Here is a 51,349-nt window from a genome sequence, read left to right as displayed (position 1 = left end):
CATTCGTGGATCTAATGCGTCACGTAAGCCGTCACCCATTAAGTTAAAGCCTAATACTGTTAACATAATTGCTACCCCAGGGAAAATCATTGTCCAAGGTGCATTTGTTAAATACGATCGCGAATCTGCTAACATTTTGCCCCATTCTGGAGATGGAGCTTGTGCACCTAACCCTAAGAATCCAAGAGCTGCTGCTTCAATGATTGCCGTCGCAATCGCCAATGTTCCTTGAACAATAACTGGCGCCATGGAATTCGGTAAAATATGCGAAATCAAAATTCTGTTATCTTTCATGCCAATCGCTTTTGCTGACATAATGTATTCATCTTCTTTAATACTCAATACTTTTGAACGGATCAAACGTCCAAAGTTTGGTACGTTGATGATTGCAATCGCAATTAACGCATTACGTAAAGAAGGTCCTAAAACCGATACAACTGCAATTGCAAGTAGAATACTTGGGAATGCTAGCATAATATCAAAGATACGCGAAATAATTGTATCTACCCAACGACCGTAATAACCTGCTAATATCCCAAAAATACTTCCCACAATCACAGATCCAACAACTGCTAAAAAGCCGACCCATAATGAAATTCGAGCGCCATATACAACTCGTGATAAAATATCTCGTCCAAAATCGTCCGTACCCATCCAATGAGTAGAAGAAGGAGGCATAAGCCGTTGAGACAGATTTTGTTCATTGATGCCTTGCAATGTAATTAGCGGTCCGAAAATTGCTAATAGGATAAAGAAAATTACGATTCCCATACCAACAACCGCTACTTTACTTTTACGGAAACCTCGCCATGCCTCTTTCCAAGGACCAGCGACTTTCTGCAGTTCTTCTTTTTCTTGGTTGTTTACTGTTTCAGCCATAATACGTCTCCTCCTTCCTAGTCATATTTGATGCGTGGATCAACTAAACCGTATAGCAAATCGACAAGTAAATTGATCATAACAAAGATAAACGCAACAATTAAAATGCCTGACTGAATAACCGGGTAATCACGGAAACCAATCGCTTCATAAATATAACGGCCAATTCCTGGCCATCCGAAAATAGTTTCTGTCAAAATAGCCCCACCAAGTAGAAGCCCCATTTGAAGCCCAATAATCGTTAACACTGGAATGATTGCATTTTTAAGCGCATGTTTGTAAACTACCCAAAACATGGATAGCCCTTTTGACCGAGCTGTTCGAACAAAGTCAGAACGCATAACTTCTAGCATACTTGAACGCGTCATTCTAGCAATAATCGCCATTGGAATAGTCGCTAAAGCTGTTCCTGGTAATACAAGGTGTTTAAGTACAGTAGACAATTGGTTAAAATCTCCTGCCATCAATGTATCTAGTACATAGAATCCAGTAATGACATCGACAGGGTCTCGAACATTTTCTCGACCAGTAGTCGGTAAAATCCCAAGTTCAATCGAGAAAATCCATTGGTTCATTAACCCAAGCCAGAAAATCGGCATTGATACCCCAATCAATGCAATAATCATCGCTAAATAGTCAAACCAAGAATTTTGAAACCAAGCTGAAATAATACCTGCATTGATTCCGATAATTACCGCAATAATAATAGCAAATAAAGAAAGCTCAATCGTAGCTGCCAAATATGGCCATACTTCATCTACTACAGGAGTACGTGTACGAAGTGATTCTCCTAAATCGCCAGTAACCAGTCCTTTTAGGTAGTCAAAATACTGGATATACCATGGATTGTCTAACCCTAGATTTGTTCGTAATGCTTTTATTGCTTCTTCGGATGCTTGCTGACCAAGAATAACTTGTGCAGGATCACCAGGAATTGCACGGATAATCATAAAGACGATAAATGTCATGCCGAGTAACACTGGGATTAACTGTAAAAGCCTTCTTCCAATATAGTGAAGCATCTTCTTCACCTCTCCATCTCTTGCAATATGTATAACTGTAAAAAAAAGGGGGAGGAAATCATCCCGACTCCCTCCCGTGAATTGCCTACTCTAAATCTACTGAAGCCAATTTGTCAGAACCTGTTGGATGTGCTTTGAAATTAATTACGTTTTTCCCACCAGCTAATAGCGGTGTAGAGTGAGCAAGTGGAACCCAAGGAGCATCTTCATGGATGATTTCTTGAGCTTGCATGTATAATTCGTTTCTTGTATCCTCATCAACTTCTGATTGAGCTTTAATAAGAACATCGTGCAATTCTTGGCTTTCATAGTACGTATAGTTGTTTGTACCGACATTATCTTGATCAAGCAAAGCATATAGGAAGTTATCTGCATCGCCGTTATCGCCAGTCCATCCTAGTAGGAATGCATCAGCTTCTCCGTTTGCAGCTTTTTCTAAATACGTTGCCCATTCAAATGATACGATCTCAGCATTAATGCCAACATCAGCCAAATTCTTTTGGATTGCTTCCGCTACTTTTTGACCATCTGGCATATATGGACGTGGAACTGGCATTGCATAAAGCTCCATGTCAAAGCCATCTTCAAGACCAGCTTCAGCTAATAATTCTTTTGCTTTTTCCGGGCTGTATTCGTAATCTTCAATGCTATCGTTATATCCGCTAATTACTGGCGGAATTGGGTTTTTCGCTACTTCTGCGCGTCCTTCAAAGAATGCATCTACAATCGCCTGTTTGTCGATTGCATGATTTACCGCTTGACGTACTTTAGGATCATCAAAAGGTTCACGTGTTACAGTCATTCCAAGGTAGCCGACGTTCATAGATGGACGTTCAAACAATTGAAGGTTATCGTCGCCTTCGATTGTTCCAGCATCAGATGGTGTAATTCCATCTGCCAAATCAATTTCTCCTGATAATAAAGCATTTAAACGAGCTGAGTTATCTGGAATTGCGCGGAATACGACTTGATCCAATTTAGGTTCGCCTTCCACCCAGTAATCATCAAACTTCTCGATCGTAATTGTATCGTTACGTTTCCATTCAACAAATTTAAATGGACCTGTTCCAACTGGGTTATCTCCGAAAGAGTCCCCAGCTTCTTCAACTGCAGTTGGAGATGCAATCGCAAATGGGCTCATTGCCAAGTTTTTAAGGAATGGTGCTTGTGGACGTTTTAATGTAAAGACAACTTCGTAATCGCCTGTTGCTTCAACAGATTCGATAACATGTCCTTCATCATCACCGTATCCACCAAACATAGAACCGTAATAAGGGAACTTCTCGCCGTCACCAGCTGCCCAGCGCTCAAAGTTTTTCACTACAGCTTCTGCATTAAAATCAGTGCCATCGTGGAACTTAACGCCTTCTTGCAATTTGAACGTATACGTCAGTCCGTCTTCTGAAGGAGTCCATTCAGACGCCAATCCAGGTTCAATCTCTGTATCCTGTTCACCAAAGTTTACTAGCGTATCAAAAATGTTTTTTGTTACTTTAAATGATTCACCGTCAGTAACTGCGATTGGATCAAGAGAAACAGAGTCGCCTCCACGTCCAAAGATCAATGTCTTCTCTTCAGAGGATCCTCCTTCGCTACCGCCTTCTTCTGAGCTTTCGTCAGAACTACAGCCAAAAAGTGCTGTTGAGACTAATAAAAGCAATAATAATGACCACGTTAAAAACTTTTTCTTTCCCAAGTTAACCCCTCCATTTTTTCTATTTATTATCATTGCGGCCTGGACTCTTCGTAAAGATGACAGGCAACAGAATGACCTTCTTCAACTTCTGCAAAAACTGGTACTACTTCTGAACAAATGTCCATTTTAAATGGACAGCGAGTATGGAACCTACAACCGCTTGGTGGATTTGCCGGGCTTGGAACATCACCCGTGATAATCACTTCTTCTCGGACAAAATCTGGGTCCGGTACCGGTACTGCAGCCAATAAGGCTTGCGTATACGGATGAAGTGGTTTTTCATATAAATCCTCAGTGTTAGCAAGTTCTGCCATTTGCCCTAGATACATCACACCCACACGGTCGCTTATATGACGAACCACCCCTAAATCATGGGCAATGAATATATAAGTAAGTTTCAGCTCTTTTTGCAAGTCTTGCATCAAATTCAATACTTGCGCCTGAATTGATACATCAAGTGCTGAAACGGGTTCATCTGCAATAATCAGTTTTGGATTTGTCATTAATGCTCGTGCAATTCCAATACGCTGCCTTTGACCACCACTAAATTGGTGAGGATAGCGCTTTGCATGGTAACTGCTTAAACCGACAATTTCCAAAAACTCATGAACTTTCTTTTTGCGCTCTTTTGGATCGCCTATATTATGAACATTAAGCGGTTCCATTAAAATTTTCTCAATCGTATGACGAGGGTTTAATGACGCGTATGGATCTTGGAAAACCATTTGAATATCTCGACGCGCTTTACGCATATCGCTGTTTGATAGACTCGTTAATTCTTGGCCATCAAAAGTTACAACGCCTTCAGTTGGTTCTAAAAGACGCATCAACATTCGTCCTGTTGTAGATTTTCCACAACCTGATTCCCCAACAATTCCTAACGTCTCGCCTTCTTGAACGGTGAATGATACATCGTCTACAGCTTTTACATGATTGCTTACTTTACCTAAAATTCCCGACTTAATCGGAAAATACTTTTTAAGTCCTTCAACTTTCAATAATGGTTCTGTCATGCGACTGTACCTCCTTCGGATCAAATAGGAAACAGCGTGTTTGATGATCTTCTGCTGTTTGGTACAGTTCTGGACTTTCCGTTATGCAGCGATCAAAAGCAAATTCGCAACGTGCCGCAAACTTGCATCCTGTTTTAACCGATCCCGGTTTGGGAACGTTTCCAGGAATCGAGTAAAGTCGATCTTTTTTAAAGCGCATATCTGGAACTGACTCAAGCAAACCTTTTGTATAAGGATGTTGTGGATCATTGAAAATGGTGTGAACAGGTCCTTCTTCAACCACTTTTCCTGAATACATGACAACGACTCGCTCACAAGTTTCAGCTACTACTCCAAGGTCATGAGTAATCAATAACACGGCTGTATTTAAACGTTCATTTAGATTTTTTATTAGTTTTAAAATTTGAGACTGAATGGTTACATCAAGTGCCGTTGTCGGTTCATCCGCAATAAGTACTTTCGGATCACACAACAAAGCCATTGCAATCATGACACGTTGTCGCATTCCGCCTGATAGCTGGTGGGGATATTCCTTCATTAAGCCTTCTGGTCTTGGCAACCCAACTAACTTCATCATCTCAATTGCGCGTTCTTGAACTTGTTCTTTTGACCAATCTTTTTTATGAATTTTAATGGCTTCACGAAGCTGATTGCCGATTGTGAACAACGGGTTTAACGAAGTCATCGGTTCTTGGAAAATCATCGCGATATCATTCCCTCTGATTTCCCGCATTTTTTTCTCGGATAATTTTGTTAAATCTTTATCCTGAAATAAAATCTCTCCACCTTTAATTTTTCCTGGTGGACTTGGAACTAGACCCATTATTGAAAGTGAAGTTACACTTTTTCCGCATCCCGATTCACCGACAATGCCAAGCACTTCACCTTCTCGTATGTGAAAATTTACATTATCTACTGCTGGTATCTCTCCATCGTCTGTGAAAAAGGATGTTTGTAAACCTTTAACGTCTAAGATGGTTTTACGCTCAGTCATGATGCTCCCCCTTTTACACAAAAATAATTCAGAACATTCTCCTTCTTTCAATTATACGTAATATTATTATTAATGCAATACCTTCTTAGTATTACCTGGAAGCTCTTGGCATAGAAAAAAAGCCTCCAATATTTTGGAGGCTCTTAACTAATTCAATTAAAATGCTGGACTTGGAATAAATTATAGTAGACACCTTGTTGCTTCATCAGTTCATTATGTGTTCCTCTTTCAGCAAGTTTGCCTCGGTCAATTACAAGAATTTGGTCTGCATGTGTGATAGTTGAAAGACGATGCGCTACAACTAAAGTGGTTCGGTCATGGGCTAATCGTTCCAACGAATCTTGTATTAACGCTTCACTTTCAAGATCGAGCGCTGAAGTAGCTTCGTCTAAAATAAGAATCGGTGGATTTTTCAAGAACACGCGTGCAATTGCCACACGTTGTTTCTGTCCTCCAGATAATTTCACTCCACGTTCGCCAACTTTAGTGTCATAACCTTCAGGCAACTGTGAAATAAATTCGTCAGCGTTTGCAGCCTTAGCAGCCGCAATTACTTCTTCATCTGTTGCTCCTGGTTTCCCCATGAGAATATTGGCTTTCACTGAGTCACTGAAAAGAATCGAATCTTGCAATACTAAACCAATTTGATCGCGTAATGTATGGGTTGATACGTCGCGCAAATCATGGTCATCCATATAAATGGCACCACTTGTCACATCGTAAAATCGTGGAATCAAGGAGACGATGGTCGATTTACCGCCGCCGCTCATCCCTACAAAAGCAACTGTCTCTCCCGGCTTTACAGTGAAATTCAAATTCGACAGCACTTCAGTTCCACCATCATTGTAATGGAAAGAAACATCGCGGAATTCTAATTTGCCATCAACGACGTTTAAATCATGCGCTTTTTTTTTATCCGTTACATCGTAATCTTCATCTATTAACTCAAAAACACGATCCATCGAAGCTAATGATTGAACCAATGTGGTTGAAGAATTGACTAAACGACGCAGCGGACTGTAAAGACGCTCAATATATGCGATAAACGCAACCATCGTACCAAGTGTTAAATTTCCTTGAATTACTTGATAACCGGCATACCCAATAACCATTAATGGAGCAACATCCGTTATGGTATTGACCACTGCAAATGCTTTAGCATTCCATTTCGTATGGTCAATTGCCTTTTCTAAAAATTGATCGTTCGTATCGTTAAAAATTTTCTGTTCATGCTTTTCTAACGCAAAACTTTTAATAATGCTCATTCCTTGGACTCGCTCGTGCAAATAACTTTGAACATTTGCTAAAGCTTGTGAGCGTGCACGCGTCAAATCACGTAAACGACCAAAGAAATACTTTACGCTGAATGCGTAAAATGGAAACGCTAGTAACGCCACAATAGTTAATGACACATCCATTGTTAACATAATGATAATGGCAATGATAATTGTCGCAAGGTCTAACCAGACATTCATCAAACCGATCATCACGAAGTTTTTTGTTTGCTCTACGTCATTAATCATCCGTGAAATAATTTCGCCTGCGCGTGTATTTGCATAATAGCGTAAGCTCAAACGTTGCAAATGACCATATAAATAACCACGAATATCATATAGAATTTTATTGCTGACATATTGTGCATAATACTGACGGAAATATTCAATTGGCGGTCTTAATAAGAAAAAGACAATTGCGGTCCCCCCGAGCCACATATACAGCTGTCTTAACTTTTCTGCATCAGACAGGGCATCCGCTCCAATAATATCGTCAATAACGATTTTGATCAGTAGCGGTATAAATAGCGGTATCGCGAACTTAAATATCCCGATGACAATCGTCAGTGCAATTTGCCAATAATACGGTTTGACAAACTGCATATAGCGTTTCATACTGCTCAAACTTTCCACTCCATTCTTTACAAAACGAAAAACCTGTCGGCAAGCAACAGGTTTTCATTTTAATCGCGAATCCGGTTTAACCTATGAAATTCATAGCGGTTCGTCCATACTTCGATAAAGTCTTGGGCAAACGGTCCTTTGCGCTGTTTAATCCAGCCGATCAGTTTTTCTACATTTCGGTGAAGTATTTGATCTATCACTTCCGGATAACCCATTTGCCGCTTGTGGTCTTCATATTCGTCTTCATCCAATAACGTGTACGACATGTCTGGAAACACTTTTACGTCCAAGTCGTAATCGATGTATTTCAACGAGCCATTATTATAAACGAATGGAGAACTGACATTGCAATAATAATAAACACCGTCTTCTCGGAGCATGCAGATGATGTTAAACCAATGCTCTGCGTGAAAATAACAAATTGAAGGTTCACGCGTTAACCAAGTTCGTCCATCGGATTCTGTCACTAGCGTCCGTTCATTTGCACCAATTACAATATTATTCGTACCTTTCAGTACAGTTGTTTCCTGCCAGACACGGTGGATGCGACCATTGTGTTTATAACTGTGGATTTGGATTGTTTCACCCTCCGCAGGAATCGCCATGTACTACCCCACCTTTTTGTCTAAGCCATTATTTATCTGCTATTTCCGTATTATATCAATCAATTCTGAAAACATACAGCAATAAGGCATAAGGACCAAAGGATTACATGACGACCGAACGTCCACCGTCAACAATTATGGTCTGACCACGAATCATATCCGAGTCAGAAGAGATCAAGAACATTGCTGCTTTAACCATGTCGTCAACTTCAACCATACGACCTGCTGGCGTATTAATACGCGCATCTTCTAGTAAATCGTCACGGTTCGGGAAATGTTTTAATGCATCTGTATCAAGCGCTCCGCCAGACACCGTATTCACCGCAATACCAAGAGGAGCCATTTCAACAGCTAAATAACGAGTAATCGATTCTACTGCGGCTTTTGAAACACCGATTGTAGTATAATTTTCCAAATACCGAATTGAACCTAATGAACTAATGCCGATAATTTTACCGCCTTTGTCCATTAATTTCGCAGCTTCTTGCGCACCAAATAGCATCGCTTTTGCATTGATGTTCATCGTCCAGTCCCAGTGAGATTCTTCTAATTCCATAATTGGACGCAATACACCTGATGCTGCATTAGAAACAAATACATCTAAACGACCAAATTCTTCTTTAATCGTCTCGAACATGCCGCGTAGTTTTTCGACATCGCCTACGTTCGCACGAACTAATAATGCTTTTTGTCCTCTTGCTTCAATTTCTTTTACAGTATCAAGTGCTGCTGTTTTGCTGCGCGCATAGTTGACAACGATATCGTATCCTTGTTCTGCAAGCGCAATTGCAAGCGCTTTGCCAAGTCCTTTACTACTTCCTGTTACTAATGCCACTTTTTGTTCTGCCATTATCAAACATCTCCTCTTTGTTGTAAAGCTGTTTTCATTTTTTGAACAGGTCCTGCAATCGGCAATAAATCTAACTCTTCTGCTGTTACCCATTTCATATGAGCAGGCACATCAATATTTTTACTTTCGGCTACAAAGCCATCCACATTCCATGTTAAATGAGAAAAGACATGTTTGAAAGAAGTAATTTTTTCAGCATTGTCGACAATGCCTTTGAATCTTTCCGACAGCTGCTCTTCAATCTCTAAAGGCAAGACCTCTACTGATGTTTCAAGTATCGGGAACTGCCACATATTTGCAAGCAACCCGGTACTCGGGCGCTGCTCCATTAGCAGTCGATCGTTATTTCGTATGGCCACCATGGCGTACTGCAATGATTTTGTTTTTTTAGCTTTTGTTTTAATGGGCAATTCGTTTTGTTTGCCTTCATGAAATGCCGCGCAATGTTCGCGTACCGGACATAACAAACATTTAGGAGAAGTCGGCGTACAAATTAACGCGCCCAGCTCCATTAATCCTTGATTGAATGAAGAAGGATCTTCATGACTAATGATTTCAGTTACTGCTTCTTCAAAAATTTTACGTGTTTTTGGCTTCGCAATGTCTTCTTCTATCAAAAGAATTCGCGACAACACCCGCATAACGTTGCCATCTACTGCATGTTCTGGAATACCATAAGCGATACTTAATACGGCACCAGCTGTATAAGGACCCACACCTTTTAATGAGGAGATTTCTTTTCGGTTATTCGGTACGATTCCTCCATAATTCTCAGCCACTTCTTTTACGCCTGCTTGTAAATTTCGTGCACGAGAATAATAACCGAGCCCTTCCCACTGCTTTAGGAGAATTTGCTCGTCAGCCTCTGCTAAATCATTTAAGGTAGGAAACTTTTCGACAAAGCGTTTATAATAAGGAATAACTGTATCGACTCGAGTTTGCTGCAACATAATTTCTGAAATCCAGATTTGATAAGGGTCTGCTGTACGTCTCCAAGGCAAATCTCTTTTCTCTGCTGCAAACCAATCGATAAGATCGTTTTGAAATTGTATTTTTTTAAGTGTAATGGTTGCAACCTCCGTTCAACTTGATTATCTCCGTTCCATTTCGGGTATATTAAAATGAGGAATACGTTTATTTTACCAAAAATTTTACGTTCTCCATAAATATAACTTCTATAGAGAGGGGGATGAGACAATGGATACAGGTACTCACATTGTCATGGGTATTTCCCTTGGCGGCCTCGCAATGGCAGATCCTGCCGTCGTCAGTAACCCCGCTACCATGACTGCTGTCGTTTCCGGTGTTATTATCGGATCGTTAGCACCAGATATTGATACCGTTTTAAAATTACGAGATAACGCTGTTTATATTCGACATCATAGAGGTGCGACACATTCGATCCCAGCTGTATTAATGTGGCCACTGTTAATTGCAGGAGGTCTATACTTCTTTTTTCCAGAAGCCAATTTACTTCATCTGTGGCTTTGGTCATTTTTAGCTGTTTTTCTGCATGTTTTTGTTGATATCTTCAATTCTTATGGCACTCAAGCACTCCGGCCATTCTCTGACCGATGGATTGCGCTAGGTGTCATCAATACATTTGATCCAATCATTTTTGGAGCCCATGTATTAGCTTTAATTATTTGGGCATTTGGTGCAAATCCTGTTTTAACCATAAGTCTGCTATACATTGTTCTCTTCTTTTATTACATTGCACGATTTGCTTTACAAGCAGCGATTAAACATGCTGTCCTGAATACCATTCCAGGTGCTACGAACGTTTTTGTTGCCCCGACAATGCGCTTTTTCCATTGGCGTATTGCAGCTGATACGGATCGTCACCATTTTGTTGGACGAGCTTACGGTCGGACAATTAACATTTACGACAAGTTTATGAAAAAAGAAATGCCTAAAAACAATTTGATGCAAGCGGCGATGAAAGATAAAAATATTGCTGCATTTATTTCTTTTTCTCCTTTATACCGTTGGGAAATCAATGAATACGGTGAAGTATTTGAAGTACGACTAATTGATTTGCGATACCGAAGCAATGATTATTACCCGTTTGTTGCGGTTGCCCATTTAGACAAGGATTGCAATATCATCAATTCCTATACCGGTTGGATTTTCAGTGAAGACAAATTAAGGAAAAAATTAGACTTTAGTCATAACTAGAAAACGCACACCCCAGGGTGCGCGTTTTCTTTTTTTAGTTTTTACAGTTATTTTGTGTTTTGTTAGTCTTTTAATAAATGTGCGTATTTTGGATTAGTCCCGGCAAACTCATGGATTTTGTCGCCGTAGCTATCGATCCACTGACGCATCACTTTCTCGACTACTGCTGTTCCTTGATAATCATATCCTGCTTTCGCATAAGACGATTCAAAATCGGATGCCAACAGTTCAATCCACGTACGTGCTTTTTCTTCAGAAAGATTCGGATTTTTTTCTAATAACTCAATCGTTAATTGCTCAATAATTTCTTTCATTTGCTTACTTCCCTTCTTTCAACGGGCGCAGCATGGAAATCGGCAACGCTTCCGTATGTTTTTCTCCACCCATACGATAACCCCAAGCAAATCGACCTTTCAAATAATCGATTTGAAAATAAACATTCGGATCTCCTTCAATGCGGTAAACTTCCCCTGGTTTAAAATCAGCAGGATCTAATAAATAGGCTGCTGCCATTGTTGCTTTTCGCTCGAGTACCGCAAATTCATTAATGATGCCGAGTTGTTCGGCTTTTCTTGCTTTCTCTCTTAACCGAGCGATTTCACCATTAAGTTCATGCTCTGTCATATCACTATAAGGCTTTTGTTCAGTCATCTTCAAGCTCCTTTTTTTCTAAATATTCGTTGATTACTTCACTCGGGAATCCTTTTTGATAAAGTCCTTGTTTTACTTTTGACTTTAAATCATAACCCGTCAGTTTTGAACTATGCTTACGCCATAGTTTATCCCCTTGCTCTGCAATCATTTCTGTCCATTGATCTTCATCTTTTTCCAAATCTAAATCTTCAATCGCTAATTTAATCAGCGCGTAGTTATAGCCTTTTCTCATCAAAGTATCGCTAATTTTTTGATTGATTTGACTTGGTGTTTTCATTTTTTCTTTCAAGGCAATTTTCTCTGCGAGCCCTTTTGCAACTTCTAATTGTTCTTCTTCTGAATAGGAATCCAAAACATCTTTTTGCATCTGTTTATCAATTCCTCTCTTTTGCATATCTTGCTGAATGGCGCGCGGACCTTTTTTACCGGATTTGATTTGCGTTCGCATTAACGCTTCTGAAAATTGCTGGTCATCTAAGAAATTATGAGTATACAATTTCTTGATGGCTTCATCTATTACGGCATCTCCGTATTCTTTTTCTTTTAGTTTTTGACGTACTTCGCCTTCACTTCTCATACGGAAACCAAGATAGTAGAGTGCTTTGTTATAAGCTTTTCGGACTTCATCTTCGAAATTGACTTCTTCGATGGTCCATTGATCCAGCTCTTTTCCTTTTGTGAGCTGATACCGGATAAGCACCGCCTCATCCACGCTAAAAGCATATTTATCTTCAAAGAAGATGTTATACCTTTCAGGGTTTTTCTTTCCCTGTGTGATTTTCGAAATAATCGGCATTTACTGGCACCTCTCTTCTTGTTTTATTATACACCTTTCAGTCAAACAATGGCATAGCGTGACCTCTAAAAGGGTATGCTAGTAAGAAATAGGAGGCGATGGATATGAAAATTGCAATTACTGGTGGTACTGGATTTGTAGGCAAAGAATTGGTTCGTTTATTAATCGCTAGAGGCGATGAAGTGTATATTTTGACAAGAAAAGCGAAAGAAACTTCTGAGAGCAGAATTACATATGTAAAGTGGTTAACTGAAGATGCAAAGCCCGAAGAGCAGTTAGAAGGCGTTGATGCTTTTATCAATTTAGCGGGCGCTTCGATAAACGATGGGCGTTGGAGTGAAGAGCAGAAAAAACTGATTTATTCAAGTCGGATGGATGCCACAAATGAATTACTGCGCATTATTCATAAACTAAAGAATAAGCCAAATGTTTTAGTGAATGCTAGCGCAGTCGGTATTTATCCACCTTCTCAAACAGTTACGTATACCGAGGCTTCTGCTGATCTCGGTTCAGATTTCTTGGCACAAACGGTTCGCGATTGGGAAATTTTAGCTCACCGTGCTGAAGAAGACGGATTACGTGTAGCCTGTGGGCGTTTCGGGATTATTCTCGGGAAAAATGGAGGGGCTTTACCACTAATGGCATTGCCTTATAAAATGTTCGCTGGTGGTACTGTAGGATCTGGTAAACAATGGCTGTCATGGATTCATATTAAAGATGTAGCACGCGCATTAATCTTTGCACTTGATAATGATCAATTAAGTGGGGCTTTTAACGTGACAGCGCCGCATCCGAAACAAATGAAAGAGTTTGGTAAAGAAATTGGTCATGTTCTTGGGCGGCCTCATTGGATCCCAGTCCCGTCTATTGCGATGAAGGCCGTATTGGGAGACAAAAGCCAGCTTGTTCTTGAAGGACAAAAAGTGCTGCCGACTGTTCTTGAACAACATGGTTTTCAATTCAAGTTTCCGAATTTGCGATCAGCACTGGCTGATATCTACAAATAAGACTATAATGGGGAGATGATTAACTGAAGGATGTGAGATCCATGAACGATAAACCTATTATTGAAGAAGGTCAAAAAATTCCGATGACGATTAAACGACTCGGGATCAACGGAGAAGGCATTGGCTATTTTAAACGCAATGTCGTATTCGTGCCTGGAGCTTTGCCAGGAGAAGAAATTACTGCCCAAGTAACGGTGGTCAAACGAAATTTTGCTCAAGCACGTATTATTAAGATTCGCACAGCGTCACCTCATCGCCAAACTCCACCTTGCCCGATTTATGAAGCATGCGGCGGCTGTCAGTTGCAACATATGACGTATAGTCAACAGCTTGTTGAAAAACGCGACTTGGTCGTTCAAGCATTGGAACGGTATTTAAAAGGAACAAAGGTTCAAGTCGAAGAAACAATCGGTATGGAAGATCCTTGGCGTTACCGCAATAAAAGCCAATTTCAAACACGCTTAAAAGGCTCGAAAGTCATCGCTGGATTGTTTGCTGAAGGTTCTCATCAACTTTTAGATATTGATGAATGTATCGTTCAACATCCAGATACAACCGTCATAACAAATGCCGTTAAACGCATTTTAGAGGAATTGAAAATGCCGATATATGATGGCAAGACGATGAAAGGAATTATCCGCACAATCGTCGTACGCACAGGAGTCAATACAGGTGAAATTCAACTTGTTCTCGTAACAACACGCTCAAAAATTCCACAAAAAGAATTATTACTAGAACGATTGAAGAAAATTGATACCAATTTAGTATCCATCGTCCAAAATATCAATAAAGAGAAAACATCTCTTGTATTTGGTGATGAAACCATCACATTATTTGGTAAAGATACCATTCACGAAGAACTTGGCGAATTAGCATTCGATTTATCTGCACGCGCCTTTTTCCAACTCAACCCGACACAAACCGTTAAGTTGTATGATGAAATCAAACGCGCTGCCCAATTAACAGGGAAAGAAACTGTGGTTGATGCTTATTGCGGCGTTGGGACAATTGGTCTTTGGTTAGCAGATAGTGCGAAAGAAGTTCGTGGCATGGACGTTCTACATGAAAGTGTGGTCGATGCAAAAGCAAATGCGAAAGCACAAGGATATACTGCGAAATACGTAACAGGCACAGCCGAAAAATGGTTAGAGCTTTGGAGCAATGAAGGATTTGTTCCCGATGTATTAACGGTCGATCCGCCGCGTACAGGTCTAGCAGATTCGCTCTTACAAACCATCTTGAAAGTTAAACCAAAACGTTTTGTATATACGTCTTGTAATCCTTCTACTTTGGCGAAAGACTTGCAACAACTCACGAAAATTTATCGAATCGAATATATTCAACCGGTTGATATGTTCCCACAAACTGCGCAAGTAGAATCCGTCACGAAATTAGTACTGAAATAAAAAAACTGTAGCCAACTCGAATAAATCGAGTTGGCTACAGTTTTTAATAGGAACATATCACTCTAATCATTTTAAAAAAGGAAGACGAAATTCCTTTGTTAAACACTACTTGTTTGATTTGGCTTTTTTAATGCTATAGGTATGGCAATTACCACTAATATACTCGCAATAAGTAATAAGAAGCTTAATCCTCCTGCGTATTGAATAAACACTCCGCCCATTGTAGGTCCTGCTAAACTTCCAATGCTAAATGCAATTCCACACAATAAGTTCCCTGTCGGCAATAACTCTTTTGGCATCAAATCGGCCATGTATGATATGCCGAGTGAAAATGTAGAACCAACAAACATACCGGCTACAGCAAAGAAACCTACCGTCACCCATGCATTTGTTTCATAAAAGCTAGAAGCTACAAAAACCATCGCCCCACCGACTAACGCTACTAACAATACTTTTTTTCGGCCAATGCGATCACTCAAGTTTCCTAACGGCAATTGCGTAGCAATGGCTCCAGCTGAAAAAGCAGCTAGCATTATTGAAACCATGCCAACTTCAATTGATTGTCGTAACGCATAGACAGGGTAAATTGCATTAAGAGAGGCTTCTAAAAATCCATAGCCTAGTGGCGGTAAAAATGCGACCCATGCGATTAGAAGGGCTGCTTTAAAACGTCCTATCGTTCCTCGTGCTGTCATGGCGCTGCCAGTCACTTCAGGAAAATCATTTTTCACTAACAAAACCAACGACCATGCCCCTAAGCAAAGAATTCCAGATACGATAAATGGCAAAGCTTCGAACACTTCTACCATCGGGACAAATAAAGGTCCTGCACCAAACCCAATACTAAAAGACATGCCATAAATCGCAATATTACGACCTAGTCGGTGCTGAGGTGATGTACTCGTAATCCATGTTTGTGTTGAAAAATGAAGTGCTTGATCTCCAACTCCGATCAATGTCCGCAACAAAAACCAAAACAATACCGATTTCCATAACGTAAAAAGAAAAAGAGACAGAATAACCAATCCCCCACCTACCAAAATGAGTGGCTTATAGCCAAACTTGCGCAGTTGCGGTTCCATAAAAGGCGCAATCAACAGCGTCCCCACATATAAACCTGTGGCACTTAGACCATTTAATGCAGACGAAACCCCATCTTGTTCAAAAATAATAGCAATCAATGGCAATAACATGCCTTGTGAAAAGCCGGATATTGAGACGATGATAACCAAAATCCAAAATCGTCCACGGGCACTTTGTAAATATGACTTCATGGTGCCTCCTTATGAGCTTGTTCTTTTGTATTTGAGAAGATTTCAGATACAATTCTATCATAGGGAGGCGTTATAAGATGAATTTTTCAATGAATGAAAATGGATTTACAGGGCATTTGCCTTTCGGAGATTTGCAAATCTCCAGTAATGAAGAACATGGCTTTAGACCTTATCAATTATTAGTATCTTCATTGGCAATTTGCAGTGGTGGTGTGATGAGAAAAGTATTTGATAAAATGAGGATGTCTTTTGAGGATATTCAGATCGAAGTAAAAGAAGTGGTCCGCAATGACGAAGTCGCTGGTCGAGTAGAAAAAGTACATTTGCATTTTATTATTACTGGCGATATTAAAGACGAGAAAATGCCGCGCATTTTAGAATTGACGCGTAAAAACTGTTCAATGGTTCAATCTGTTCAAGATTCAATTGAGGTTGTTGAAACTTACGAAATTCGTTAATCATCATAAAAGGCTCATTCCCTATCTGATGTCAGATGGTGGATGAGCCTTTTACGTTTTATATACGGTTAGGTTATCTTTCATAAAGTCATTCTCGGTTAAAGTACCGATGAAATGTGCGAACCGCCTCCTTCGAATTTCCTGATGCTGTGATGTGGTTTCGCTGATTTCCTTCGGCCTCCCCTCTCTTTTGATTAACCTTAACTTAACACACACAATCTATTAAGTAAATATTCAAAATATAAAAACTAGTAAAATAATTCGTTATACCCATAGTTTATTGAAATTTTTTTCGTTTTCCGTTACGATTAACTTGCGAAACGAGGTGTATCACATGGGAAAATCCATTACGAATAAAGAACAGCAAGTTTCTTATATGAAACAACGCTTAAGTATGTTTTTAGAAGTATTAGATACGATTGAACCTGAAAACACAGAACTAGAAGACATTGATCGTTTAATCGCGATGGTTGACGATTTGGACGACAAAATGAAACAATTTCAAAATCGCCCTTCTGAAGACCAATAGCCTGTAAATCCGCTGCTTTGAGCAGCGGATTTTTCTTTTGGCTTATCTAGTAGACTTCTTCGCTCTTTTGTTTTAAAGCAATGTGCTAAACTACAAAGTAAGTAGATTTCTATAATTCTCCTTTCTCAAGCTCCTTGTCGTTTCTTATTTTTCTTGATCGATTAAAATGGATTCCAGAAAGTGAGGTGCCACTCATGGCATTTATCAAAATGCACATCGAATTAATTGCCTCTATATTGTCAGGAATATTAATCCTCATCGCTTTCACACTCGAACTACAGCAATACGCTACTCTCTCAGCCGTTATTTATATATTAGCCTTTGGAATTGGAGGCTACGCCAAAGCCAAATACGGCATTTTGAAAACCATCGAGGACAAACAGCTGAATGTTGAAATATTGATGATCTTAGCTGCTGTCGGGTCTTCTATTATTGGCTATTGGACAGAAGGCGCTATTTTAATTTTCATATTTTCTTTAAGTGGTGCGTTAGAAACATATACCATGAACAAAAGCAAAAAAGAAATTACGTCTTTAATGAAAATCCAACCTGAAACAGCCTGGTTAGTTAGAGACAATCAAACGGTTCTCGTTTCTTTAAATGAACTGAATACTGGAGACTCTATTGTGGTAAAGCCAGGAGAACGAGTTCCTGTAGACGGTGTCCTTCAAAAAGGGCAAACGGCAGTGGACGAGTCAGCAATTAGTGGTGAGGCTCTCCCTGTTTCTAAATACAAGGCAGACGAGCTTTTTGCAGGTACGGTTAATTTGTCTGGTACCATCACGATGGAAATGACTAAGCCTAGCACTGAGACCTTATTCCAAAAAATTATTGACTTGGTGCAATCTGCACAAAGCGAAAAATCTCCTTCTCAACAGTTTATCGAACGGTTTGAAGGGCGTTATGTAAAAGTCGTTATTTTGGTTTTTGTTCTTATGTTATTTTTACCTCATTATGTAGTCGGCTGGGATTGGAATACTACGTTTTACCGTGCGATAGTTTTGCTAGTAGTATCCTCTCCTTGTGCTCTTGTCGCTTCAATCATGCCGGCTACCCTTGCAGCTATTTCAAATGGCGCAAAAAACGGCATTATTTTCAAAGGCGGCATACATTTAGAAAACTTGAGCATGGTCAAGGCTATTGCGTTTGATAAAACGGGAACATTAACGCGAGGCAAACCCGAAGTAACTGATTTTGTTATTCGCGAAGGAGCGGATCCTAAGCTAGCGATGGCACGAATTGCTGGAATCGAGTCGCAATCAAACCATCCCTTGGCCAAAGCAATAAATGACTTTGTTGTTTCTAAAGGCATTACGCCTGTGCCTAATTTAATGATTAGAGATGTTCCAGGAAATGGCTTGAAAGCCACTATTAATAAAGAAGAGTTTCTTGTCGGCAAACCAAAGTTTGTAGGAGAGTCGCTGGCAGAATCATTTGAAGATGGCTTATTGGAAAAACTAGCGAATCAAGGGAAAACAGTAACCTTTGTTCGGGACGGTGAAGGCATACTCGCTGCTATGGCATTAAAAGATACGGTTCGCGACATTACCAAAGCGACAATTGATGAACTAAAAAAAGCGGGAATCTATTGCATTATGCTAACGGGAGATAACCACAAAACTGCGGGAGTCATTGCTAAGGAAACAGGTGTTGATGATTATATTGCAGAATGCTTGCCTGCTGATAAGGTCGATGAACTGAAAAAGCTTGTGAAAAAGTATGAGTATGTGGCTATGACAGGAGACGGCATAAACGATGCCCCTGCACTCGCCACTGCAACTACAGGGATTGCTATGGGAGAAGGAACTGATATCGCACTAGAGACCGCAGATGTCATTTTGATGAAAAATGATTTATCACGCATTGCATACGCAATCCGACTTTCTAAAAAAATGCAACGAATCGTCAAACAAAATATCTTCTTTTCCGTCGCTGTTATTGTATTATTGATCATCTCAAATTTTTTCCAAGCCATTACACTCCCACTCGGTGTTATTGGTCATGAAGGTAGTACGATTTTGGTTATTTTAAATGGCTTGCGTATGTTAAACCGCAATGTATAAGAAAAAGCGACATGAATTTTCAACAATTCACGTCGCTTTTTTCTTTAATAAATCTCTTCGTTCTTTCATCACAGCATTAATTTGCCCACCAATCACTAATATCATCGCCGAAACATATAACCAAAGCATCAATACGATAATAGCTCCGATACTGCCATACGTTGCTGAAAAATTCCCGAAATTTTTAACATAAATGGAGAACAGATAAGAGGTTAGCAACCACCCTGTTGCCGCAAACGCAGCTCCTACCAACACACTTAAAATATTAAGCCTCACATTTGGGGCCAACCAATAAATAATGGCGCATGCAACAAAAATGACGATTGCTGGAATGGTAAAACGGACAGAATTCCATACCACCAAAAAATTTGCTTCTAATCCTAGAAAAGAAAAAATTAATCGGCCAAGTTGTTCTCCAAAAATCGGCAGAGCCAATGCCACAATTAAAATGAAAATCAACAAAACAGTTAAGATTATGGACATCGCTCTAGCTAAAAGAATCGGACGATTCTCCGCAACTTTATAGGATAAATTCAGCGATTTAATCAATGCGTTCATACCAAGACTAGCTGACCAGATTGTTGCTAAAATACCAAAAGATAATAACCCTGTATTTTGTGTAGTTAAAACTTCTATCACTGTACTTTCAATTAGAACGTAAACTGTTCCAGGCACTACTTCTTCTAGAAAGCTGAAAATTTCACCACGAGATAATGCCAAATAGGGCAACAAGGTAACTAAGAATATTAATAGAGGAAAAATAGACAAGAGGAAAAAAAACGCCAACTGTGCTCCAAGCCCTGGCACGTCGACGTCTTTAATCCGTTGAAACAATTCTTTTAAAAACCCGCTACCTTTCGTTACATCATATGTATTCGAAAAGGCGCGTTCTTCGCTGTCAGTTGGTTGCTGATCTGCGGGTCTCATCGGTATAAACTTCCTATAACCGATTTTCTGAATTGGTATTCCCGCTGGATTGACTGTTTGAAGCGTCTGAATCGTTATCTCCTAACGAAGTAGTTGGAGATGGATTGTCTTCTTTCACTGCTGAAATAACATCTTCTTTTGTTTCAACTACTGCTTCTTTCGTATCCATAAACGCCTCTTTTGTTTCAAGTGCCATTTCTTTTACTTGTGGAGACATTTCTTTTAACTCGTTCACTTTGCTGCCTACATACGAAGCATCTTCAGAAATACGAGAATATAAATTTTGTGCTCTTTCAGCTTGTTGCTGGAATGCTTGTACTAATTCATCTCTGTTCGAAGCATAGTATTTTGCATTGTCAGACGCTTTTTTAGATTTCTCAATTACATCATTTCTTGTATTGCGATCAAATAGTGAGACAATAACTCCCACTGCTGCTCCTACTAATAAACCTGTCATCAATTTGTTTTGACTCATCCTAAATTCCTCCCAGTAATATATATAATTTCACATCTGTTAAGAATTTTCCCTAATCCTTAGAGACCTAAACGCTTTTTTTATAAAAATAGCTTGACTATATGAAAGAAGTTTCGGAATATTATGTTTACAGGAGGTTTTTAAGATAGAAAAGGAGAGATATAAGGGGGAATAATAATGGCACAGTTTGAAGAATTATTGGGTACGATTAGCGGTTTTGTATGGGGACCACCTTTATTGATTTTATTAGTAGGAACAGGAATTTTCTTAACCGTGCGTTTAGGAATCCTACAACTTCGCTTATTGCCTTACGCATTAAAACTGGTTTTCACGAAAAACACAGATACGACTTCTAAAGGAGACATTAGTCATTTCCAAGCACTTTCCACTGCAATGGCAGCTACAGTCGGTACCGGTAATATTGTCGGTGTTGCGACAGCGGTTATTCTTGGTGGACCTGGAGCTATTTTCTGGATGTGGTTTTCTGCATTCTTCGGGATGGCTACTAAATACGGTGAGGCCGTTCTTGCGGTTAAATATCGTGTAGTAGACGCTAAAGGCCAAATGGCTGGCGGCCCTATGTATTACCTTGAACACGGATTAAAACAAAAATGGTTAGCAGTCCTATTTGCTATCTTCGGTGCCATTGCTGCCTTTGGTATCGGAAACGGAACACAATCAAACTCCGTTGCATCGGTTGTTCGTGATACATTTAGTGTTCCAACATGGATTACAGGAATTATCTTAACAATTTTTACTGCCCTTGTTTTGCTTGGCGGGATTAAGAGCATCGGGCGCGTTACTTCTTTCTTTGTACCTTTCATGGCATTATTCTACATTATCGCGGGAATCATTATTATGATTCTTAACATGGAATTAATTCCAGCTGCTTTTGGCACAATTTTTAGTGCTGCATTTACAGGTGAAGCTGCAGTCGGTGGTGCTATTGGTGCCGCTATCCGATACGGTGTCGCACGAGGCGTCTTCTCCAACGAAGCCGGACTTGGATCTGCTCCGATCGCTGCTGCTGCTGCCATTACAGATTTACCTGGTCGTCAGGCATTAGTATCGATGACTCAAGTACTTTTCGACACAATCATTATTTGTTCGATTACAGGGGTTACGATTGTTATGTCTGGTCTTTATACAGATGAATCACTTGAAGGCGCAGCATTAACAACCGCTGCTTTTGAACAATTTTTAGGAGGCGCTGGCCCAATTATTGTGGCTGTCGGTTTGATCTTCTTTGCATCTTCTACAATTATTGGCTGGTCTTACTACGGAGAGAAATGTTTCCAATACTTATTTAAAAATCCAGCATTGCTAATTGTATACCGCGTTGCTTTTGTTTTAATGGTATTTGTTGGTGCAACAGTTTCACTTGATGTTGTATGGACTTTCTCTGATGTTATGAATGGATTAATGGCATTCCCTAACTTAATCGGACTTCTCGGTTTGTCGGGTGTTATTGTTCTAGAAACAAAACGTATTGTTGCAAAAATCAAAGAAGAAAAAGAAGCTAAACAGACTGGCAATTGACATTACATTTGAATAATGAAATGATAAAGTATACTCACCTGAAAGGCAGGAACTTATCATGGACTTATCTACACCTTCTCCGGAAAACGTCAGCTTTATGATTGAAGAAATAAAAGCAAAATTGCGTATGGTTAATGTTGATGCAATGAAAGCTGAACATTTCAATGCTTCTCAATATGAAGATCTACACGACTTATACCAAATGGTCGCAACTCGCGACAAATTTAGTACAAGTGAAATGCAAGCCATTGCCACTGAACTTGGCTCATTACGTAAATAACACACCAAAAATACCTTGAAGGCAATCGCCTTCAAGGTATTTTTTCGATTTTCGTCTTATGCCTGTCGAACCTTAACGGCTTCTTCAGCTTTTCTTTGGCCAGCTTCAACGACCTGCTCCTCGGGTCATAAACTGCCCTTCCTGCGCGGCAAAAAACGCCGCTTCAGAAGTTCATCTTATGCCTGTCGGAGCAAAACGGTCGTTTCAGCTTTTCTTTTCATAATGCACAACATACCAACCGCCTTCTTTTATAACCGTTTGGATGCTTAGTAATTCAAGTCCTGCTTGCTCTCCCCATTTGGCTAATTCTTCACGTTCAGGCAAGCGATACAAATTATCGAACGATGAGAAAAAGCTATTAAAGACATTGGCGAAGGGTGGGCTGTCACTGTCTCCGGCAATAGGTGTTATTATCGACAACATGCCATTCTCTTTAACCCAGCTGGCCAATTCATTAAAAAGTTCTTGACGTTTCTCGAGATCGATATAGTGAATTACGTTGTTCATCATGACCATGTCTTGAGGTTGATCAGGTTTATATTTCCACAGATCTGCATTTTCAATTGAAACGTTTTTATTGTCTTTTGTTAGTTTCTTCGCGACTTCTGTAACAGAAGGGCTAATCTCAATTCCAGTGAAATGCGTTTTTGGGAAACGTTCAGCCAGTTTTTTAATATAACCTCCTTCACCACAACCGATATCCAATACTGATGCTGCTTCTGTTTGTTTTAAACGTTTTGAAATTTTAGGAAGAGCCAAAACTTCCAACAATCGACTTGTTTCCGCTACGGTTGGTGCGTGTTTTTCTTCATCGTAATGCAGACGCTCTTGCTTACGCATCATGTCAGGATAACTTAATAGCGTGGGGATATGCAATTCCATCATTTCTTTTAACAGGACACCTGAGGAGTTATTACCTTTTGGTTTCGGCAATTTCCAAGCATTCCACGTTTTATAGCGTTCTCTGCCTGCTTCTTTCAAATGTCCAATCGATACGCCTACACTGACCCATTGGTTTAATAAATCTTCGTCAAGTTGAAGAGCATCTGCCACGTCCCATTTTGTCATTGGACGCTCAAACGCTTTAAATAAGTCCAATTCGTACCCAACATAAGCATGCCAGCTATACAAAAAAGGCTGGTTCCGCTTCATATACATTCTCGCTTTAAACATCTTCATCACATCAATCATTTGAGTCCCTCCGTTTTCCATGGATAGTCATCTTCCGGTGTATAGTACTTTAATTCTTTTCGATCTTTTGGCAACTCTTTCATACGTACAGGCATTATGCCCCCTTGAATAAATCGATCACGAACATTTTCTTTCCACATCCCAAGACCCGAAACATTCAACATTTGTTTAAAATGGAGAATTGGATCTTCTTCCATACGTTCAAATGTCCGCTGACGTATATAGCTCACCGGTTTAAATGGAAACGAATAGGCTAAAGCTGCTAAATGACTCAATTGAATGACATGATCAGCACGTTTATAGCGTACATTTTCATACCATTTCAAATTACTTGCATGCATTTTTTTCTGTTCGAACATATCTGCTGCTAATTCTCCTAAAATATCGGCATCTTGTATCGCCATATTCATCCCTTCTCCTGCCATCGGATGAACAGCATGACACGCATCTCCAATAATTGCTTTGTTGCCTTTTACATATGAATTGGCGTGATACATAACAGGAATCATCAATTGGATTTTTTTCCAATCGCTTAGTTGCTGCACATACCCATCTACAATGGGCGCTAAGTCGGTATAAAGTTTATGAAAATGACTGATTGGTTTTTCTTTTAATTGCTTGTAATCACCTGGTGGGATTAAATACACACTGCGGACTTGGTCATCTGGCAGAGGGAAAAGACCTAAAAATCGATTATATGTAGAAATGATTTTGCCATCTGTAAAATCTTTTGCTCGTGGAAAAGTAACCGTTAAAAAATGATGATTGTAAGTGGTTTGCTTTACCTCTACATCCATTGCTTTACGTGTAACCGATGAGCGCCCTTCCGCCCCAAAGAAAAACTCGGCTTCTACTTCAAATTTCTCAGTTCCTTTTTGAAGCACAGCTGTTTTATATCCGTAGCCTTTGCAAGCCGTACCTTTTAAATACTTGAAATTATCATATTCACATGCTGCATTTAAAATTACCGATTTTAATTCTTCATGATGCATCATGTATGCTGCATTGTACTTTCCTGGCAGCACATTGTAATCCATGAACGATTGGTCCTTTACTTGCAGTGAGCTGGAAAGTTCGAGCATGTCTAATACTTTAATTTCGTTTGAGCGATTGCATATTTGCTCAAAAACTCCAAGTTCATCAAAAACCTGCATACTTTTTGGTTGCAGAAGTTCGCCTTTATAAGTAGGTGCTTTTGCAGCCATTCGCTCGGCAAGAATCACTTGGACGCCTCGTTGTGCCAACTTTAAAGCAAGCGTCAATCCACCAATCCCACCTCCGCCAATGAATACATCTGTTTTCATCTACCTCAACCCCTTGCTCCTCTTTACCCTAAATTCAAGAGATTAAAAACCACTTCATACTCTAAACAAAAAAAAGAAGTCCACGAATGGACTTCTTTTCACAAATTTTCCTTAAAGTTTGTTATAAGCTACAGCGAGTTCCGCTCCTACTTTTGCATTATGTTTCACTAACTCGATATTAGCTACTAAACTTTTTCCTTCAGTCAATTCTTTTACTTTACCCAAAAGGAAGGGTGTAACTTCTTTTCCTGAAATGCCATTGTCATTAGCTTCGGTCATGGCTTGGTCAATAATGCCATTAATGAATGACTCTTCTAGCGCATGTTCTGCTGGAATAGGGTTTGCAATAACTGCCCCACCATCAATTCCTAAATCCCATTTTGCTTTTAGCACTTTAGCTAACTCATCTGCGGTTTCTGTACGGTACGTTAACTCAAAATTACTAGAACGAGTATAAAATGCTGGCATAACATCTGTTTGGTAACCGATAACCGGTACCCCTTTTGTTTCAAGGTATTCCATTGTTAAACCGATATCCAAGATTGATTTTGCTCCGGCACATACAACAGCCACTCCAGTAGTTGATAGCTCTTCGAGATCGGCTGAAATATCCATCGTTGTTTCTGCGCCTCTGTGTACCCCGCCGATTCCACCTGTAGCGAAAACGCGAATACCTGCTAGTTCTGCGCAAATCATCGTTGCTGCAACAGTTGTTGCTCCCAGTTGTTTTGTTGCAATTACTTGGCCGATATCTCTTCTTGAAACTTTAGAAACAGATGAAGTGTTTCCAAGCAATTCTAATTCCTCTTCAGATAAACCAATTTTTATTTTTCCATCCATAATCGCAATAGTGGCAGGGACTGCACCATTGTCACGAATAATTTGCTCTACGATACGAGCCGTTTCTACGTTCTGCGGATAAGGCATACCATGTGAGATAATTGTTGACTCAAGTGCTACGATTGGTTTTTTGCCCTCTAGTGCCTGTTGTACTTCTGTTGAATACGAAATCATTGTGTTCATTATAATTCCTCCAGTTCTTTTTGTAGTTGTACTGCTGTCAGTTCATGACGAACAGTCGAATTGCTTTCTAATGTTTTTGCCGCATTGATCATTCCTGCTCGAATTGCGGTGTCTAAGTCTTGACTCTCTAATATGCTATGAACGATTGCACTCGAAAATGCATCTCCTGCGCCTGTAACATCAGCTACGTGACCGACTTGTATCGAAGGGTAATGTTTAGTGCCTGTGGAGTCTCCCGCTAAAGCGCCATCTTTCCCGCCTGTGATAACAACTGATTCTGCTCCACGTTCTACTAGTTGTTGCACGGCTTGATGCCACTCTTCTGTTGAATCAATGGACAGTTGTAAATATTTACTTGCTTCATCGCGATTTAAAATCAACCAACTGACCCCCGATAAATCATCGCTTAAATGGTTCATCTTTGGAGCAGAGACCGGTATAACCGCTAACGGAATCTTGTTAGCTAAAGCAATTTTGCGTACATATTCTACCGTATCACGTGGACAGTTTAAATCGATTACAAGAAAAGCAGCAGCCAATAAAGCACTTTCATTTTTCGACAAGTATGCTGGGGTCATAAAATCATAAATTTTCATATCTGCCATTGCTATTACCATTTCGCCATCAGGTTCCAAAATAGCTGTGTACGTTCCGGTAGAAAGACCTTCGATCGCTTTAGTAAGTTCTGTTGACATAAAAGAACTTGATGCAGCTTCGATTAGTTCCCACTCTGGGTCATTTCCAACAATGGACAGTAATTTAACAGAATTGCCTAGTCGCCCTAAGTTTTCGGCTACGTTTCTTGCAACTCCACCAACACTGCCAGAAACAGATGCAGGATTTGAGGTGCCCATTTGTGCAGGCTGCTGCATAAGAAATTTCCTATCAACATTGGCCCCGCCAATGCAGATAACGGTTTTTTCTTCTGGCAATACATAAGCACGTCCCAATATTTTACCTTGGCGCATTAAATTTGAGATAAAGTTAGCAAGTGAAGGCCTAGACATATTTAACCGTTCCGCCATTTCTTGTTGGGACAAATATGGGTTTCGCCGGATCAATTCTAGAACTTCCACTTCTTTCTGATTCATTTCAACACCCCCGCTTAAACTTTTGTTTAATTATAAACTTTTATAATTATTATTACAAGAGAAATAATTTATTTGAAAGACTGTTATAAATCATTGCAGGCTGTGACTGAAAATTGCTACTATAGAAGAGATGAGAGGAGAGATTTATTTGACGTCTTTTAATGAGAAATTAACCTACTATGCAGAACTAGCTATTAAAGTGGGAGTAAATATTCAACCAGGTCAGCAACTTTATATTGCTGCTGCCATCGATTCCGCTCCATTTGTACGTTTACTTACACAAAAAGCTTATGAAACAGGAGCTAAACAAGTGTATGTAGATTGGACTGACGATACAATTACTCGTCTACGTTTTGAATTAGCACCAGAAGATTCGTTTTCGCAGTTTCCTGCTTGGAAAGTTCAAGAACGTGAGCAACTAGCAGAACAAGGTGCTGCATTTATCAGTATCATGTCACAAAGTCCTGATTTGTTATCGGGAATCGAGTCAAGTCGCATTGCTGCTTCACAAAAAGCAACTGGGCAGGCATTGAGCAAGTATCGTCAGTATGTACAATCCGATAAAATTAGTTGGTCTGTTCTTGCAGCTCCTTCAGAAAATTGGGCTGCTAAAGTATTTCCTGAGTTGCCAAAAGAACAGCAAGTTGACGCACTTTGGGATGCAATCTTTAAAGCTGTTCGTGCAGACCTTGATCAACCAATTGAGGCATGGTCTGAGCATAACCGCTTACTGCATACAAAAGTCGATTACTTGAACGATAAAAAGTACGCGAAACTTCATTACACATCGCCAAAAACAGATTTAGAAGTAGCCCTTCCGAAAGGTCATCTTTGGTGTGGAGCTGGATCGGTCAACGAAAAAGGCGATACTTTTATGGCAAATATGCCAACTGAAGAGGTATTCACTGTTCCTTATAAAACAGGCGTAAATGGTTTTGTTTCAAGCACGAAACCTTTAAGCTATGGCGGCAATATTATTGACGATTTTAAAATTACATTTAAAGATGGAAAAATTGTGGATGCTACTGCAGCTCAAGGTGAAGATGTGTTGAAACAACTAATTGCAACCGATGAAGGGTCACACTTCTTAGGAGAAGTTGCATTGGTTCCTCATCAATCACCGATTTCAGATTCAAATATTTTATTCTACAATACGTTGTTCGATGAAAACGCTTCAAATCATTTCGCTATTGGTAGTGCATATGCATTTTGCCTTGAAGGTGGAAAAACAATGTCACAAGAAGAACTATTGGAAAACGGCTTGAACCAAAGCATTACTCACGTCGATTTCATGATAGGCTCTTCAGAAATGGACATTGATGGGATATTAGAAGATGGATCGCGTGAACCTATTTTCCGTGGTGGTAACTGGGCATTTTAAGTATCGATAATTCGACACTTATTTTTTCTGTCGAAATCGGGTATACTTAAGATTGATAATTACAGTTTAGAGAGGAGTTATCATTATGTTTTATGACATCACTGTCGTTCTTGGCTTTATGGTCGTCATTTTCATGTTTTTCTTTACGCTTCTTCACTTTCTTGGGAAAGAGCTGCACACGCACGATTCTGAGCATGTAGATCCAGTTCCTGAAAAAAAATATTAAGCGATAAAAACCGGCTTCTTTTTTGAAGCCGGTTTTTATATTGGTGGCTATTTAACTTGTTTTAAATAGGCATTTTTTTACTTTAGGTTCCTTGGACTCTTTTGTTTGCATGATGGTAATGATAAAATTCTAACAAGTTAAGGTCTTTATTTATAGGAGGTATTTGTGTATGTTTTCTGCAACAGCTATTGGCATTGATTTAGGAACTGCAAACGTATTGGTATATACAAAAGAAAAAGGAATTATTATAAATGAACCTTCAATGGTGGCACTAGATGCAAAGACCCGTGCAGTTTTAGCCATTGGTAACGAAGCAAAAGCAATGCTTGGAAAAGCCCCAGACTCTATTCTTATTGTCCGTCCATTAAAAGATGGCGTCATCGCAGATTTTGATGTCACGCGAGAATTATTGACTATCATTATGCAAAGAGCCTTGAAACAGCTTGGTAGTGCTTTCCGCAAACCTACTGTTATGGTTTGTACTCCATCCGGGGCGACCAAGGTAGAGCGCCGTGAAATTCACGATGCAGTTAAAAAAAGCGGTGCGAAAAATGTTCACTTGATTGAAGAAACTGTTGCAGCTGCAATTGGCGCAAATTTGCCAATTAGTGAACCTGTTGCAAGTGTTATTGTCGATATTGGTGGAGGTACCACAGAAGTTGGCATTATCTCTTTTGGTGGAGTTGTGTCATCAAACACGGTTAAAGTAGCTGGCGATCGCATGGATGAAGACATTATTCATTATGTTCGAAAACAATACAATGTATTAATCGGTGAACGTACCGCTGAGAACATTAAAAAAGAAATTGGCTATGCACCGATTTCTCATGAAGTTGAAAAGATGGACATACGTGGACGTGATATTATGACAGGATTACCTAAAACGATTACTTTAAGTTCTCTCGAAACACAAGATGCGCTTAAAGAATCTTTATCTGCCATTCTTGAATGCATTCGTGCAACGTTGGAAAATTGTCCAGCTGAGTTATCTGGCGACATGGTGGACCAAGGGGTTGTTATTTCTGGTGGCGGTGCTTTATTAAAAGGTCTACAGGAATGGCTTTCAAAAGAAATTTCAGTACCTGTCCATATCGCACCTCAGCCATTAGAATCTGTGGCTATTGGGACCGGATTATCACTTGGCATGATCAAGCAATTAGAAAAGATGTCACGGTAAACACATTGAGACTAAAGCAAACCCATGAATCTGGGTTTGCTTTAGTCTCTTTTCCTATACTCATAGCTAACCTACTACACTTCTCTCTAATCTTCTTTTCTGAAAGTAAACTGTAAACAACCTAAATAATTGAAAGATGACTATATTCCTGATTTTTAAAAATATTTCTGTTGTAATTCGTATTTCTTATAAATTTAGATTAAAATAATAGAGTATCATTCGATAAGGGGGAGAATTAATGGCTTTACTAGACCAAATTTTAGAGTACAACGAAGAGTTCGTGAAAGAAAAAAAGTATGAGGAATACATGACTACTAAATTTCCGGATAAGAAAGTTGTTATTTTAACATGTATGGATACACGACTTGTTGAAATGTTGCCAAAAGCAATGAATTTTAAAAATGGTGATGTAAAAATTGTTAAAAGTGCTGGGGCTGTCATTAATCATCCTTTTGGTGGCATCATGCGTAGCCTAATTGTCGCGGTGTACGAATTAAATGCAGACGAAATTTACATTATTGGACACCATGATTGCGGAATGTCTGCGATCAAACCTAATGAAATTCTTAATAAAATGAAAATGCGAGGAATAGATGAAAAGACCATTGAAATGATGGAATATTCCGGAGTAGACTTAGAGGGCTGGCTTCGCGGATTTGATGAAGTGACAGAAAGTGTTGCACATAGTGTCAATATGGTACGGCATCATCCACTATTAGACAAAAACGTTCCTGTTCATGGGCTGGTTATTGACCCAACAACTGGTAAATTAGATATTGTTGTCAATGGTAACGAAAACCGCTGAGAAATTCTCAGCGGTTTTCTTTTTGGAAATAGATATAATCGAGTGCAATGCCTTCTTTACCAAATTGTCTGAGTAAAGATGTAACCTGTCCTCTATGATAGCTTGCATGATTAACAAAAGTGAATAACATTTCTTCTCTTGTTGTCGAAAATTTATCTCCTCGCATATTCCGGTAATGAAGAGTTTCTTCCCATTGCTGATCCGTGAGGCGTGAGAAAAACACTTCCATCTCCTCATGAAGCAATTCATAAGCTTCGATTGCTTTTTCTGTTGTTTCAACATCAAAATGTTCGAAAGTTGGATTCGCAACGCCTGACATTCGGAGTAGCCAAAGTTTCTCTACTCCTAAGACATGCTCTGTTGTTTCTTGAATGGAAGCAAAAGAGTTAATGCCTTCTTTACTATAAAATTCCTCACCTGAAGTTTGCACATGTTGCAAACAAGCGATTGTTGCCCACTTATGATAAGAAAACAATTTATCTCTATCCATTCTTTTCACCTTCTTTTCTTATTACTCACGATTCAAACCAACGATGCAACTCATTCCACCATTTTTTATAGGTGGCCTTACCCTTTCAAAACTCTTGCTCGATCATTGCGTAATAGTAATGGTCTTTCCATTCGCCATTAATATAAAGAAACTGCTTTAGTAAGCCTTCTTGGCGAAACCCCGTTTTCTCTAATACCCGAATCGAACCGATATTATCCGGTGAAACATATGCTTCGATTCGGTGAAGACGCAATTGCTCAAAACCAAAGACAGTCATTAACTTTACAGCTTCAGTAGCTATTCCTTTACCGACATAGGCTTCATCGATTGAATAGCCTACTAAAGCGCTTAAAAACGGCATGCGTTTCACGCTATATACAGAAATATGACCAATCAGTTTATTGGTTTTGTGTTCAAAAATCCCGACACTATATTCACGATTTTCTCTCGCTTGATAAATTGACTCTCGAATTTTTTCCCGTTGAACGGCTGTTGTAAAATAGCTATCTCGGTGGCTTGGTTCGTAGACAGACCAATACCCCCGATTTCGCAATAACAATTGCACCATTTCTTCTGCATCTTCAACTGCTAAACTGCGCAGATAACAAGTCTGCCCCTCAAAAAGCAAGTTCATCTTAAGCCTCAGCAGATGTCAGTGAAATGAATTCCTTGGCATCTTGGACACACAAAGCAATTCCTTTTTCCCAGAACGCCTGTTGTGTAATATCTTCTCCCAAATGTTTCATCGCCAAGTCTTCTGCCGACATTACTGCTGTATCACGAAGTAGAGCCATGTATTTTTCTTCAAAGCTGCTCCCTGTTTCTAAAGCTTTTGCATACACACTTAACGAGAACAAATACCCAAACGTATACGGAAAGTTATAAAATGGAACTTGCGTAATATAAAAATGAAGTTTAGATGCCCAGAAATGTGGATGTGTTGAAGATAAACCTCCCGCAAACCCTTCTTCTTGAGCTTGTTCCATCAATTCATTTAGACGTGCTGCAGGAACAACACCTTTTTTACGTTCTTCATAAAATCGCGTTTCAAAAAGGAAACGTGAATGGATGTTCATGAAGAATGCGACGCTTCGCTGAACTTTGTCTTCTAGCAAGGCAATTTTTTCTTCTTTTGACTGAGCATTTTTTACTGCAGCATCTGCAACGATCATTTCGGCAAATGTAGAGGCTGTTTCTGCTACGTTCATTGCGTACGAGCGGTTTAACGAATGAACTGGACGCAGTGCGTAAGAATGAAATGCGTGGCCGAGTTCATGGGCGAGTGTTGCCACATTTGACATAGAGCCACTATAAGTCATGAAAATACGTGACTCTTCACTTAACGGCAATCCTGTACAAAATCCACCTGGTCTTTTATTTGGACGATCTTCCGCTTCAATCCATCCTTTTTCAAATGCTTGTTTTGCAAAGTATTCTAATTCAGGCCCGAATTTACTAAATTGCGTTAAGATAAATTCCGCTCCTTCTTGATAAGAGAATTGCTGCGTACTTTCAGTTACCGGTGCATCCACGTCATACCAATCCAAACCATCTTTGCCAAGCAGTTCTGCTTTTTTAGTTAAGTAATCAACGAAAGGTTGTTTGTTTTTACTAATTGCTCCCCACATTGCATCCAATGTTTCTTGTTTCATGCGATTAATATGCAACGGCTCTTGCAATACATTTTCCCATCCACGTTTTTTGTAAATTTCGAGGCGGAATCCTCCAATAGAATTTAGCGTTTTTGCAAAAAACTCTTCCTTTTCGGTCCAAGCTTCTTCTAGCTTTTCATACGATTCTTTGCGCACAGCCGAATCTTTATGAGAACTTAAGTTGTTTGCTTGTCCTACTGATAATGATTTCGTTTCTCCGTCAACCGTTACTGTGACCTTAATTTCGCCTACGAGCATATCGTATAATTGGCTCCACCCATGATACCCATCCGTACTTAAAGCTGTAATCATGCTTTCTTCTTTTTCTGAAAGTAATTGTTTTGCTTCTTCCCGCCATTCATTCAAGACAAATGTAAATTTACGTAAAAGATCTTCATTCAATAGCTCACTCCATACCGCGTCTTCTGTCTTTGTTAAATCTTGTTGGATTTTCTGAAAAGAATTTTGGAAACGAGCTGAAAGTGAAGCTGCTTCACTTTCTAAAATCCCCGCTTTTTTATCTTGTGTATTCTGTGCCATCAAACAGCCGATAAAAGCACCTGATTGGCTTAAATGTCTCATTACTTCACTCATTTTTTCTAACAAGTCATATACATTTTGAGCATCTTCTTTTACAGTTGGCACTTTAAATTTTTGAACCAGCTTTTCAAATTCAGTAAGCATCGTTACTGCTTGGTTCATATGTAGCCGCAATTCTTGAGATTCGCTGCCGCCTGAAAATAGCGTATCCAAATCCCACGTTTCCGGATAATTAACTGTCATGATTATGCCTCCTGGTAAACTAAATTTTCTAAAAACACTTATTAGTATATCATTTTTTATTCCGATACTGGAATATTATTCCCTTCATTTCTATAACACTTCACCTTATCGACATTTTTAGGGATTTATTTGGAAAAGGTTAATTGTTGATTGAAACTGTGGCAGGTATACTAAAGTAAGGGAGGGATTTCGTATGATCCGTGTTTTACTGATGACAATTGCATTTATTGCTGTAATTGTTATGAATACTTTGGCAAACACCTTGCCATTGAATGGCCAAACTACAGGTGAAGTGTCTAATCGACTTTTGGTTCTGTTTACGCCTGCCGGTTACGTATTTTCAATTTGGAGCATTATCTACCTTTTGCTAGCTGTTTGGATTATCGCGTTCTGGGTACGTTTACGAAAAGGACAGACCCCTTCATATATGATAGCCTTAACGTTCACGTTAAGTTGCGTGTTCAACATCAGTTGGCTGCTTTTATGGCATTATGAGTTTTTTGCCACATCAATTGTTGCCATGCTTGGCTATTTAATCGCCTTAATCTTCCTTTACTTGCAATATGGAAACTCAGAAAAATCGTTTACTGAACGTCTGCCAATTTCGATTAATATGGGTTGGATCAGCGTAGCAACTATAGCTAATATCAGTTTTGTTTTAACTTATTATAATTGGAACGGATGGGGACTGAGTGATCAGTTATGGACAGTCATTATGCTGACCATCGCGACTGCCCTTGCTTTGCATATACGTTTTCATCATATGGACATTCCTTATGCATTAGTTTTTATTTGGGCTTTTATCGGAATCGCAATTAAACATGGAACTGGTGAAATGTTAGTTACTACTGCCTCTCTATTCTTAAGTGGCGTAATTTTAACAGGCATTTTGCTTATTAAAAAAAGAACACCAACAAATTAAAAACCTGCCGACAATCTCGTAACTCGAGTTGTCGACAGGTTTTTTAAGTTGGAATGATAAAAGTAATTAGCTATTCAGCTTTGTTAGCAAAATCGGCTCACCTTTAGTTACAAGAACTGTGTGCTCAATTTGTGCCACTAAGGACTGATCTGGCGTGATAAATGTCCAGCCATCGCCTGATTCAATAATGTGTTCAGACTTTTGCGAGATAAAGGGCTCTACTGCTAGCACCATGCCCTCTTTTAATATTGTTGTTTCCCATGCATCGTAATAATTTAGAATGTGTTGAGGTGCTTCGTGAAGCGATTTACCAATGCCATGGCCAGTCAAATTTTTGATAACGAACAAGCCTTGCTCTTTTGCTTCGCGTTCCACTGCTTTACCGATTTGGTTTAGTTTAGCGCCCGCTTTAACTTTTGTCATCGCACGGTCAAATGCAGAAGCAGCCGCTGCACAAATTTTTTCTTTTTCTGCATGGCCTTCTCCTACTACAAACGAAATTCCTGTATCAGAAAAATAGCCTTCGAATGATCCGGAAACGTCAATATTCACAATATCTCCGTCTTGGATAACCCGGTTACCTGGAATGCCGTGAGCTACTTCTTCATTGACACTAATGCATGTATACCCTGGGAAGTCGTATTCTGATTTTGGTCCGGATACACCGCCTAGTTCTTCAAATAATTTGCCGCCCAACTCATCAATTTCTTTTGTTGTAACACCAGCTTTGGTTGCTGCTTTCATCGCTTCGCGAATTTCAGCCACCATTTGGCCAGCTTTTGTTAACATTTCAATATCTTTTTCAGTAGTTGCGATCATTAAATACCCTTCTTTCAAGCTTTTCTATTCAAGAATTATACCACAAAATTAAAACAGAGGCTTCTGTCCTGTTTGATTCTCTTCCATCAATAAATAGAAAAAAGACTGTCCAAAGACAGTCTTTTCTTATTAAGCTTCTGCATTCACTAACTTTGGAGCAGCTGCAAAAAGCGCGGAACAAACAAAGGCAGCGAGTAAGAATACTGGGATCATATACGTAGCATTGTATACGGCAGAGTAAATCACCACATTGCCTTCAGCAAACATGCCGAAGAACAAAATACCGGTGACCACATGTACGAAATAACGTAACACTGAGGCAATGAGCACACCTGATACAATCGCTATTAACATCTTCCCTGTCTGTTTTGCTTCTGCATGTTGCATATATTTCGCACGCATAACACCAGCAAATCCTACGACACCATATGCTAATAGATAATCCAATATCACTTGCATAACGACAAAGCCGAATGACAAAGGGGTTACAGAGATAAAGCCAGAAACAATTTGTAACAAGCCGACTAATAAGCCAGTTAAAACGCCCGCACCAACACCTCTTCTAAAAGCGATTAAGACGATTGGAATCATGACTAAACTAACTGAACCGCCTTGTGGCATCCGGAACGATATAAAATCTAAAACAAACCCTAGAGCTGCAAAAATCGCAATTTCCATCATTAATAATACTTTTTTATTTCTCATGACTTCCTCCTTATGTGTTGTGCACATCACCAGAAGGGCCGCGAATAAAACCATAATAAAAACGACGCCAGGACAGAGCCAGGCGTCGTTGTAAGGACCGGTTTCTATCCACATCCCTGCGCAAGTATTAACTTACAGGTTCAAAGGGTAAGAACAGATGTTCACTCTCAGCAAAAGCTCCCCTTGTGGTGTATACAAATATTTAACTTTCACCTGTATTGTACACAAGCCCCTCGTTTAATGCAAGGCTGTTTTAAGATGCACTCTTAGGGTAAAGTAAAGACTAGAAATGAGAGGCGAAAGGTGGTGGAGGCAGCCCCGTATTTTAGGCCTGCCAAGTAAATGATTGAGCTATTAAAAGATTTAATCAAAATTCAAAGCGATACGAAAGAACGAGCGAACGAAGCTCTTCAATTTTGTGCTGATTGGTTAAAAGATAAAGGTGAAAACGTCACTATTCATGAAAATAATGGGTATTTAATGTTAACCGCAGCGAAAGGTCAAGGAACTGAAACAATTGTGTGGAATGGTCACGTGGATGTAGTACCCGGTCACGAAGAACAATTTGTACCGGTCGTTGAACAAGATCGTTTATACGGACGAGGTTCTGCTGATATGAAAGCAGGGGTCGCCGCAATGATGCAAGCTTTTGTTGAACTCGATGACACAAAACTAAAGCGTACCGTACAATTACACATCGTAACAGATGAAGAAACTGGCGGGCGAAACACATCTAAGTGGTTAGTTGAACAAGGCTATCATGGAAACTTTGTTATTTGCGGAGAACCTACAGGGTTAAAAGTCGGCTTGCAATCAAAAGGCGTTGTACGCATGGACATCACATTTAAAGGAAAACCTGCTCACGGCAGTCGTCCTTGGGAAGGTGTGAATGCCATTGAATCCGCCATGAAATTTCACCAAGGGATTACTGACTTGCCTTTTCGGAAAGAATCAACGGAATATTATGAGCAGCCTTCTGTAAACTTACCCATTATAAACGCAGGAGATCGCTATAATGTTGTTCCTGCAATTTGTGAAGTGGCTTATGAAATTCGCTATATGCCAGGACAAGATAAAGATGAAATCATTCGTCAGCTAGCTAGTGTGGCGGATGCCGTAGATGTGGAGATGGAATACAAAGCATCAGGCTCTACGCCTGCTTTAACAACACCGAAAGAAAATCCATATATTCAAAGCTTACAAAAAGCAATTCTTACAACAACTGATCAAGAAGCGATTTTGTTTGGTCAACATGGGGCTGCTGATACACGATATTATGCTGCGGTAAATGGCGGAGAAGGTGCGATTGAATTTGGTCCAACTGGAGACGATTGGCACGGCAATGCGGAATATGTATTAATTTCGAGTGTCCATGCTTTTAAAAACATCTTGCTTGCTCATGCACAAAAAACCGAATAGGTTTGCTTCTATTAAATTTAGGGAAAGAAAGAATATCAAGCACATGAATGGAGAGATTGAAATGGCTCTAGGAAGATTATTAAAGTCTGCTATTAAATACGGACCTATCGCATACCCAATTATTCGGAAAGTATTAAACAAAAGAAAACAAGGCAAAACTGGTCAATCTACGACAACATCATCTTCTACACGTGGAAAAAAACACTAATATAAAAGCGGTCCGGCAAAATATGCCGGACCGCTTTTATCTAATTAAACCTAAACCGAAGTCGTTAACTATAGGGCAACATTTCTCTTAATGCCAAATAATTTGTTTGACTGCGATCTGATGGTCTTGTTGCTGTTTCTTCAGCATTTCGGTTCTTTTGACTCTCTGAACCTTCTTGGTCTTCTGATTCCATAATTTCTTCAAAAGATAATGGGTTTGGCGGAGGCAATTCATCATCCTCTACGCTCCATGCCTTCTGATATTCATTAAAAAATGCATTTGCCATTGTCTGATAACCAGCTCTATTCGGGTGAACATCAGCAGGATTCGGAATTCGGTTTGTGGCGTTTTCCCCAAATGGCTCATCGACCGAGACAAAGACAGCTCCAGCTTTTTCAGCTGTCTGTTTTAAAATCTCATTTAGTCGATCAAGCTGCTTGCCCGTCCCACTCTTCTGGGTGTCACGGACATGTGGATACGCAAAATAATAGCCCATTACATAAACGGTAGCATTTGGCGATTGCTCAGCAAGCTCCGTTAAGATAGATTCCATATTCTTTCGTGCTTCGTTGAGAGCAAAATCCACTTGACGCTGCTGAAAAGACAAAGAACCTTGAGTTGGATCATTTTGCACTAAGCGCAGCAAGTCATTTGCGCCTGCTGATACGGTAATCAGATTAGCAGTTGCTAACAAATCTGCAGCTTCATCTGTTTGGATGCTCTCTAACACGTCAGTTGTTGTAAAACCTGGAAACGCTAAGTTTTTAGAATACACCCCAACCGACTGATTGCGCATTAATTCTTGTGCGATAAAATCTGCATAACCATTATCTATTTCTCGCATAGGTGTTTGACCCGCTGCTAAAGAATCACCAATGGCTACATAGTTTATAGGAGCATTTATCATTGCTTCCACCTGAATTGTTCCGCTAAAAAGAAGCAATCCAGCTAACGCTGAAATCCAGTACTTCTTCATTGCTATCACCTCTTAAAATGCCCAATTTCCATTTCGGAAGATAGGCTCTTTTGAACCGTCTGCCATAATTCCATCTATATCCATACTGCTACTGCCAATCATAAAGTCTTCATGGACAAGTGACGTATTGAGTCCTATTGCAGCTAATTGCTTACGTTCTAAATCACGTGCCCCTTCGTAACAAGTAGGGTAAGAATCACCAATTGCTAAATGATTTGAGGCATTTTCATCAAACAAAGTATTATAAAATAAAATATTCGAATCGGAAATTGGCGAATGATGCGGCACTAATGCGACTTCACCTAAATAAGCTGCTCCTTCATCTGCACTAATCATCTCATTCAGAAGTTCTTGTCCTATTTCTGCCTTGGCCTCTACGATTTTTCCTTTTTCAAACGTCAATGTAAAGTTATCAATCACATTGCCTTGATACACTAAAGGCTTTGTATTACGAACCGTACCTTCTACACCTTGTTTTAAAGGAACTGTATAAACTTCTTCTGTCGGCATGTTCGCGATAAATGGATTACCTTGAGGTGTTTTTGACGCACCAGACATCCAAATATGCTTGTCTGGGAGTTCAATCGTCAAATCTGTTCCAGGAGCGCTATATTGTAATTTCACATATCGTTTTTCGTTTAATTGTGTAGCACGTTTTTCTAAGAAAGCAATATGGTTTTTCCATGCTTCTACAGCATTGCCTTCACCAATTCTTACTGTTTTAAAAATTGCCTGCCATAAAGCTTCCATTTGTTGATCTGCAGGCAATTGTGGGAAGACTTTCTGTGCCCACTTTGGCGATGGAATTGCAACAATCGACCAAGCTACTTTATCTGTACCAACTGCTTGACGATAACGTTCTAACGCTTTCCCCGCAGTTTTTTGCCAATCAGCTAAACGTTTTGCCGGAATTCCGGTTAGTAAATCTGGATCTTCTGCATCAATCCATAAGAAACAACCACCTGTGTTAATCACTTCATCACGTTGAACAACTGGCCATTGTGGAAACTCTTTAAATGCATCTTCAGGTGCTAATTCAAAATGAGTTCGAGTTAGTACCGGGTCTTCGTAATTCACTTGTACACGTTTTGCACCAGCTTCATAAGCTTTCTTAACAACAAGCCGGGTGAATTCAAGCGTATCTGTCGTCGTATTAATGACGACAAATTGTCCTTTTTGAACATTTAACCCTACGTAGACCGTTAGCTCAGCGTATTGCTCAAGTTTCTCCTGAAAATTCATCGTTTATTCCCCTTTGCAGCAATGGTTTTGCTTGATCCTTCAATTAACTTTCCACCATGGATAATTTTTTGAACAGGTTTCGAAGGTAATTCTTTTGTGAACTTTTTATAATGACGTTCATCAGCATACGCCAATAAAGTCAATACTTCTCCATCTGCTCCCGCTCTACCCGTTCTTCCTGAACGATGCAAATACTGTTCAATGGTTTGCGGAACATCTACATGGACAACATGTGTGACTAAGTCAATATCTAATCCACGAGCTGCTACTTCTGTCGCGATTAACACAGCTACTTCCCCTTTACGGAAAGCATCTAATGCTTTCTTGCGTTCATCTTTTTTCATTTCGGAATGCAATGTGACGATTTTAGCATCACGGAATTTTAATTTATTTTCTTTCATTAGCAACTGATCTAAATTATTAACAAATGCCAATGCTTTCATACCTGGAATATGCGAAATGCTACGCAACAATTCCGTTTTATCACGCTCGTCTACTTTAATGAATGAATGCGTCACTTTGCCGAACATTGGCAAATCTTCTGCCGTTACTTTAAGACGTGTCGGATGTTGCATTAAACGTTCAGCAACGAGTTCAATTTCTTCTGTAATCGTTGCTGATACAAGTACCAGTTGACGATCGTGTTGCGTTTTTTCGATCAAATCTTTCATGATGTTGCGGTGCTCACGCGCCATTAACTGGTCGCCTTCATCTAATACCAACATGCGAATTTCGTGCATTTTGAGTTTTTTCGTTTTGACCAATTCATTTAAACGTCCTGGAGTCCCCACTACAATCGTTGGCTTTTTCTTTAGCTTTTCTAATTGACGTTGCATGTTTGCTCCACCAATCAATTGTGTAACAGTTACAGCTGTACCTTCTGTCCACTCACGCAAAACATTAACGATTTGCATTGACAACTCTTGTGAAGGTGCCACAATCATTGCTTGAATAGCTGGTTTTTCAGGATTAACGCGTTCAAGTATTGGCAACACATATGCTAAAGTTTTACCTGAACCTGTCGGAGATTCAGCTACAATATCGTTGCCTGCTAACATTTCTGGAATCATCTGATCTTGAATCGGCATTGCCGCTTCAAATCCAGCCTTTTCCCATTTTTCTTGCCATATTGGACTTAGTTCTTTTATAAAAGTCATTTGCGATTCCACCTTTTTTTCAATGCTTTAAGTGTACCATATTTGCGGTTTCACCGTCTTTTTCGAACTAATATAAAGCGGGACATTTCCTTGCCTACCTGCTTGATAAATCTCCACTTCATCTAAAAAAACCAGCCTTAGTTTAGACTGGTTTCATCCTTTATTCAGTTACTTCTCTTCTGCTATAAACAATTTCTTTTTCTGTTTCAGTTACTGGTCTAACTGGTTTTTTAATAAAGAATGCAAGAATTAAAGACACAAGTGCTATAAATGTCGAAACGAAAAACGAGAAGTTTATGCCTTCAAGCATCGCTAAGTTTTTTATATTTTCGGGTGCTATTCCGTTTGCCGCTAAGTCTTGCGCTGTAGCTGACGTTCGCGTATTCATAATGGTTATTAAAAAGGCTGAACCAACAGCCCCTGCTACTTGCTGTAACGTATTATTAATAGCAGTTCCGTGTGGATAAGCTTTGATTGGCAAAGTGTTTAAACCATTTGTCATGACAGGCATCATGACCATAGAGATTCCGAACATCCGTAATGTATAAATCAACATAATACTTACGTAACTCGTATTTAGGTTTAATTGGCTGAACATATAAGTTGTGATGACCACAATGGCCAGCCCCGGAATCGCTAATACTTTTGCACCGAATCGGTCAAACAATCGACCGGTTACAGGAGACATAAAGCCCATGATTAACGCTCCAGGTAACATAAGTAATCCAGAGTCAATCGGCGAAATTCCTTTTATGGTCTGAACATAAATTGGCATTAAAATCATGGCCGAGAACATCGACATGGATAAAGCTATTGAAATCGCAGAAGACAATGCGAACATAGGATATTTATAAATTCGAATTTCTAGTAATGGTTCGTTCAATTTTAATTGGCGAAGACCAAATACAATGAGTGCTACGACACCGATTAAAATTGATACAAGCACAGTCGTACTATCCCAACCTAATGTACCAGCTGAACTAAATCCGTACAACACGCCACCAAATCCAAAACTTGAAAGAACAAGTGAAGCTTTATCAAGCGAAATGTTTCTGTCTTGGAATGTTAAGTTTTTCAATTTGAAAATTCCTAATAACAATGGGATCAACGCAATCGGTAAAACAATCCAGAAAAGCACACGCCATGAGTAATGTTCAACGATAAAACCGGAAAGTGTAGGTCCAATCGCAGGTGCCACAACCATTACTAATCCAAATACCCCCATTGCAGACCCTCTTTTTTCAACAGGAAATGCAGCTAGCATGACGTTCATTAACAATGGCATCATTAATGCAGCACCTGATGCTTGAATCATTCTGCCGACTAGCAATACGCTAAAGACAGGCGCAATTGCCGCCAATAAGGTCCCTAACGCAAATAAAGACATCGCTACGATGAAAATCGAACGGTTAGAATACCGCTGTATGAAAAAAGCACTGGCTGGTATCAAAATTCCGTTGACCAACATATAGCCGGTCACAAGCCATTGTGCTGTTGAGGCTTCGATATTTAAATCGAGCATTATTTCAGGGAGCGCAATATTCAACAACGTTTGATTAAAAATTGCTACAAATGCTCCGGTAAATAAAATGGCTATAATGCCATAAGGGGGTTTTTTCTGTTCTGTCATTTTCTAGTTTCCTCCGTAAATGGTACACATTTTCTATTTCTTCATTTGATTATTCTATACCGGTTGTATAAAATTTTCAAGTTTTATGTTTTACTACTATTAAAACGTTGATATTATAGTGTTTTAAGGTTATTATTAAATAAACTAACGGTATAAAGGTGAGGTATATGAATCCGAAAAAACAACAAATTTTGACCGCAGCTTACGATCTTTTTATCAATAAAGGCTATAACCCGACTTCTATTCAAGACATATTAGATGAAGCAGGAGTCTCTAAAGGAACTTTTTATAACTATTTCGGTTCTAAATCTGAATGTCTGATGGCGATTATGGAATCGATTGGCAGTGAAATTCGTCAACAACGATTAGCGGCGGCTGTTGGTTTGCCTGCGAATGATCCTGAAGTTTTAGCACAACAATTGTATATTCGCATTAAACTCAACCTTGAAAAAAATCTCTTTGCTCTTTATGAAAGCATTTTCTATTCACAAGACCCTGAACTCAAAGCTTTTTCGGTGAAACAATATACGTTGGAAATGGAGTGGATTTCTTCACGCATTATTGATGTTTTTGGCAAAGAAGCTGCTCCTTACGCATTGGAAAATGCTGCTTTTGTTCACGGTTATGTTCAACAATTGATTCACCTATGGCGTCTTTCTTCTAAAGAAGCGTTACCCGCAGAAAATCTATCTGCGTTTGTTATCCGTCGCTTGCAAGCAACTGTTACTCTTCAAATTGCAGCGAAAGATAGCTTTCTTGGAGAATTACGATTACCTTCAACGACATTAGCCGAAGCTATTAGTGTTGAAGAGCTTTCAACGAGGTTTCAAGCCTATGCTGAAAAGCTAAAACATCACCCAAGCACACAACAATTGGTTTTGTTTTTATCAACTGAAATTGTTGCAGCCCCTCCTAGAAAACCATTGATTGAAAGTGTATTGACAACATTAGCAAATGACAAAATGATTGAATCTGAATTATCCATACTGGTTGAACAATTATGGAAGCATGTCGCAACTATGAAATAAAATAAAAAACGAAGCCAATAAAATGGCTTCGTTTCAGACTGTAGACAAAGTCTATTGAAAATGTATAGTTGTGTATAATCACAACCGTTCTAGCCACTGCGCTTTCCATGGGCTCAGCTTCAGCCTCCTCGTCACTTGCGTTCCTGCGGGGTCTTCAGCTTTCGCTGTCCCATAGGAGTCTTCGTGGCCAGAATGGTTGTTAGCATATTGCCCTAATTAGAGAAAGTAACCAGCTAATCTATTTTTCAAGAGGATTAATGAGTAATCACATAAGGATCCGAAGCGCAATGCGGCGAAGGGCAATGCGGCGAAGGGCAAAGATATGCTCCTGCATCGCTGCGCTAGCTTCGTCGCAAAGCCACTGACCGAAGTCCCTTCGGTCACTGACATTCCTGCGGAGAAACGGAGTGATGAGACCCCGCAGGAGCTTGCGACGAGGAGGCTCAGCGCTTCGTCCGCGGAAAGCGTCCGCATGGAGCGAAGGATTCAGTATATAGGATAAGATGAATGTTTATTCGTTAAATAACACAATAATTCTTTCGTCTACAAGCTGAAACGAAGCCAATAAAATGGCTTCGTTTTTTATTTGGAAACAAATCGTTCAGATCGTTTTATGGTTTACGGCGTCCTTTTGTTTGTTGTTCAAATGCATAAGCATATTCAATTAACACAGGTTCTGTAAATGCTTGACCTGAAAATGTGATTCCAAAAGGTTGACCCGTTTGTTCATATCCAAATGGCACTGTAATTGAAGGAAATCCAGCCGCCGCACCGATGTTGCAACCATATTCTTGTGGCAATACGAGTGCGTCAGCTCCAACCTCTTCTAACGTTTTTTTCATCCCTCGCTCCGCTGCTAGAAAGCGGTTGCGTTCAAGTGCTTCTACGTATGCTCTTTCGGTTAACGTACCCGACAGTTCATTTGCTTGTTCGAGTAGATTTTGTCCGAATTTCAATGTGCGTTCGGGATGTTCTCGGTTAAAAGCAATGACATCTGTTAAAGAACGGATCGGCTGATTGGGGTTGGATTGTTCCAAATAGGCATTAAGGTCAACTTTAAATTCATGGAGTAACACTGCAAAACCTAAGTCTTCTTGATGTACTCCTAAATTGATGTCGTCAATAATTTCTGCTCCACAATCACGTAATGTCATTAATGCTTTTTCAAATAGCTCCGCTTGTTCAGCTGTAATTTCTTTGAACAAGCTTCTCGCTACAGCCAATTTCACCCCATTAAGACCTTCTTTTTTTAAGTGTTTACTCCAATTATAATTCTCAAATGGCTTGGCTAATGCTGTTATCGCATCTTGTGAATCAACTCCAACAATTCCTTCTAAGAGCGCAACGGCATCTGCTACTGTCCGCGCTATAGGTCCTGGAACATCTTGTGTATGAGATATAGGAATAATGCCTGTCCTACTTGTCAAACCTACTGTTGGTTTAATGCCTACTAAGCTATTTTGTGCAGCAGGGTTTATGATGGATCCTGAAGTTTCAGTTCCAATAGCTGCGGCTGCTAGGTTTGAGGCAATAGCTGCGGCAGAACCTGAGCTAGATCCTCCAACATCAAATTCACCATAAGGATTCTTTACTTGTCCTCCTCGTGAGCTATAGCCATTGGTCATATTTTCCGACATGAAGTTTGCCCATTCGGTCATGTTGGTTTTGCCAAGAATCACCGCACCCGCTTGACGCAACCTTTCTACAATTTTGGCATCCCGCAATGCATAATGGTTTTCAAACGCTAAAGAACCTGCACTTGTGTGCATTTTATCAGCCGTATCTATATTGTCTTTAAGCAAAATAGGAATACCATGCAGCATTGAACGCGGTCCCGTTTGTTGGCGTTCAAAATCGAGAGCTTGCGCAACTGGTAATGCGTCTGGATTTATTTCAAGAATGGCGTTTGTGTCTTTGTTTCGCACTGAAATTGTTTCTTTGTACATCAAAACCAATTCTTCAGAAGTTAAATGGCCACTTGTCATTTCTTGCTGCATTTCCGCAATGGTCATTTCATCTAATCGTGTCTTACGGAAATTCTCTAATTTTTCGTCATGCATGCATAGTCCTCCCTATTTATAGCATTAACATCGAAAAAAGCCGGGATTAGCCGGCTTGGTTTGTTTCTGTATAAGTTTTCATTAATTCATAAAGTGAAGTTTCATATAATTGTCTGCCATTAATCTTAAAAACATTTTGGTCGACCAACCCTTGGATGATAGTTTCACGTTTATCAGTGAATTTTGACTCGGGTATTTGTTCCATGTTCATCGTTCTCTCCTTCTAAAAGTATTCTATTGTCTTTACCCTATTATTAATTCTTTTAAAACCTCAATAAAAATTAAACTCTACAATTTTTGTCAATGTCTACTATCTCAATGCACCTTATATAGAGACATTATTTAGATGCCGCATAGCTATACAACTCTAAGTAAGATACAATTTTAAATAAGAAGAATTTCCTATTAAAGCATGAGGGGGGCTTATACATGAAAGTTTCGACTCAAATAGACATAAATAGCTCAAAAGAAAAGGTATGGAGCGCTATTACCGATATTGAAAACTCAGCCAATGTCATCAGTGGGATTATCAACATTGAAATTTTGCATCCAGCTGATGGGGACCTCGTTGGATTAAAGTGGAAAGAAACTCGGAAAATGTTTGGAAAAGAAGCAAACGAAGTAATGTGGATTACGCATAGTGAAAAGTACCATTATTATCAAACACGAGCTGAAAGTCACGGTGCCATTTATGTGTCTCGGTTAAATATCACGGAAAAAAATAAGGATACCGTGACACTTGAGATGTCATTTGAAGGGCAATCTGTAAGTTTAGTAGCTAAAATTTTGAGCGGTATCTTCAGTATTTTCATGAAGAAATCAATGAAAAAAGCACTCGAAGAAGATCTGCAAGATATAAAAAGTTATTGTGAAGCGAATTAACATTCCTACGAAACAAAAAAGTTGTCTACTTGGAGTAGACAACTTTTTTATTCACTATGCGATTAAACCAATTCCAACCATGCTACTGCTTCACAATGTGTAGACTGCGGGAACATATCAACAGGCTGTACTTCTTTCGTTCGATAACCACCGTCTTCTAATATACGTAGGTCACGTGCAAGTGTGGCTGGGTTGCAGGATACATATACAACACGTGTTGGACGTTGTTTTAATATGGTGTGCAGCAACTGCTCATCACAACCTTTACGCGGTGGATCGACGACTAAGACGTCGGCTTTCTTTCCTTCTTTATACCACCTCGGAATCACTTGTTCAGCAGGTCCTGCTTCAAACAACGTATTTGTTAAACCATTTAACTCAGCGTTACGTTTAGCGTCTTCAATTGCTTGCGGTACAATTTCAACACCCATGACAAATTTCGCTCGTTGCGCAAGGAATAATGATATGGTTCCAATGCCACAATACGCATCGATGACAGTTTCTTCGCCTGTTAACTGTGCATATGCTAATGCTTGGCCATAAAGTACTTCTGTTTGTACAGGGTTAATTTGATAAAACGACCGTGCTGAAATTTCAAAACGAACATCCCCAATTCGATCTTCAATCACATCTTTGCCCCAAAGCGTTAAAGTTTCGTCGCCAAAAATAACATTGGTCTTTTCAGGGTTTATGTTTTGGACAATCGATGTCACTTCTGGGACAGTTGCTTGAATTAATTCAATCGCACGTTGCGCTTGTGGGAACTTCTTTTTCTTCGTTACTAGCACGACCATGATTTCTCCGGTTGCTCTTGCCTTACGAACCACCACATGACGCAGCATGCCACGATGTGTCGCTTCTTCATAAGGGTCGATGCCCATGTCGATCAAACTCTTTTTCAACGCGACCATAATCGCATCTGCTTCAGGCGTCTGAATTAAACACGTATCAGTGTCTGCAATATCATGCGAACGTGGCTGGTAAAATCCAGCAACCACTTTGCCGTCTTGAGTGCCAAAAGGAATTTGAGATTTATTGCGGTAACGCCATGGATCTTCCATGCCTTTAACCGGATGCACGGGTACGTCTGGTAATTTTCCAATACGCGTTATCGCGTCGCGGACTAGTTTCTGTTTAAAGGTCATTTGCCCTTCGTAAGACAAGTGTTGAATCTGACAGCCTCCACATGTATCAAATACAGGACAAGGAGCTGTAACACGAAAAGGTGAAGCTTGTTGTATTTCAATAAGCTTTGCAAAGCCATATGATTTTAACGTTTTTAATACGTGGACCACAACATCTTCTCCAGGCAATACGCCGGGTACAAATAGTGGATAGCCGTCAACTTTTGCGACACCCGCTCCGTCGTGCGTCAAATCTTCTACATGAACCGAAATTCGGTCATTTTTATTTACTGGTTTCAAAACGCTCACTCCATTTCACATCTACCTATCATACAACAAAAAAACGCGGCAGGCAAAAGCCTGCACGCGTCGTTACTCTCGGTCTTTTGTAACAGGACCATCTTTTAGTGAAAACCAAAATCCAAAAACAATCGCTCCTATTAACACCAGAAAAGGTGCATAAAATATCATGAAATCTTGCATGAATAGTGCCTCCTTTATGCGTGGTAATCCGATTTACCTTCGACATAATCTTTATCGAACAAGAACAGACGGAACAATAAATAGAGTGATGGCAATAACAAGAATAGACCTGCAATAAAAGCAATGATTAATGCGATTGCCATAGCTTCATTTGTAAAACTATCGTAAATTGTCAAATACGGATACAGCAAGTATGGATAATGTGAAGCTCCATATGCGAAGAAGGCCGTAAAGAATTGCCCGACCAACAAAATGAAAGCCCAACCGTAATGACGCTTTTTCCAAATGAGATAAACCGTTCCGGCAAACAATAAGAACGAGACCGCGAACACCCACCACAAATCAAGAATACGCGCATAATGTTCCGGATTGTGACCACGTAGTTCATAAATAATACCGGTTGCCGTAACCATTGCTGGCGCTGCCCAAACAAGCGCATATTTACGCATTAAATCAGTAGCTTTAACATCGCCAGCTTTTGAAGAATACCAAGTTAAGAACACCGCTGAAATATAAAGCACTGCCGTCAAACTCAAGACCACGATACTCCACATTAACGGACTTGTAAATAATGCCCAATAGTCCAAATAAGGCTGTCCGTCATTGAGTTTAATAAAGCCGCCTTCAGACATGGCTAGTACAGGTGACAACGAAGCTGGTAACAGTAAGCCAGACAAGCCATACATGAAAATATAGCCTCGGTGATCAATTTTAGCCCCGTAAGTTGCAAACGCGTAATATGAACCACGAATCGCCAACAAAATTATTGCGATACTCGCCGGCACTAACAAAGTTGTCCCGTAGTAAAAAGCGGTTTGCGGGAAAAATCCGATAACCCCAACAAAAAAGAAAACAAAAAATACATTGGTTACTTCCCAGACCGGCGACAAATATCGCTGGATTATTCCAGTTAGAATATGTTGCTTTCCAGCAAAAGAACTATAGGCATTAAAGAAACCAGCGCCAAAATCAATTGACGCTACTATGACATACAGAAATAGAAACAACCACAATACAGAAATTCCGATAATTTCTAAAGTCATTTCTTGTCACCGCCTTTGCCATTTTCTCGTTCCGCTAATTCTTTTTCAACTGGATTGCGTTTATACATTCTTGTTAAAACAACTGCAGTACCGATACCTAAAATTAAATACAATCCTGCAAACAAGATAATCATTAAATCAACTTGACCACTTGTGGTCGCTGCTTGATCAACTGTCATGTATCCTCTTAACACCCAAGGTTGGCGTCCAACTTCTGTAAACCACCATCCTGCTTCAATTGCGATAAGTGCTAACGGTCCTCCGGCAATAAGTAGCCACTGGAACCATTTTGCACGAATAAACGACCACTTGCGCCATACAGCCACAACATACACAAAAGAGAAGAACGCTAACCACATGCCAATCATAACCATCGTGTCGAACAGGTAATGAATCCACAGCGGTGGTCTTTCATCTTCTGGAAATTCATTAAGTCCTATTACTTCTGTAAATGGATTGCTGTGGGCGAGAATACTTAATGCATAAGGAATCTTGATGGCATACTTTGCCTCTTCGCCGTCTAAAATCCCAAACAAAATCAAACCTGCCTCTTCTTCTGTTTCAAAATGCCATTCTGCAGCCGCCAATTTTTCCGGCTGATATTCAGCTAAGTACTTACCAGAAAAGTCACCAATTAATGCCGTTGCAATGGCGAATACAAGTCCTAATTTCATCGTTAAGAACAATGCTTTTTTATGATAAATATGGGTTGAGCCTCGCAACATTCGAACCGCTGCGATAGAAGCCAAAACAAAAGCACTAGTCATAAATGCCGTAGCCATTACGTGCGCTACTTTGGTAGGTACAGCTGGACTAAACATTGCCAATAAAGGACTGATATTAACCATTTCCCCATTTAATATTTCAAACCCTTGTGGTTGGTTCATAAAAGCATTGACGATTGTGATAAATACCGACGATGCTGCTGCACCAAGTGCAACTGGAATAAGAAATAAGAAATGCTTGCGCTGATCTTCAAAACGGTCCCATGTGTATAGATAAATACCTAGAAAAATCGCTTCAAAGAAAAATGCGAAAACTTCCATAAACAATGGCAATGCAATAACGTTCCCTGCCAATTGCATGAAATTCGGCCATAACAGAGATAGCTGCAAACCAATCGCGGTTCCGGTTACAACTCCGACTGCTACAGTTATAACAAATCCTCTTGCCCAGCGACGGGCCATCAAAATATAATGTTCATCTTGTTTCTTTATCCCTACCCATTGAGCAATCATAATCATCAGCGGGACCCCTACGCCTATCGTTGCGTAAAGGATGTGGAACGATAAAGTTAAAAGCGTTAGAATACGACTCAGAAAAGCTGGATCTTGAAATTCCACTCTACTCGTCTCCTTTTATAAATACTAGATTCATAGTTTCTATAGTCCTATTGTACATCAAACCTACTTTTCAAAACGCTTCCCAAGCCTTACTTTCAGAGCAAACTTTGAATAAGCTGTGACAAACAGAAAACGAAAAGAATTGAAATTTTTCTCAATTTTTAGTATTCTAAATATAACAAATAAAAAAGGGTGATGCATCATGAGAACAAAACGGAAAGTATTTGCGTACATCACAAGAGGCGATGAAGAAAATCGCGAGTTGCTTGTATTTGAATACAAAGGAGAACCAGAAGTTGGCCTACAAGTACCAGGTGGTACTATTGAAGACGGTGAACTGCTAATCGACGCACTATATAGAGAAGTTAAGGAAGAAACGGGTTTACCACGCGAGGTACTTGACTTTGTAGGGAAAATTCATAAGTACACATATTACCCTGATTATCAGGATAAAGCGTACGAACGTAACATTTTTCAATTTGAATATACGGGTGAACCCGTTGAACAATTTGAACACGTGATCAAAAGTCATGGTCGCGATAACGGCATGACGTTATTGTTCCGCTGGGAATCACTTAACAACTTGCCGCAACTTGCGGCAGAACAAGATAAAGCAATCGAGTTGCTTTAAACAAATAAAAA

General features: G+C 39.7%; 52 protein-coding genes, 1 pseudogene and 1 riboswitch. Of the genes and pseudogenes, 19 read left to right on the top strand and 34 right to left on the bottom strand.

From position 1 onward, the window contains the following. The 9 genes from nikC to mutY all read right to left on the bottom strand — a co-directional run. Window positions 1-879, bottom strand: an 879-nt coding sequence (nikC, locus tag GPDM_RS10490; protein WP_008431216.1) for a nickel transporter permease, incomplete at its 3' end; no start/stop codon positions are given. 17 nt (window positions 880-896) lie between these two features. Continuing rightward, window positions 897-1,901 (bottom strand): ABC transporter permease, encoded by a 1,005-nt coding sequence (locus GPDM_RS10485; protein ID WP_008431215.1) that lies wholly within the window; start codon window positions 1,899-1,901, stop codon window positions 897-899. Between the two features lie 85 nt (window positions 1,902-1,986). Beyond that, window positions 1,987-3,597 (bottom strand): ABC transporter substrate-binding protein, encoded by a 1,611-nt coding sequence (locus GPDM_RS10480; RefSeq protein ID WP_008431214.1) that lies wholly within the window; start codon window positions 3,595-3,597, stop codon window positions 1,987-1,989. Between the two features lie 29 nt (window positions 3,598-3,626). Continuing rightward, complete coding sequence (locus GPDM_RS10475) at window positions 3,627-4,610, bottom strand: ABC transporter ATP-binding protein (protein WP_008431213.1); 984 nt, start codon at window positions 4,608-4,610, stop codon at window positions 3,627-3,629. Continuing rightward, a complete protein-coding gene (locus tag GPDM_RS10470; protein ID WP_008431212.1) occupies window positions 4,585-5,604 on the bottom strand; it encodes an ABC transporter ATP-binding protein in 1,020 nt (339 codons plus the stop codon). Before GPDM_RS10470 ends, GPDM_RS10475 begins: the two co-directional genes overlap by 26 nt. Window positions 5,605-5,756: 152 nt before the next feature. Beyond that, the gene (locus GPDM_RS10465; protein WP_008431211.1) at window positions 5,757-7,502 is read right to left on the bottom strand and encodes an ABC transporter ATP-binding protein; all 1,746 of its coding nucleotides are present in this window, start codon (window positions 7,500-7,502) and stop codon (window positions 5,757-5,759) included. A 59-nt stretch (window positions 7,503-7,561) separates the two neighbouring features. Then, complete coding sequence (gene ntdP, locus GPDM_RS10460; RefSeq protein ID WP_008431210.1) at window positions 7,562-8,107, bottom strand: nucleoside tri-diphosphate phosphatase; 546 nt, start codon at window positions 8,105-8,107, stop codon at window positions 7,562-7,564. 103 nt (window positions 8,108-8,210) lie between these two features. Beyond that, a complete protein-coding gene (fabL, locus tag GPDM_RS10455; protein WP_008431209.1) occupies window positions 8,211-8,957 on the bottom strand; it encodes an enoyl-[acyl-carrier-protein] reductase FabL in 747 nt (248 codons plus the stop codon). A 2-nt stretch (window positions 8,958-8,959) separates the two neighbouring features. Further along, a complete protein-coding gene (gene mutY, locus GPDM_RS10450; RefSeq protein ID WP_081458209.1) occupies window positions 8,960-10,009 on the bottom strand; it encodes an A/G-specific adenine glycosylase in 1,050 nt (349 codons plus the stop codon). Between the two features lie 145 nt (window positions 10,010-10,154). On the opposite strand from mutY, the gene GPDM_RS10445 reads away from it, so the two are divergent. Continuing rightward, on the top strand, window positions 10,155-11,135 hold the full coding sequence (locus tag GPDM_RS10445) for a metal-dependent hydrolase (RefSeq protein WP_008431204.1): 981 nt from the start codon (window positions 10,155-10,157) through the stop codon (window positions 11,133-11,135). A 62-nt stretch (window positions 11,136-11,197) separates the two neighbouring features. Here GPDM_RS10445 and GPDM_RS10440 read toward each other — a convergent pair whose 3' ends face one another. Genes GPDM_RS10440 through recX form a run of 3 tightly spaced genes read right to left on the bottom strand, consistent with a single transcriptional unit; the run spans window position 11,198 to window position 12,585 of the window. After that, window positions 11,198-11,449, bottom strand: a complete 252-nt coding sequence (locus GPDM_RS10440; RefSeq protein WP_008431203.1) for a YfhJ family protein — start codon at window positions 11,447-11,449, stop codon at window positions 11,198-11,200. 4 nt (window positions 11,450-11,453) lie between these two features. After that, window positions 11,454-11,786: a YfhH family protein gene (locus GPDM_RS10435; RefSeq protein ID WP_008431202.1), complete on the bottom strand. Its 333-nt coding sequence runs from the start codon at window positions 11,784-11,786 to the stop codon at window positions 11,454-11,456. After that, window positions 11,779-12,585 (bottom strand): recombination regulator RecX, encoded by an 807-nt coding sequence (gene recX / locus GPDM_RS10430; protein WP_008431201.1) that lies wholly within the window; start codon window positions 12,583-12,585, stop codon window positions 11,779-11,781. The genes GPDM_RS10435 and recX overlap by 8 nt, the downstream gene beginning before the upstream one ends. Window positions 12,586-12,689: 104 nt before the next feature. Between recX and GPDM_RS10425 the strand changes: the two genes are divergently transcribed. After that, window positions 12,690-13,592 (top strand): TIGR01777 family oxidoreductase, encoded by a 903-nt coding sequence (locus GPDM_RS10425; protein WP_008431199.1) that lies wholly within the window; start codon window positions 12,690-12,692, stop codon window positions 13,590-13,592. Window positions 13,593-13,633: 41 nt separating this feature from the next. Beyond that, window positions 13,634-14,998 (top strand): 23S rRNA (uracil(1939)-C(5))-methyltransferase RlmD, encoded by a 1,365-nt coding sequence (gene rlmD / locus GPDM_RS10420; RefSeq protein WP_008431198.1) that lies wholly within the window; start codon window positions 13,634-13,636, stop codon window positions 14,996-14,998. 98 nt (window positions 14,999-15,096) lie between these two features. Here rlmD (GPDM_RS10420) and GPDM_RS10415 read toward each other — a convergent pair whose 3' ends face one another. Continuing rightward, complete coding sequence (locus tag GPDM_RS10415) at window positions 15,097-16,272, bottom strand: MFS transporter (protein WP_008431197.1); 1,176 nt, start codon at window positions 16,270-16,272, stop codon at window positions 15,097-15,099. Between the two features lie 77 nt (window positions 16,273-16,349). On the opposite strand from GPDM_RS10415, the gene GPDM_RS10410 reads away from it, so the two are divergent. From GPDM_RS10410 to GPDM_RS10400, 3 genes are all read left to right on the top strand, one after another. Beyond that, window positions 16,350-16,730: an OsmC family protein gene (locus tag GPDM_RS10410; protein ID WP_008431195.1), complete on the top strand. Its 381-nt coding sequence runs from the start codon at window positions 16,350-16,352 to the stop codon at window positions 16,728-16,730. Window positions 16,731-17,064: 334 nt separating this feature from the next. Next, on the top strand, window positions 17,065-17,259 hold the full coding sequence (locus tag GPDM_RS10405) for an SE1561 family protein (protein WP_008431192.1): 195 nt from the start codon (window positions 17,065-17,067) through the stop codon (window positions 17,257-17,259). Between the two features lie 194 nt (window positions 17,260-17,453). Continuing rightward, entirely contained in the window at window positions 17,454-19,322 is a 1,869-nt protein-coding gene (locus GPDM_RS10400; RefSeq protein WP_008431190.1) for a heavy metal translocating P-type ATPase, read from the top strand. Window positions 19,323-19,349: 27 nt separating this feature from the next. On the opposite strand, the gene GPDM_RS10395 is transcribed toward GPDM_RS10400, so the two are convergent. Beyond that, complete coding sequence (locus GPDM_RS10395) at window positions 19,350-20,249, bottom strand: YihY/virulence factor BrkB family protein (RefSeq protein WP_008431188.1); 900 nt, start codon at window positions 20,247-20,249, stop codon at window positions 19,350-19,352. A 13-nt stretch (window positions 20,250-20,262) separates the two neighbouring features. After that, a complete protein-coding gene (locus GPDM_RS10390) occupies window positions 20,263-20,724 on the bottom strand; it encodes a YtxH domain-containing protein (protein ID WP_008431186.1) in 462 nt (153 codons plus the stop codon). A gap of 177 nt (window positions 20,725-20,901) precedes the next feature. Here GPDM_RS10390 and GPDM_RS10385 point away from each other — a divergent pair, with 177 nt between their 5' ends. Together GPDM_RS10385 and GPDM_RS10380 are read left to right on the top strand one after the other, a co-directional pair. Next, on the top strand, window positions 20,902-22,263 hold the full coding sequence (locus GPDM_RS10385; RefSeq protein ID WP_008431184.1) for an alanine/glycine:cation symporter family protein: 1,362 nt from the start codon (window positions 20,902-20,904) through the stop codon (window positions 22,261-22,263). A gap of 58 nt (window positions 22,264-22,321) precedes the next feature. Then, a complete protein-coding gene (locus GPDM_RS10380; RefSeq protein ID WP_008431183.1) occupies window positions 22,322-22,543 on the top strand; it encodes a DUF1128 domain-containing protein in 222 nt (73 codons plus the stop codon). 204 nt (window positions 22,544-22,747) lie between these two features. Here the strand turns inward: GPDM_RS10380 and GPDM_RS10375 are convergent, their stop codons facing one another. The 4 genes from GPDM_RS10375 to GPDM_RS10360 form a co-directional block, all read right to left on the bottom strand. After that, complete coding sequence (locus GPDM_RS10375) at window positions 22,748-23,734, bottom strand: class I SAM-dependent methyltransferase (protein ID WP_008431182.1); 987 nt, start codon at window positions 23,732-23,734, stop codon at window positions 22,748-22,750. Continuing rightward, a complete protein-coding gene (locus GPDM_RS10370) occupies window positions 23,731-25,038 on the bottom strand; it encodes an FAD-dependent oxidoreductase (RefSeq protein WP_008431181.1) in 1,308 nt (435 codons plus the stop codon). The genes GPDM_RS10375 and GPDM_RS10370 overlap by 4 nt, the downstream gene beginning before the upstream one ends. 111 nt (window positions 25,039-25,149) lie before the next feature. Beyond that, window positions 25,150-26,061, bottom strand: coding sequence for a pseudouridine-5'-phosphate glycosidase (locus GPDM_RS10365; RefSeq protein ID WP_008431179.1), 912 nt, complete (start codon window positions 26,059-26,061; stop codon window positions 25,150-25,152). Next, the gene (locus tag GPDM_RS10360) at window positions 26,061-27,152 is read right to left on the bottom strand and encodes a carbohydrate kinase (protein WP_008431178.1); all 1,092 of its coding nucleotides are present in this window, start codon (window positions 27,150-27,152) and stop codon (window positions 26,061-26,063) included. The genes GPDM_RS10365 and GPDM_RS10360 overlap by 1 nt, the downstream gene beginning before the upstream one ends. A 148-nt stretch (window positions 27,153-27,300) precedes the next feature. Here GPDM_RS10360 and GPDM_RS10355 point away from each other — a divergent pair, with 148 nt between their 5' ends. The 4 genes from GPDM_RS10355 (at window position 27,301) to GPDM_RS10345 (ending at window position 30,741) form a co-directional block, all read left to right on the top strand. Further along, complete coding sequence (locus GPDM_RS10355; RefSeq protein ID WP_008431177.1) at window positions 27,301-28,533, top strand: aminopeptidase; 1,233 nt, start codon at window positions 27,301-27,303, stop codon at window positions 28,531-28,533. An 85-nt stretch (window positions 28,534-28,618) separates the two neighbouring features. Further along, on the top strand, window positions 28,619-28,759 hold the full coding sequence (locus tag GPDM_RS16745; RefSeq protein WP_008431175.1) for a hypothetical protein: 141 nt from the start codon (window positions 28,619-28,621) through the stop codon (window positions 28,757-28,759). 169 nt (window positions 28,760-28,928) lie between these two features. Beyond that, the gene (gene mreBH, locus GPDM_RS10350; RefSeq protein ID WP_008431172.1) at window positions 28,929-29,936 is read left to right on the top strand and encodes a rod-share determining protein MreBH; all 1,008 of its coding nucleotides are present in this window, start codon (window positions 28,929-28,931) and stop codon (window positions 29,934-29,936) included. 238 nt (window positions 29,937-30,174) lie between these two features. After that, window positions 30,175-30,741 (top strand): beta-class carbonic anhydrase, encoded by a 567-nt coding sequence (locus tag GPDM_RS10345; protein ID WP_008431171.1) that lies wholly within the window; start codon window positions 30,175-30,177, stop codon window positions 30,739-30,741. Window positions 30,742-30,748: 7 nt separating this feature from the next. Here the strand turns inward: GPDM_RS10345 and GPDM_RS10340 are convergent, their stop codons facing one another. The 3 genes from GPDM_RS10340 to GPDM_RS10330 all read right to left on the bottom strand — a co-directional run bounded on the left by GPDM_RS10340 (window position 30,749) and on the right by GPDM_RS10330 (window position 33,666). Further along, entirely contained in the window at window positions 30,749-31,231 is a 483-nt protein-coding gene (locus GPDM_RS10340) for a DinB family protein (protein WP_008431170.1), read from the bottom strand. Between the two features lie 85 nt (window positions 31,232-31,316). Continuing rightward, the gene (locus tag GPDM_RS10335; protein ID WP_008431168.1) at window positions 31,317-31,865 is read right to left on the bottom strand and encodes a GNAT family N-acetyltransferase; all 549 of its coding nucleotides are present in this window, start codon (window positions 31,863-31,865) and stop codon (window positions 31,317-31,319) included. 1 nt (window position 31,866) lies between these two features. Then, on the bottom strand, window positions 31,867-33,666 hold the full coding sequence (locus tag GPDM_RS10330) for a M3 family oligoendopeptidase (RefSeq protein ID WP_008431167.1): 1,800 nt from the start codon (window positions 33,664-33,666) through the stop codon (window positions 31,867-31,869). A gap of 193 nt (window positions 33,667-33,859) precedes the next feature. Between GPDM_RS10330 and GPDM_RS10325 the strand changes: the two genes are divergently transcribed. Beyond that, window positions 33,860-34,588, top strand: a complete 729-nt coding sequence (locus GPDM_RS10325; protein WP_008431165.1) for a tryptophan-rich sensory protein — start codon at window positions 33,860-33,862, stop codon at window positions 34,586-34,588. Window positions 34,589-34,654: 66 nt separating this feature from the next. Here GPDM_RS10325 and map read toward each other — a convergent pair whose 3' ends face one another. Then, window positions 34,655-35,407 carry a type I methionyl aminopeptidase gene (gene map / locus GPDM_RS10320; protein WP_008431164.1) on the bottom strand — a complete coding sequence of 251 codons (753 nt, stop codon included), beginning with the start codon at window positions 35,405-35,407 and terminating at the stop codon, window positions 34,655-34,657. Window positions 35,408-35,536: 129 nt separating this feature from the next. Further along, complete coding sequence (thiT, locus tag GPDM_RS10315; RefSeq protein WP_008431163.1) at window positions 35,537-36,112, bottom strand: energy-coupled thiamine transporter ThiT; 576 nt, start codon at window positions 36,110-36,112, stop codon at window positions 35,537-35,539. 96 nt (window positions 36,113-36,208) lie between these two features. Beyond that, window positions 36,209-36,306, bottom strand: a riboswitch (TPP riboswitch). Window positions 36,307-36,454: 148 nt separating this feature from the next. Between thiT and GPDM_RS10310 the strand changes: the two genes are divergently transcribed. Together GPDM_RS10310 and GPDM_RS16740 are read left to right on the top strand one after the other, a co-directional pair. Next, window positions 36,455-37,531 carry a M20 family metallopeptidase gene (locus tag GPDM_RS10310; RefSeq protein WP_008431162.1) on the top strand — a complete coding sequence of 359 codons (1,077 nt, stop codon included), beginning with the start codon at window positions 36,455-36,457 and terminating at the stop codon, window positions 37,529-37,531. A gap of 61 nt (window positions 37,532-37,592) precedes the next feature. Next, window positions 37,593-37,739: a hypothetical protein gene (locus tag GPDM_RS16740; protein ID WP_008431161.1), complete on the top strand. Its 147-nt coding sequence runs from the start codon at window positions 37,593-37,595 to the stop codon at window positions 37,737-37,739. A 64-nt stretch (window positions 37,740-37,803) separates the two neighbouring features. On the opposite strand, the gene GPDM_RS10305 is transcribed toward GPDM_RS16740, so the two are convergent. From GPDM_RS10305 to GPDM_RS10290, 4 genes are all read right to left on the bottom strand, one after another. Continuing rightward, window positions 37,804-38,715, bottom strand: a complete 912-nt coding sequence (locus tag GPDM_RS10305; RefSeq protein ID WP_008431160.1) for an SGNH/GDSL hydrolase family protein — start codon at window positions 38,713-38,715, stop codon at window positions 37,804-37,806. A 12-nt stretch (window positions 38,716-38,727) separates the two neighbouring features. Next, entirely contained in the window at window positions 38,728-39,957 is a 1,230-nt protein-coding gene (locus tag GPDM_RS10300; protein WP_008431159.1) for an aminopeptidase, read from the bottom strand. Then, a complete protein-coding gene (locus GPDM_RS10295) occupies window positions 39,954-41,114 on the bottom strand; it encodes a DEAD/DEAH box helicase (protein WP_008431158.1) in 1,161 nt (386 codons plus the stop codon). The genes GPDM_RS10300 and GPDM_RS10295 overlap by 4 nt, the downstream gene beginning before the upstream one ends. A gap of 160 nt (window positions 41,115-41,274) precedes the next feature. Next, window positions 41,275-42,744, bottom strand: a complete 1,470-nt coding sequence (locus GPDM_RS10290) for an MDR family MFS transporter (protein WP_008431157.1) — start codon at window positions 42,742-42,744, stop codon at window positions 41,275-41,277. Window positions 42,745-42,911: 167 nt separating this feature from the next. Between GPDM_RS10290 and GPDM_RS10285 the strand changes: the two genes are divergently transcribed. Beyond that, complete coding sequence (locus tag GPDM_RS10285; RefSeq protein WP_008431156.1) at window positions 42,912-43,772, top strand: TetR/AcrR family transcriptional regulator; 861 nt, start codon at window positions 42,912-42,914, stop codon at window positions 43,770-43,772. A gap of 294 nt (window positions 43,773-44,066) precedes the next feature. After that, window positions 44,067-44,117 (top strand): annotated as a pseudogene (locus GPDM_RS17005) (hypothetical protein); the annotation flags it as partial. 266 nt (window positions 44,118-44,383) lie between these two features. On the opposite strand, the gene GPDM_RS10280 reads toward GPDM_RS17005, so the two are convergent. Next, a complete protein-coding gene (locus GPDM_RS10280) occupies window positions 44,384-45,832 on the bottom strand; it encodes an amidase family protein (protein ID WP_008431155.1) in 1,449 nt (482 codons plus the stop codon). 46 nt (window positions 45,833-45,878) lie between these two features. Beyond that, complete coding sequence (locus tag GPDM_RS16555; protein WP_008431154.1) at window positions 45,879-46,043, bottom strand: Fur-regulated basic protein FbpA; 165 nt, start codon at window positions 46,041-46,043, stop codon at window positions 45,879-45,881. Window positions 46,044-46,261: 218 nt separating this feature from the next. Here GPDM_RS16555 and GPDM_RS10275 point away from each other — a divergent pair, with 218 nt between their 5' ends. Next, window positions 46,262-46,714 carry an SRPBCC family protein gene (locus GPDM_RS10275; protein WP_008431153.1) on the top strand — a complete coding sequence of 151 codons (453 nt, stop codon included), beginning with the start codon at window positions 46,262-46,264 and terminating at the stop codon, window positions 46,712-46,714. Window positions 46,715-46,776: 62 nt separating this feature from the next. Here the strand turns inward: GPDM_RS10275 and rlmD (GPDM_RS10270) are convergent, their stop codons facing one another. The 4 genes from rlmD (GPDM_RS10270) to GPDM_RS10260 form a co-directional block, all read right to left on the bottom strand. Then, window positions 46,777-48,138, bottom strand: a complete 1,362-nt coding sequence (rlmD, locus tag GPDM_RS10270; RefSeq protein ID WP_008431152.1) for a 23S rRNA (uracil(1939)-C(5))-methyltransferase RlmD — start codon at window positions 48,136-48,138, stop codon at window positions 46,777-46,779. Window positions 48,139-48,210: 72 nt separating this feature from the next. Further along, window positions 48,211-48,321 carry a cytochrome bd oxidase small subunit CydS family protein gene (cydS, locus tag GPDM_RS16995; RefSeq protein ID WP_008431151.1) on the bottom strand — a complete coding sequence of 37 codons (111 nt, stop codon included), beginning with the start codon at window positions 48,319-48,321 and terminating at the stop codon, window positions 48,211-48,213. Window positions 48,322-48,335: 14 nt separating this feature from the next. Beyond that, a complete protein-coding gene (locus GPDM_RS10265) occupies window positions 48,336-49,364 on the bottom strand; it encodes a cytochrome d ubiquinol oxidase subunit II (protein ID WP_008431150.1) in 1,029 nt (342 codons plus the stop codon). Then, complete coding sequence (locus GPDM_RS10260; RefSeq protein WP_008431149.1) at window positions 49,361-50,707, bottom strand: cytochrome ubiquinol oxidase subunit I; 1,347 nt, start codon at window positions 50,705-50,707, stop codon at window positions 49,361-49,363. The genes GPDM_RS10265 and GPDM_RS10260 overlap by 4 nt, the downstream gene beginning before the upstream one ends. Window positions 50,708-50,909: 202 nt before the next feature. On the opposite strand from GPDM_RS10260, the gene GPDM_RS10255 reads away from it, so the two are divergent. Beyond that, window positions 50,910-51,338, top strand: a complete 429-nt coding sequence (locus GPDM_RS10255; protein ID WP_008431148.1) for an NUDIX hydrolase — start codon at window positions 50,910-50,912, stop codon at window positions 51,336-51,338. The last annotated feature ends 11 nt before the right edge of the window (window positions 51,339-51,349 follow it).

It is taken from the genome of Planococcus donghaensis MPA1U2 (assembly GCF_000189395.1).
Lineage (GTDB): Bacteria > Bacillota > Bacilli > Bacillales_A > Planococcaceae > Planococcus > Planococcus donghaensis_B.
This window is presented reverse-complemented; position numbering and strand designations above follow the sequence as displayed.

What these genes read in the sequence shown, in the direction of transcription:
- GPDM_RS10415 (WP_008431197.1), bottom strand. Translation starts at nt 16,272, where the DNA reads ATGAAGTCATATTTACAAAGTGCCCGTGGACGATTTTGGATTTTGGTT.
- recX (WP_008431201.1), bottom strand. Translation starts at nt 12,585, where the DNA reads ATGCCGATTATTTCGAAAATCACACAGGGAAAGAAAAACCCTGAAAGG.
- GPDM_RS10470 (WP_008431212.1), bottom strand. Translation starts at nt 5,604, where the DNA reads ATGACTGAGCGTAAAACCATCTTAGACGTTAAAGGTTTACAAACATCC.
- GPDM_RS10440 (WP_008431203.1), bottom strand. Translation starts at nt 11,449, where the DNA reads ATGAAAGAAATTATTGAGCAATTAACGATTGAGTTATTAGAAAAAAAT.
- mreBH (WP_008431172.1), top strand. Translation starts at nt 28,929, where the DNA reads ATGTTTTCTGCAACAGCTATTGGCATTGATTTAGGAACTGCAAACGTA.
- GPDM_RS10365 (WP_008431179.1), bottom strand. Translation starts at nt 26,061, where the DNA reads ATGAACACAATGATTTCGTATTCAACAGAAGTACAACAGGCACTAGAG.
- GPDM_RS10295 (WP_008431158.1), bottom strand. Translation starts at nt 41,114, where the DNA reads ATGACTTTTATAAAAGAACTAAGTCCAATATGGCAAGAAAAATGGGAA.
- ntdP (WP_008431210.1), bottom strand. Translation starts at nt 8,107, where the DNA reads ATGGCGATTCCTGCGGAGGGTGAAACAATCCAAATCCACAGTTATAAA.
- GPDM_RS10370 (WP_008431181.1), bottom strand. Translation starts at nt 25,038, where the DNA reads ATGAAAACAGATGTATTCATTGGCGGAGGTGGGATTGGTGGATTGACG.
- GPDM_RS10340 (WP_008431170.1), bottom strand. Translation starts at nt 31,231, where the DNA reads ATGGATAGAGATAAATTGTTTTCTTATCATAAGTGGGCAACAATCGCT.
- GPDM_RS10435 (WP_008431202.1), bottom strand. Translation starts at nt 11,786, where the DNA reads ATGACTGAACAAAAGCCTTATAGTGATATGACAGAGCATGAACTTAAT.
- GPDM_RS10390 (WP_008431186.1), bottom strand. Translation starts at nt 20,724, where the DNA reads ATGAGTCAAAACAAATTGATGACAGGTTTATTAGTAGGAGCAGCAGTG.
- GPDM_RS10385 (WP_008431184.1), top strand. Translation starts at nt 20,902, where the DNA reads ATGGCACAGTTTGAAGAATTATTGGGTACGATTAGCGGTTTTGTATGG.
- GPDM_RS10330 (WP_008431167.1), bottom strand. Translation starts at nt 33,666, where the DNA reads ATGACAGTTAATTATCCGGAAACGTGGGATTTGGATACGCTATTTTCA.
- GPDM_RS10475 (WP_008431213.1), bottom strand. Translation starts at nt 4,610, where the DNA reads ATGACAGAACCATTATTGAAAGTTGAAGGACTTAAAAAGTATTTTCCG.
- GPDM_RS10405 (WP_008431192.1), top strand. Translation starts at nt 17,065, where the DNA reads ATGGGAAAATCCATTACGAATAAAGAACAGCAAGTTTCTTATATGAAA.
- GPDM_RS10280 (WP_008431155.1), bottom strand. Translation starts at nt 45,832, where the DNA reads ATGCATGACGAAAAATTAGAGAATTTCCGTAAGACACGATTAGATGAA.
- rlmD (WP_008431198.1), top strand. Translation starts at nt 13,634, where the DNA reads ATGAACGATAAACCTATTATTGAAGAAGGTCAAAAAATTCCGATGACG.
- GPDM_RS10485 (WP_008431215.1), bottom strand. Translation starts at nt 1,901, where the DNA reads ATGCTTCACTATATTGGAAGAAGGCTTTTACAGTTAATCCCAGTGTTA.
- GPDM_RS10425 (WP_008431199.1), top strand. Translation starts at nt 12,690, where the DNA reads ATGAAAATTGCAATTACTGGTGGTACTGGATTTGTAGGCAAAGAATTG.
- GPDM_RS10290 (WP_008431157.1), bottom strand. Translation starts at nt 42,744, where the DNA reads ATGACAGAACAGAAAAAACCCCCTTATGGCATTATAGCCATTTTATTT.
- GPDM_RS10325 (WP_008431165.1), top strand. Translation starts at nt 33,860, where the DNA reads ATGATCCGTGTTTTACTGATGACAATTGCATTTATTGCTGTAATTGTT.
- GPDM_RS10255 (WP_008431148.1), top strand. Translation starts at nt 50,910, where the DNA reads ATGAGAACAAAACGGAAAGTATTTGCGTACATCACAAGAGGCGATGAA.
- map (WP_008431164.1), bottom strand. Translation starts at nt 35,407, where the DNA reads ATGATCGCAACTACTGAAAAAGATATTGAAATGTTAACAAAAGCTGGC.
- GPDM_RS10380 (WP_008431183.1), top strand. Translation starts at nt 22,322, where the DNA reads ATGGACTTATCTACACCTTCTCCGGAAAACGTCAGCTTTATGATTGAA.
- GPDM_RS10410 (WP_008431195.1), top strand. Translation starts at nt 16,350, where the DNA reads ATGAATTTTTCAATGAATGAAAATGGATTTACAGGGCATTTGCCTTTC.
- GPDM_RS10305 (WP_008431160.1), bottom strand. Translation starts at nt 38,715, where the DNA reads ATGAAGAAGTACTGGATTTCAGCGTTAGCTGGATTGCTTCTTTTTAGC.
- cydS (WP_008431151.1), bottom strand. Translation starts at nt 48,321, where the DNA reads ATGCAAGATTTCATGATATTTTATGCACCTTTTCTGGTGTTAATAGGA.
- GPDM_RS10275 (WP_008431153.1), top strand. Translation starts at nt 46,262, where the DNA reads ATGAAAGTTTCGACTCAAATAGACATAAATAGCTCAAAAGAAAAGGTA.
- GPDM_RS10310 (WP_008431162.1), top strand. Translation starts at nt 36,455, where the DNA reads ATGATTGAGCTATTAAAAGATTTAATCAAAATTCAAAGCGATACGAAA.
- GPDM_RS10345 (WP_008431171.1), top strand. Translation starts at nt 30,175, where the DNA reads ATGGCTTTACTAGACCAAATTTTAGAGTACAACGAAGAGTTCGTGAAA.
- GPDM_RS10360 (WP_008431178.1), bottom strand. Translation starts at nt 27,152, where the DNA reads ATGAATCAGAAAGAAGTGGAAGTTCTAGAATTGATCCGGCGAAACCCA.
- GPDM_RS16555 (WP_008431154.1), bottom strand. Translation starts at nt 46,043, where the DNA reads ATGAACATGGAACAAATACCCGAGTCAAAATTCACTGATAAACGTGAA.
- thiT (WP_008431163.1), bottom strand. Translation starts at nt 36,112, where the DNA reads ATGAGAAATAAAAAAGTATTATTAATGATGGAAATTGCGATTTTTGCA.
- GPDM_RS10400 (WP_008431190.1), top strand. Translation starts at nt 17,454, where the DNA reads ATGGCATTTATCAAAATGCACATCGAATTAATTGCCTCTATATTGTCA.
- GPDM_RS10445 (WP_008431204.1), top strand. Translation starts at nt 10,155, where the DNA reads ATGGATACAGGTACTCACATTGTCATGGGTATTTCCCTTGGCGGCCTC.
- GPDM_RS10375 (WP_008431182.1), bottom strand. Translation starts at nt 23,734, where the DNA reads ATGATTGATGTGATGAAGATGTTTAAAGCGAGAATGTATATGAAGCGG.
- GPDM_RS10300 (WP_008431159.1), bottom strand. Translation starts at nt 39,957, where the DNA reads ATGAATTTTCAGGAGAAACTTGAGCAATACGCTGAGCTAACGGTCTAC.
- GPDM_RS16745 (WP_008431175.1), top strand. Translation starts at nt 28,619, where the DNA reads ATGTTTTATGACATCACTGTCGTTCTTGGCTTTATGGTCGTCATTTTC.
- GPDM_RS10395 (WP_008431188.1), bottom strand. Translation starts at nt 20,249, where the DNA reads ATGAGACCCGCAGATCAGCAACCAACTGACAGCGAAGAACGCGCCTTT.
- GPDM_RS10285 (WP_008431156.1), top strand. Translation starts at nt 42,912, where the DNA reads ATGAATCCGAAAAAACAACAAATTTTGACCGCAGCTTACGATCTTTTT.
- fabL (WP_008431209.1), bottom strand. Translation starts at nt 8,957, where the DNA reads ATGGCAGAACAAAAAGTGGCATTAGTAACAGGAAGTAGTAAAGGACTT.
- GPDM_RS10335 (WP_008431168.1), bottom strand. Translation starts at nt 31,865, where the DNA reads ATGAACTTGCTTTTTGAGGGGCAGACTTGTTATCTGCGCAGTTTAGCA.
- GPDM_RS10265 (WP_008431150.1), bottom strand. Translation starts at nt 49,364, where the DNA reads ATGACTTTAGAAATTATCGGAATTTCTGTATTGTGGTTGTTTCTATTT.
- GPDM_RS16740 (WP_008431161.1), top strand. Translation starts at nt 37,593, where the DNA reads ATGGCTCTAGGAAGATTATTAAAGTCTGCTATTAAATACGGACCTATC.